Source organism: Methylobacterium oryzihabitans (assembly GCF_004004555.2).
GTDB lineage: Bacteria > Pseudomonadota > Alphaproteobacteria > Rhizobiales > Beijerinckiaceae > Methylobacterium > Methylobacterium oryzihabitans.
Map to the genome: position 1 here is coordinate 1 of NZ_SACP01000016.1, position 56,641 is coordinate 56,641.

Consider the following 56,641-nt stretch of genomic DNA (forward strand, 5'->3'; position numbering starts at 1 on the left):
GGCCCCGGCCGCCGCGACTGCGGCCATTCCCGCCGTGATGACCAGCGCGCCGCTGCCGCCGGCCCGGCCGGCCGAGTTCGCCGCCCGCGCCGTTCCGCTCGACCTCGCCGCCTACCGCCCGCCCGCCGCCCGCCGCTGATCCGAGATCCGGGAGCCCCGCCGATGACGATTCGCCAGTTCCTGCTGTGGACGCGCCACGATTCCGCCGGCCGCCGGGCCGAGGCGGCGGCCGCCCTGGCGCGGGCCTACCTCTATGCCGGCCTCGCCGGGGAGGGCCGCCGCGAGGCCCGCACCGCCCTGATGGCGCTCCTCGACGACCCCTCGCCGGTGGTGCGCCGGGCGCTGGCCGAGGCCTGCGCCAACGCCGCCGAGGCGCCGCGCCCGCTGGTGGTGGCCCTGGCCCAGGACCAGCCGGACATCGCCGCCCTGGTGCTGGCGCGCTCGCCGGTGCTGACCGATCCCGACCTCGTCGACTGCGCGGCGATCGGCGAGGAGGCGGCCCGCCTCGCCATCGCGGACCGGCCCTACCTGTCGCCGATGCTGTGCGGGGCGCTCGCGGAGATCGCCGGGCCGGCGGCGCTCGCGCGCCTCGCCGCCAATCCGGGCGCCGAGATCACCCGCGGCAGCCTGCTGCGCCTCGTCGACCGCCACGGCGACGACGGGTCGCTGCGCGAGGCGCTGCTCGCCCGCGCCGACCTGCCCCTCGACGTGCGGCAGGCGGTGACGGCACGGCTCGCCGCCTCGCTGTCGGATTTCGTCGTCGGCTGCGGCTGGCTCTCGCCGGAGCGCGGCGCCCGGGTCGCCCGGGAGGCGAGCGAGCGCACCACGCTCGGCCTCGCCGAGGGGGCCGAGCGCGGCGACCTGCGCCGGCTGGTCGAGCACCTGCGCCGCAACGGCCAGCTCACCGCCGGCCTGATCCTGCGGGCGCTGCTGACGCGCCGGATCGCCTTCACCGAGGCGGCGTTCTCGGACCTGACCGGGCTGACGCCGGAGCGCACCGCCGGCCTCCTGCACGACCCCCATGGCGGCTTCCCGGCGCTCTACCGCCGGGCCGGGCTGCCCGGAACGCTGCAGCCGGCCTTCGCGGCGGCCCTGTCGGCGTGGCGCGAGGAATCCCGCGGTCTGTCCGCCCTCGGCGGTCCTGCGCTGTCGCGGCGGATGATCGAGCGGGCGCTCACCGCCTGCGAGACGATGCCCTTCGCCGAGAGCCACGCGCTCGTGGCGCTCCTCAACCGCTTCGAGTCCGAGGCGACCCGCGACGAGGCGCGGGGCCTCGCCCGTTCGCTCGCCGGCGAGACCGCGGTGGCCGCGGCTCTGGAGGCGCTTCCCGCCCTCCCGGGTCCGCGGTCCGTGCCGCTGGCGGCGTGAGCCGGGCGGTTCAGTGCCTTTCTAAAGGGAGAATTGCTCCAACCGATTGATCTCACAGTATAAATGTTGTGCGCGGGATCCCCTCTCCCGAGTGGGAGAGGGGTAGGGGTGAGGGTGGAGATGGTTCAGGGTTAAGCGCCGAGCGTCGAGCAGCGCAGCTCAACCGTTCAGGATTATTGCGGAACCCTAGCCACCCTCACGCGGGATCTTCGATCCCCACGGCCCCTCTCCCACTCGGGAGAGGAAAGGTGCGCCACACCGAGAGCCGCCGTCGACCGGGGCAACGGGTGCAGGCGACCGCCACTTCGTTTCATCCGCAAGGGACGGCCAAGCCGGTGAGCAACTGTTACGGTTCTCGGATCGGATCGTCTGAAACCCGCATCATCGGGAGACATGGGACTACGATGACCTCTCCCGGGAGAAGGGAGACGCGTCTTGTCCCGAGCACAGCCCGGCGTGAGCCAGGATCCGGCTGCCATCGGTCCAGTCCCGTGACTGCTGGGCAACGGCCGTTCGGCCCTCCGATCATGGTGACGGATCCCCGCGACAGCGCGGCTGCAATCGACGCGGAGCATCGCGTCGTCCGGAACTGCCCCGACGACTTCTGCGGATCCGCCGCCATCTGTCCCGGACGCGTCGCCAAGGCCGTCGTTCTGCCCGATCGCCTGTGCTAGACGGACCTCCGTCCGGCGGGAATCGAGGCCGGCCTCCGCGGGGAACGGGCGCATGGGGAGCGGGAACGCGATCGCGCGGCGGCGGCTGCTCGCGGCGGGCGGGTCGGCGGCGCTGGCCGCCGGGCTGTCCCTGCGCCCCCGCCCGGCCCGGGCCGAGCCCAGGACCCTGCGGATCATGCAGTGGCGCCACTTCATCCCCGGCTACGACCGCTGGTTCAAGGAGGTCTTCGCCAAGGAGTGGGGCGAGGCCAACGACACCACCGTCATCGTCGACAGCGTCGGCTACGGCGACATCACCCGGCAGGCCCTGGAGGAGATCAGGGCGCAGCGCGGCCACGACCTCGTGCAGTTCGTGACCCCGCATGCGATGTATCTCGACCACCTCGTCGACCACCGCGAGGTGTTCGAGGAGTGCCGGCGGCGCTACGGTGCGCCGCACGACTTCGCGGTGCGGGCCCACTACAACCCGCGGACGCGCTCGCATGTCGGCTTCGCGGCGGTGTTCCAGCCGGCCCTGGTCAACGACCGCAAGGATCTGTGGGACGGGATCCGGGCGGCGCCCGACCGCTGGGACGACGTGCTCACCGGCGGCCGGCGGATCAAGCTCGTGACCGGGCGCCCCCTCGGCCTCAGCCTCGCCGCCGAGCACAACGGCGAACAGACCCTGCGCTCGATCCTGTACTCGTTCGGCGCCCACGAGCAGACCGCCGAGGGCGCCGTCGCGCTCAAGTCCCGGGAAACGCTCGACGCGCTCGCCTACGTCAAGGCGCTCTACGAGCAGGCGATGATCCCGGACGTGCTGACCTGGGACGGGGCCTCCAACAACCGCTTCATGCTCACCGGCGAGGGCTCGTTCACCGTCGACAGCCTGTCGATCCTGCGGGCCGCCGACACGATGGGCCTGCCCTTCGCCGAAGACCTGCGCCTGTCCGCGATGCCGGCCGGCCCGGCGGCGCGCCTCGGCTCGTTCGGCTTCTACACCTACGCGATCTGGACGTTCGCCGAGAACCAGGACGGCGCCCGCCGCTTCCTGGCCGACCTTGCCGGCCGCTCCCGCGAGGCGCTGATCGCCAGCGGCCTCCAGAACATGCCGTGCTATCCCGGCACCGTGCCCGACCTCGCCGCCCTCGCGGCCGGGCAGGGCGCGCGCTACGCGGTCATGCCGCAGGTCCCGGGCTGGACCACGAATGTCGGCCATCCCGGCTACACCAACCCGGCCATCGCCGAGATCTACGCCCGGGGCGTCGTCTCGCGGATGTTCTCCGCCGTCGCGACCGGACGCGAGACGCCGGAGGAGGCGGCGGAGCGGGCGCACGGGGAGGCGGCGGCGATCGTCGAGGGCTGGCGCGAGCGCGGCAAGGTCTGAGGCCGCGGCCGCCGGAGAGAGCCAGGATGCGGATTCGCAACAAGGTGCTGCTGACGATGTCGGTCCCGGTCGGGCTGCTCATCGTCCAGGTGATGACGGTGAACCACTTCGTGCGCGAGTTGCAGGCGGCGGTGAGCTTCATCGGGTCGGCGCACGCGGTGATCGAGGCCGACTTCGTCGCCGAGGAGATGGTCGCCCGGCTGCGAGCCCAGGCGCGCCAGCTCCCCTCGCGGGCGGTCGCCGCCGCCCCGGCCAGCGCCGAGGAACGCGCGGCGCAGCGCGAGACCTGGGACCGGCTCGATGCGTCGGTGGCGCTCATCACCGCCTCCGGCGCCACGAAGGCGGCGGTGCCCCAGGCGATGGCCGGCCTGACCGAGGCTCTCGCAGGCGCGCGCGCGCGCTACGCCGAGGCCGAGCGCCTCGCCGTCGACGGCGCCGCCGACCTCACCACCCTGATCGGGCCGGCCATCGCCGCCGAGCGCGCCCTCGGCGACCTCGGCACGGCGCTCACCCGCACCACCGTCGAGCTGCGCCGCGAATTGCGCAACGCCGTCGAGCGCGAGCGGGCGATCCACGACCGCCCGGTCATCGCCGGGGTGGCGATCGGCGGCGCCGCGGTGCTGCTGCTCCTCGCCTTCACGTGGTTCTTCGTCGACCGCTATCTCGTGCGCCGGCTGATGGCGCTGAGCGGCAGCATGAAGGCCATCGCCGGCGGCAACCTGCGGGTGCCGCTGCCCCCCGCCGCCGGCGCCGACGAGGTCGCCGACATGGCCCGGGCCCTGACGGTGTTCCGCGACACCGCGGTCGAGGTCGCCGACCAGAACCTGCGCGAGCGTCAGGTCGTCCTCGACACCATCGATTACGGCGTGCTGATCCTCGATGCCGGGCTCGGCGTGGTGATGCACAACCGCGCGTTCCGCGACCTGTGGATGGTGCCCGAGGCGATGGTGCGCCCCGGCCTCGCCATGGCCGACCTGCTGGAGATCCTGCGCCGGCGCGGCGTCTACAACGTCCGCGACGGCGAGTGGCGCTCCTATGTCGACGCCCGGATCGCCGCGATCCGGGCCGGGTCGGGCCCGCCGGCCGAGTGGCGCTGGCCCGACGGGCGCGTGCTCCAGTACGAGATCGTCGCCCTGCCCGACGGCGGGCGGATGCTGACCTATTTCGACCTCACCGAGCTGAAGCGGGTCGAGGCCGAGCTGCGGCTGGCCAAGGAGCAGGCCGAGCTGGCGAGCCGGGCGAAGTCCGACTTCCTCGCCAGCATGAGCCACGAGCTGCGCACGCCGCTCAACGCGATCATCGGCATCACCGAGATGCTGGTCGAGGACGCCGAGAGCGACGGCGACACGCATCTGGAGGAGCCGCTGGGGCGCGTGCTCAAGGCCGGCAAGCTGCTGCTCCAGCTCATCAACGAGGTGCTCGACCTCGCCAAGATCGAGGCCGGCAAGCTCGAGCTGCAACCCGAGGAGTTCGACCTGCGCGCCCTCGTCGACGAGGTGGTGGAGACCGCCGAGCCCCTCGCCGACCGGCGCCGCAACCGAATCCGGCTCGACGCCGATCCGGGCCTCGGGCAGGCGCAGACCGACCCGATGCGCCTGCGCCAGATCCTGCTCAACCTGCTGTCGAACGCCTGCAAGTTCACCGAGAACGGCGAGGTGACGGTGACGGCCCGGCGCCACGGCGACCGGCTGGTCCTGGCGGTGGCCGATACCGGGATCGGGATCGAGCCCGACCAGCTGCCGCAGCTGTTTCAGGAATTCCATCAGGCCGGGGCCGCCAAGCACCGCAAGTACGGCGGCACCGGCCTCGGCCTCGCGATCAGCCGCCGGCTGGTGGGCCTGATGGGCGGTGACATCACCGCGGCGAGCGAGATCGGCAAGGGCTCGGTGTTCACCGTGACGCTGCCCGACCGGGCGCCGGTCACCGCCGCGGCGGCGTGAGGGTGGGGCAGCGATGGCACGGATCCTCTACGTCGAGGACAACGACGACAACATCTACATGCTGCAGCGCCGCCTGCAGAAGCACGGCTTCGAGGTCGTGGTCGCCCGCGACGGCGCCGCCGGCGTCGAGCTTGCGCGCCAATGCCGGCCGGACCTGATCCTGATGGATCTCGGCCTGCCGATCCTCGACGGCTGGGAGGCGACGCGGGTGCTGAAGGGCGATCCGGCGACCCAAGCGATCCCGGTCATCGCGCTCTCGGCCCACGCCATGGCGGGCGACCGCACCCAGGCGCTCGAGGCCGGCTGCAACGACTACGACCTCAAGCCGGTGGACATGCCGCGGCTGCTCGGCAAGATCCGGCGCCTGATCGGCGGGGAGGCCGGCCCGTGAGCGACCCGGCGATCCTCGTCGTCGACGACGACGACAACAACCGCTTCACCCTGACCCAGCGCCTCAAGCGCGAGGGCTGGGGCAACGTCGCGCTGGCCTGCGACGGCCGCGAGGCGCTGGCGCGGCTGGCCGAGCGGCCGTTCGACCTCGTGCTCCTCGACGTGATGATGCCGGAACTCGACGGCATCGGCGTGCTCGTGGCGATGAAGGCCGATCCGGTGCTGCGGCACGTCCCGGTCATCATGATCTCGGCGGTCAGCGACATCGAGCGGGTGGTGCGCTGCATCGAGCTCGGGGCCGAGGACTACCTGCCGAAGCCCTTCAACAAGGTGCTGCTGCGCGCCCGGGTCGCCGCCTGCCTCGAGAAGAAGGCGCTGCGCGACGCCGAGCAGGCGCATCTGCGCCAGATCGACGCCCAGCGCGACCGCCTGCGCGAGCTGCTGCACGCCATCCTGCCGGATTCGGCGGTGGACGAGCTGGAGACCACCGGCCGGGTCGAGCCGCGCCGCCATCCCGACGTGATGGTGCTGTTCTGCGACGTCGCCGACTTCACCGCCTATTGCGACGCCCACCCGCCCGAGACGGTGGTCGCCGACCTCCAGCACCTCGTCGAGGCGTTCGAGGTGGCGGCCGAGCGGCACGGCCTGGAGAAGATCAAGACCATCGGCGACGGGCTGATGGCGACCGGCGACCTGCTGCTGCCCAATCCGGACGCGGTGATGGCCGGGCTCGCCTGCGCCTTCGCGCTGATCGAGGCCGCCCGCGCCGGGCCGGCCCGGTGGGAGCTGCGCTGCGGCCTGCATATCGGCCCGGTCGTCGCCGGGGTGGTCGGCCGCAGCAAGCTCAGCTTCGACCTGTGGGGCGACACCGTCAACGTCGCGGCCCGGCTCGCCAAGGCCGGGGCCCCGGGCTGCGTCTGCCTCAGCGCCGACGCGGCCGGGCACCTCGCCGGCCGCTGCGACCTGGAGGCCATGGGCCCGCTGCCGATGCGCGGCAAGGGCGAGGTGCCGGTGTTCCGCTGCCGCGCCGCGCCCGCCCTGGCCGCCGGACCCGCGGCGCCTATCTCGCAGGCATGACCGAGCGGAACGACCGGCGCGCGCCGACATGACCAGCGCAGTGGTGATCGGCGCCTCCGGCGGGATCGGCCGCGCGCTGGCGGCGGCGCTCGTCGCGCGCGGCGATCACGCCCCGGTCTTCGCCCTGTCGCGCTCCGGCGCCCCCGGCCCGGACGGGACCGAGGCCGGGCGGATCGACGTCACCGACGAGGCATCCGTCGCCGATGCCGCCGGGCTCGTGGCGCGGGCCGGCCCGGTCGGCCTCGTGGTGGTGGCGAGCGGGCTGCTCCACCGCGACGGGATCGCGCCGGAGAAGGCCCTGCGGGCGCTCGATCCGGCCGCGATGGCCGAACTGTTCGCGGTCAACGCCATCGGCCCGGCCCTCGTCGCCAAGCATCTCGTGCCGCTGCTGCCGCGCTCCGGCCGGGCGGTGTTCGCCGCGCTCTCGGCCCGGGTCGGCTCGATCGGCGACAACCGCCTCGGCGGCTGGTACTCCTACCGCGCCTCGAAGGCCGCCCTGAACCAGATCCTGCGCACCCTCGCGATCGAGGTCGCCCGGACGCGCCCGGAGGCGATCGTCGCCGGCCTGCATCCGGGCACGGTCGGCACCGGCCTGTCGCGGCCGTTCCGGCCCGACGCCGACGCGCCCGGGATCTTCCGGCCCGAGGAGAGCGCCGACCACCTCCTGCGGGTGCTCGACGGGCTCGCGCCCGGCGACAGCGGCGGGGTGTTCGCCTGGGACGGCCAGCGCATTCCCGCCTGAGATGTGGCACAGCTTGGCGCGGATGGCCGCCCGACAGGGTTTTCCGAACGCTGTGTTCGGAGAACCCTGTCGAAGCCCGCGCGGCGCCTGAGCGAAGCCGGTTTCTGCATCGCGACAGCGACTGCCACGCAGTCGCCGAGCGATCGATCAGAAACCGAAAGAGACGAGGAATATCCGTGAGCATCGGACTGATCGCCCTACTCGACGACGTCGCGGCGCTCGCCAAGGTGGCGGCGGCCTCCCTCGACGACGTCGCCGGGCAGGCGGCGCGGGCCGGCGCCAAGGCGGCCGGGGTCGTCATCGACGACGCCGCGGTGACGCCCCGCTACGTCGTCGGCTTCGCCGCCGAGCGCGAATTGCCGATCATCGGCCGCATCGCGGTCGGGTCGCTGCGCAACAAGCTGCTGTTCCTGCTGCCCGGCGCCCTGGCGCTCGGCGCCTTCGCGCCCTGGGCGATCACCCCGCTGCTGATGCTCGGCGGCGCCTATCTCTGCTACGAGGGCGCCGAGAAGGTCTACGAGGCGCTGTTCCACCACGGGGCGCACGACGACGAGGCGGCCGCGCCGGGCGAAGACGCCCGGGCCCTCGAAGACCGCCGCGTGGCGAGCGCGATCAAGACCGACTTCATCCTCTCGGCCGAGATCATGGCGATCACCCTCGCGTCCCTGCCCGAGGGCAGCGTGTGGACGAAGGCGGTCGTCCTGGCGGTCGTCGCCGTCGGCATCACGGTCGCGGTCTACGGCGTCGTCGCGCTGATCGTGAAGGCCGACGACGCCGGCGTCGCCCTGGCGCAGAACCGCTCCGCCTCGGCCTTCGGGGGCCTCGTGCGCGGGATCGGCCGCGGGCTGGTCAAGGGCATGCCGGGCTTCCTCAAGCTGCTGGCGATCGTCGGCACCGCCGCGATGATCTGGGTCGGCGGCGGCATCCTGGTCCACGGGCTGGAGGAATACGGCCTGCCGCAGCTCGGCCATGCCATCCACGCCGCCGCCGAAAAGGCCGCCCACGCGGTGCCGGCCCTCGGCGGCGCGGTCGAGTGGATCGTCACCGCGATCGGCTCGGGGCTGGTCGGCCTCGTCGTCGGCGGCCTGCTGATCCCGGTCACCAGCCACGTCCTGGCACCGGCCTGGCGCGGCCTGTCGCGGCTCAAGCCGCAGCGCGCCTGAGCGGCGCGGAGCCATCAGCAGTCGGTTACCACTTCGCGATTAGAAGCGACGGCAATCCGTCGCCTCAGGGATCGCCTCCGTGCCCAAGCGCGCGCTCCTCGCTCTCGGCTTCGTCGGCCTCGTCCTGCTGATCTATTACGGCCTCGGCGCCGTCGTGGCCTATACCGACGACGCCTACGTGCAGTCGGACTTCGTCGCGGTCGCGCCCGAGGTCGCGGGTCCGGTGCGGACCGTGTATGTCCGCGACGACCAGCCGGTCAGGGCGGGCGACCCGCTGGCCGAGATCGACCCGCGGCCCTTCGATCTCGCGGTCGCCCTCAAGCAGGCCCGGGTCGCCGAGGCGCAGGCGGTCACGGCGGTCAAGCAGGCCGAGGCCGCGGCGCTGACCGCCGACCTCCGGGCGGCGGAGGCGGCGCGGGCGCTCGCGCAGGTGGACGACGACCGGTTCGCCGCACTCGCCGGCGACGGGACGGTCTCCCGGGCCGACCTCGACCGCGCCACCGAGACCCTCAAGTCGGCCCAGGACGCGGTGGCGGCGGCGAAGGGACGAATCGCCGTCAACCTGCGCGAGGCGGCGACCGCGCAGGCACAGGTGGCCGTCGCCGAGGCCGAACTGGCGGTCGCCCGCTACGACCTCTCGCGGACCGCGCTGGCGGCGCCGGTGCCGGGCTTCGTCACCAACCTGAGCCTGCGGCCCGGCGACTTCGCGCGGGTCGGCACGCCGCTGATCGGCCTCGTCGACGACACCCGCTGGCGGGTGGTCGCCAACTTCACCGAGAGCGTCGCGGCCGGCCTGACCGAGGGCATGCCGGTCCGGGTCTGGCTCGACGCGACGCCGGGGCGGCTCTATCGCGGCCATGTCCGCAGCGTCGGGCGCGGCATCGCCCGCCACCCCGGCGCCGAGCAGTTGCTGCCCTACGTCAAGCCGACCACCGACTGGATCCGGCTCAGCCGCCGGCTGCCGGTGACGATCGGCCTCGACGAGCGGCCGGCGCGCCTGTTCATGGGCGCCGACGCCCGCGTCGTCCTGATGCGCTGAGGCCGCGCCGCGATGAGCCTCGCCGACCGCGTCCTCGGCGACCTGCGGGCCCAGGCCGCCCTCCTCGCCGCTGGCGGGCCGACCTCGGGGCTCGCCTTCCGCACCGCGCTCGCGACGGTGCTCAGCGTGCTGGCCGCCCTCGCGCTCCACCTCGATTCGCCGGACTGGGCCGGCATCACCGCCCTGGCGATCGTCCAGAAGGACGTCGCCGCCACCCTGGCCCGCAGCATCGACCGGGCCGCCGGCACCGTGGTCGGGGCGGTCGTCGGCTTCATCGGGGTCGGCGTCGTCGACGACCACCTGCTGTTCGGCGCCCTGTGCGTCGCCGCCGTCACGCTGGGCATCTACGGCGAGGCCCGGGTGACCCACGGCTACGCCATGCTGCTCGGCGGGCTGACCACGATGCTGGTGCTGTTCGGCTCCCTCGACGCGCCCGAGCAGGCGCTCAGCGTCGCGGTCTACCGCGCCCTGGAGATCCTGTGCGGCATCGCGGTCAGCTTCCTCGTCGACTACGCCCTATGCCCGAGCGGGGTCTTGCGCGCCTCCCTGCCGCCCAAGCCCGGCCTGTTCGCCCGGCCCGTCGACCGCGGGTTGCTGGCGGTGGCGCTCACCGCCGGGATCTCGGGCATCCTCATCGTCCTGATCTGGAAGGGGTTCCAGCTTCCGGGCTTCGGCCAGACCCCGATCTCGGCCTTCCTGATCCTCGCGGCGATGCGCGGCGAGCCGTGGCTCAGCGCGCTCAACCGCATCGGCGGCTGCTTCGTCGGCGGCGCCTACGGCCTGCTCGCCATGGCGGCCTGCGGCGACGCGATGCTGCCCTGGCTCGGCCTGATGCTCGCCGGCCTGTTCGTCACCGCCCACGTCAAGCACGGCGGCAAGGATTCCGCCTATGCCGGGCATCAGGCGGCGATCGCGACCGTGCTGGCGATGGTGCAGGGCTTCGCCCCCTCGGACGACATCCTGCCGGCGATCGACCGGCTCGTCGGCATCGCCGGCGGCATCCTGGTCGTGGCGGTCGGCGAGATCCTGCTGCTGCCCCCGGTGCGCTGGGCGATCGACCGGGTGCTCGGGCCCGCGGCCGACGAGACAACCGCCGGTTGACTCTCCCGTCCCGCGCCCGAGGTCCCGGGCCTCGCCGCCCGCACGGGACGCCCATGCTCCGCACGCTCCTCGCCGCCGCCCTCCTCATCGTCGCTGCCGCCGCCCGGGCCGAGCCCGATCCCGGCCTGGCCTACGGCCCCGAGCTGGATGGTTTCCCGCAGCCGTTCCCGGTCGCGCGCCACGCCGTCACCTCGCAGCGCCAGCCGGTGCAGATGGGCTATCTCGACGTGCCGCCGGAGCGGCCCAACGGCCGCACGGCGGTGCTGCTGCACGGCAAGAACTTCTGCGCCGCCACCTGGGAGGGGACGATCCGGGCGCTGACCGGCGCCGGCTACCGGGTGGTCGCCCCCGACCAGATCGGCTTCTGCACCTCGACCAAGCCCGCCGCCTACCAGTTCAGCTTCCGCCAATTGGCGCAGAACACCCACGACCTGCTGGCGCATCTCGGGATCGAGCGGCCGGTCGTCATCGGGCACTCCACCGGCGGGATGCTGGCCGCCCATTACGCGCTGCTCTACCCGCGCGAGACTGGCCGGCTGGTGATGGTCAACCCGATCGGGCTCGAGGACTGGAGCCGCAAGGGCCTGCCGCCGATCCCGATCGAGCAATGGTACGCCCGCGAACTGAAGACCACCGCCGCCTCGATCCGTGCCTACGAGCAGGCGACCTACTATGCCGGGCAGTGGGAGGAGCGCTACGAGCCCTGGGTGCAGATGCTGGCCGGGCTCTTCCGCGGGCCGGGCCGGGAGGCGGTGGCCTGGAACTCGGCGCTGCTCTACGACATGATCGTGACCCAGCCGGTGGTCGACCGCTTCCCCGACATCGCGGTGCCGACCCTGCTGCTGATCGGCCAGAAGGACGTCACCGCCATCGGCAAGGATCTGGCGCCGCCGGAGGTTCGTGGCCGCCTCGGCCACTACCCCGAACTCGGCCGCGCCGCCGCGGCGGCGATCCCCGGCGCCCGGCTGGTGGAGTTTCCCGACCTCGGCCACGCGCCGCAGATGCAGGACCCGGCGGCGTTCCACCGGGCGCTGCTCGACGGGATCGCGGCGCCGTGAGGCCTCATCCAAACCCCAACGGAGACACACCATGACCACCATCACCAAGGCTGGAACCTATGCCCTCGGCGACCGCCCGGTGACGCGCCTCGGCTACGGCGCGATGCAGCTCGCCGGACCCGGCGTGTTCGGCCCGCCGAAGGACCGGGAGGCCGCGGTGGCGGTGCTGCGCGAGGCGGTCGCCGCCGGCGTCGACCACATCGACACCAGCGACTTCTACGGACCGCACGTCACCAATCAGATCATCCGCGAGGCGCTCCATCCCTACCCGGACGATCTCGTGATCGTCACCAAGATCGGGGCGGTGCGCGGGGCCGATGCCTCGTGGAACCCGGCCTTCTCGGCCGAGGACCTGACCCGCGCGGTCCACGACAACCTGCGCAACCTCGGCGTCGAGGCGCTCGACGTCGTCAACCTGCGCATCATGCTCGACGTGCACGGCCCGGCCGAGGGCTCGATCGCCGAGCCACTCGGTATCCTCGCCGACCTCCAGCGCCAGGGGCTGGTGCGCCGGATCGGGCTGAGCAACGTCACCTCCCGGCAGGTCGCCGAGGGCCGCGGGATCGCCGACATCGTCTGCGTGCAGAACGCCTACAACCTCGCCCGCCGGGCCGACGACGCGCTCATCGACGAACTCGCCGCCGCCGGCACCGCCTACGTGCCGTTCTTCCCGCTCGGCGGCTTCAGCCCGCTGCAATCGACGGTCCTGTCCGGGGTCGCGCAGCGGCTGGGCGCCACGCCGATGCAGGTCGCCCTGGCCTGGCTGCTGCGCCGCTCGCCCAACATCCTGCTGATCCCCGGCACCTCGTCGGTGGCGCATCTGAGCGAGAATCTGGCCGCGGCCGAACTGGTGCTGCCCGACGACGCGATGGCGCAGCTCGACGGGATCGCGGGCGGACAGGGCTGACGGAAACTCAACCCGCCTCCGCGCTCGCCTCCATGCACATCCGGCCGTCCGCGTCGGTGGTCCAGCCCTTGAAGCCGGCGCCGTCGCGGCGGCCCGCGACCGCGAAGGTGCCGCCGGCGATCATCGGCGCGACGCCACGGTAGCGGAACCGCGCCGGGACCCGGCCGAGGCGGGTCGCCGCGAGGTTGAGGAGCAGGCTCGCCTGCATCGGGCCGTGCACCACCAGCCCGGCATAGCCCTCGACCTCGGTGGCGTAGGGCTGGTCGTAGTGGAAGCGGTGGCCGTTGAAGGTCATCGCCGAGTAGCGGAACAGCAGCACCGGCGTCGCCGGCACCGCCCAGCCCGGCGCGTCGGGCTCCGGAGGCGGCGCGCCGGCCGCCCCCGGGGCGTCGCCGGGGCGGCTCGCCTCTCGGTAGACGATGTCCTGGCGCTCACGGATCGCGACGCCGCGCGGCGTTGCGTACTCGTGCCGCACGGTGACGAAGCACAGGGTGCCGGTCCGCCCCTCCTTCACCGCCACGTCGGCGACGGTCTCGTGCCGGGTCACGGGATCGCCGACCCGGAGCGGCGCCAGAAGCTCGATCTCGCCGCCGGCCCACATCCGCCGGGGCAGAGGCACCGGGGGCAGGAACCCGCCCTTGGCGGCGTGGCCGTCCGGCCCGAGGCTGTCGGCCGCGGGCGTCTCGGGGGCGAGGCACCAGTGCAGGGCGAGCGGCGCCTCGCCGTCGGGCACCGGGGCGAGGTGGGGCGCCAGGGTCGCCCGGTACTCGGCGACGAGGCGGGGCGTCACGAGGTCCTCGACCGTCCGGGAGCGGCCGATCCACCCGCGCAGGTGATCGATGTCGACGGCGCTCATGCCGGGCCTCAATACGAGCGCGGCAGGCCGAGGACGTGCTCGGCGAGGTAGGACAGGATCAGGTTGGTCGAGATCGGCGCCACCTGATACAGCCGGGTCTCGCGGAACTTGCGCTCGACGTCGTATTCCTCGGCGAAGCCGAAGCCGCCATGGGTCTGGATGCAGGCATTGGCGGCCTCGAACGAGGCGTCGGCGGCGAGCATCTTGGCCATGTTGGCCTCCGGCCCGGGATTGGCGCCGCCCTCGTAGAGCCGCAGGGCTTCGCGCACCATCAGCTCGGCGGCGCGCATGTTGGCGTAGGCCCTGGCGATCGGGAACTGCACGCCCTGGTTCTGGCCGATCGGGCGCCCGAACACCCGGCGGTCGCGGGCGTAGCCGGTCGCCTTGTCGACGAACCACTTGGCGTCGCCGACGCATTCGGCCGCGATCAGGATCCGCTCGGCGTTCATGCCCGACAGGATGTAGCGGAAGCCGCGGCCCTCCTCGCCGACGAGGTTTTCGGCCGGCACCCGCAGGTCGTCGAAGAACACCTCGGTCGTGGCGTGGTTCATCATCGTGCGGATCGGCCGGATGGTGAGGCCGCGGCCCAGGGCCTCGCGCATGTCCACGAGCAGCACCGACAGCCCGTCGGTGCGCTTCATCCCGTCGGTCAGCGGCGTGGTCCGGGCGAGCAGCAGCATCAGGTCGGAATGCTCGGCCCGCGAGGTCCAGATCTTCTGGCCGTTGACGACGTAGTGGTCGCCGTCGCGGCGCGCCGTTGTCTTGAGCGCCGAGGTGTCGGTGCCGCTGGTCGGCTCGGTGACGCCGAAGGCCTGGAGCCGCAGCCGGCCCTCGGCGATCGCCGGCAGGTATCGGCTCTTCTGCTCGGGCGAGCCGTGCCGCAGCACCGTGCCCATCGTGTACATCTGGGCGTGACAGGCGCCGCCGTTGCAGCCGGCGCGCTGCACCTCCTCCAGCACCGCCGCGGCGGCCGAGAGCGGCAGGCCCGAGCCGCCATACTCCTCCGGGATCAGCACCGAGAGATAGCCGGCCTCGGTCAGCGCGGCGACGAACTCGGTCGGGTAGGCCATCTCGCGGTCGAGGGCGCGCCAGTACTCGCCGGGAAAGCGGGCGCAGAGCTTGGCGACCGCCTCGCGGATCTCCGGATAGCCGTCGTGAGCCGTCTGAGTCATGGCGCGGAAAACCTCCCGAGGGGTGGGCCGGGCGGCCGTGCCGCCGGCTCGTTCTGGCCGCGACCATGCCGGTCGCGACCCGCCCTGTCCAATACCTCCGCGGCGGGGCCGGCATATCGGACAGGTCTCGTTCAGGGCAATCGGGTGAACCCGATTGCCCTGGGTTTGTTGCTTGGCCTCAAGCGCCGGCCGTCACGCGCGACACGACGTGTCGCCGTGACTTTGGCTTTCGCTCCGCTCGGTGTCCGAGAGGACGTTCGTCCTCCCGGACCCGCTGCGCGGGGCGCTCCTCGCGCCCGCCGGTTCGACAATGGGGTTGCACCCGATTGCCCTACGGGTCTCGTGCCCCCATCTGGACGCCCCGTCGCGTCGGTGCTTAACTTCCCGGCGAAGTGCCGGTTCACAAGGCACCGGCCGTCGGAGGAGGCGTCGCATGGTTGCGCAACCCCGGTGCATCGCGCTCGTCGGTCCGTTCCAGAGCGGCAAGACGGCGCTCCTCGACGCCCTCCTTCACCGCACCGGCGCGATCGACCGCCCCGGCCGTCCCGGCACCCGCATCGGCGACGCCTCGGCGGAGGCGAAGGCGCACGCCATGAGCGTGGAGCCGTGCTTCGCCCGGGTCGAGTTCCTCGGCGAGAGCTTCACCGTCGTCGACTGTCCCGGATCGGTCGAGTTCGCCCACGACCTGCGGGCGGTGCTGCCGTTCTGCGACGCCGCGGTGGTGGTGTGCGAGGCCGACGCCCGCAAGCTGCCGGCGCTGCAACTGGTGCTGCGCGAGCTGGAGGCGATCGGCCTGCCGCGGCTGCTGTTCGTCAACAAGGCCGACGCCGCCGCCGGCTCGCTGCGCGACGCCCTGGCGCTGCTCCAGCCGGCTTCCGCGGTGCCGCTGCTGCTGCGCCAGATCCCGCTGATCCGCGACGAGGCGGCGTTCGGCTTCGTCGACCTCGCGCTCGAGCGCGCCTTCGTCTACCGCGAGAACGCGCCGAGCGAGGTCGTGGCGCTGCCCGACGGCGAGCGGCCGCACGAGAAGGCGTCGCGGTTCACGATGCTGGAGCGCCTCGCCGACCACGATGACGCGCTGATGGAGGACCTCATCACCGAGGTCGAGCCGGACCGCGACCGGGTCTTCGCCGACCTCGCGCGAGACCTGCGCGCGGGGCACGCGGTGTCGGTGCTGTTCGGGTCGGCCGAGCACGGCAACGGCGTCACCCGTCTGCTCAAGGCCCTGCGCCACGAGGCGCCCGGCCTCGACGCCACCCGGGCCCGGCTCGGCGTGGCGGCGGAGGGTCCGGCCCTCGCCGGGGTGATGCGCACGCAGCATACCGGATTCGGCGGCAAGCTGTCGGTCGCCCGCGTGCTGCGCGGGACGCTCCACGAGGGCGAGACGGTCACCGGTTCGGGCGGCAAGAGCGGGCGTATCGCCGGTCTCACCGGCTTCGCCGGCGGCGTGCCGGCCCGCGTCCACGAGGCGGCGGCGGGCGACGTCGCCGGGCTCGCCCGGCTCGACGGGATCGCCACCGGCGAGACGCTCGCCACCGGGCCGGCGCTGCCGCCGTCCCTGGTCGCCCTCGACCCGCCGGCCCCGGTCCACGCCGTGGCTGTGCGGGTGCGCGAACGCAAGGACGACGTGCGCCTCACCGCCGCGCTCGCCAAGGTGGTGGAGGAGGATCCGTCGCTGGCGCTGGAAACGGTGCCGGAACTCGGCGAGCTGCGCCTGTCGGGCCAGGGCGAGATGCACCTGCGGGTCGCGGTCGAACGGCTGGCCTCGCGCTTCGGCCTCGGCGTCGCCACCGAGCGGCCGCGGGTCGCCTACCGCGAGACCATCCGGGGCGAGGCCGCGGCGCGCGCCCGCCACAAGAAGCAGACCGGCGGCCACGGCCAGTTCGCCGACGTCGCCCTATCGGTGCGGCCGCTCGCGCGGGGCGGCGGCTTCGTCTTCGAGGACGCGGTGGTCGGCGGCGCCGTGCCACGCCACTACATCGCCTCCGTCGAGGCCGGTGCCCGGGCCTGCACCGCGCGGGGACCCCTCGGCTTCCCGGTGGTCGACCTCGCGGTGACGTTGCGCGACGGGGCGGCGCACGCGATCGACTCGTCGGACGCCGCCTTCCAGACCGCGACCCGCCTCGCCCTGGAGGAGGCGCTGGCCAAGGCCGGGCCGGTGCTGCTGGAGCCGGTGCTGGCGGTGACGATCCGGGCCCCGGCCGGCACCACCGCGCGGGCGACCGGGCTGGTCACCGGCCGGCGCGGCCAGATCCTCGGCTTCGGCGCCTGCCCGGACTGGTCCGACTGGGAGCAGCTCGACGCGCTGATCCCGGAGGCCGAGATGGCCGACCTGATCGTCGAGCTGCGCTCGGCCACGGCGGGCGGCGGGCGCTTCACCGCCCGGTTCGACCACCTCGCGGAGGTCGGCGGCCGCGCGGCCGAGGCGGCGATCGCCGGACAGGCGGTCCGGCGGGCGGGGTGAGGGGGCGTTCAGTCCGTCGCGCGCGTGCCCATACCAATGGCCCGAGATGCTGACGCATCGGGCCATTGATCCATCTCGAACTTTCGACGCCAAGCCAAAGGCCTGGCGAAAATTCGAGAAAGGAACCAAAGGTCGTTTTCAACGACCGTTGGTATCACAAGGCCGACAGGCGCTCGGCGTTCGCCCGGACATGCTCGCGGTAGCGGGCGATCACGGCATCGGGCGAGCCGCCGGCGAGGAGCATGTCGGCGGCCTCGATGGCCGCGTCGACCTTCTCGCTGACCATGCGCTGGGCCTCGGCCCGGCCGGCCTCGCTGCCCGACGCGATCTTGGCGAGCCGCATCCCGATCACGGTCTGGGATTCGAGGGCCAGCATGGTGGCGGAGTACCAGGGACCGAACATGCGCTTCTCCGGAGCGAGGGGAGGCGCCTGGGCGCCCCCGGATTGATGAAGGACCCGCCGACGGAGGGTCAGGCCGCGGCCCGGGTGGGCCCGCGCGGGGCGAGCACCCATCCGGCCGAGCGGCCGATGTCGCTCCAGCACGCGATCGCCGCCTCGACGGAGCGGTTGACCTCCGACAGGTGGCATTCGAGGAGGTCGGACGGCGAGCGGACCTCGAGCAGCGCCCGCCAGTAGGCGAGGGCGGCCAGGGTCTCGCCGCGGACGAACTCCGCAAAACGGGCGTTGACCGCGAACACGCCCTGCATCGCGGCGCGGGGCAGTTCCTGCGCCGGCTCGTCCTGACCGGGGTCCGGACGCTCGACGACCGGCGCCGCGACCACGGGAGCCGGCTTCCGGGCGGGGGGCGATTCCACGACGGGCTCGGTCGGCCCGGCTGCGGCGACGGGTGCCGCCTCGGCCTCGGCCGGGGTCTCCGCGAGCGGTTCCGCCGCGGGCTCGTCCTGCGCGACGGCCGCGGGCTCCTCGGCCGCCGGCGCCTCGGCGGTGGCTTCGGCCGCAGCGTCGCCGACGCCGTCGCCGGCGGCTTCGGCCGCGCGCGCGACCGGCTCGGGCGCCGCCTCCGCGACCGCTTCGACGTCCGTCACGGTCTCCTTGAGCAGCGGCTCGGCCTCTCCGACGATCTGGGTGTCGGGCACCGCGGCGGCGGCCGTCGCGGCGGGCCGTTCGGCGCCGACGACCGGCATGCGCGGGGTCTGCTTCCTGCGCGGCGGGGTGCCGCGGCGGCTGTTGGGTCCGGTGTGACGGTTGGTCATGGCAGTCGCCCTCTCTTGCTGTCGGAACGCCTCCAGGTCGCGAAACCCGTTCGCGTGCCCCGATCGGGGCCCGGTTCATAAGGCGAACGCGGCTGCATGATCGTCGCGATCGACTTCGGAAGTGTTAAATAACCACGCAGGCACCGGCTATCGACAGCCTATTCCGTTAAGAAAACGGCAGGATCGGTGTCGACGACCGGCGCCCGCGGTCCGGTTCAGCCCTTCGGAGCCGGCTTCAGACTGGCGAGTTCCTTCGCCTGAGCCTGGAGAGTCTCGATCTGACTGCGCATGTACTCGCCCTGAAGGCCGATCGCCTCCTTGGCGTCCTTCGCGTGCACCATCTTGTGGGCGAGGTCGAGGGTCGCGGCGATGTGCTGCTCGGCGTAGTCGAAGCCGCGGTTGACCGCGGTGCCGGCGGTCGATTGCGAGGTGTTGGTCGAGGTCTGCACCGCCTCGGCGACCTTGCGGGCGGTGCTGAGAAGGTTGCTGAACGCCGCGCGGGCGGTCTCGATGCCCTTCTCGGCCGATTCGCGGGTGTCGTTGGCGGCCTCTGGGCCCGAATTGGTGCTCATGATCGTTCCCTTGCGCTTCCTCGCGTCGGTGCGGGCCGCGGCAGGCGCTGTTGTGCGCTGCAGCATGGCGATATTGCGACGCAATGCAAGTCTTGACCCGCGGGCGGGAAAACGCAAGGTGGGCGGCTGCGGCCGGTTTCCGCGGCGGCGGCTCCCTCGGTGCCGGGCGCCGACGTGCAATCCGACGTTAACGAAGATTCGTCAGGGTGCGGCTTGTCCCCGTGTTTGTGGGGATGGTTGCGGGCCAGCCGGCCCGACCCTCGCTGTTGACGAGAGACCCCGATGGCGCACCTGCGGTTCAGACCCTCTCCGGCCGGATTGGTGGCCATGGCCCTCGGCGGTGTCGCGGTGTTCGGCTGGGGCGCCTTCGCCGTCACCGCCTCCGGCCAGCACGCGCTCGAGACCCGCATCGCCGAGGTCGAGGGCGAGCGTGACGCCCTGGCGGCGCGGCAGAAGCAGTTCCAGCAGACCGAGGCGGAACTGCGCGAGCGTCAGGCCAGGATCGCGGAGGCCAAGGACGACCTCGCCGGTGTCAATGCCGCCCGCGAGAAGGCCAAGGTGCAGCTCGCCGGCACGCAACGGGACCTCGCGGCGCTGACCAAGCGCCTCGACGCGGCCCGTGAGAAGGCGGCTCAGACGACCGGCAGCATCCCGGCGGCCGATGCGGCGAAGAAGCCGGCCCGCTGAACGCCGTCAGGCGAAGGCGGCCTGGCGGCGGGCGGTGCCGGGGGCTTGGTGGTCGGGATTCTGGAGGAAGGTCTCGGCGGCGCGGCCGGGAGCGGCCTGCTCGACCAGGGCCGACCAGCGCCGGTCGATCTCGTGGGCGTGGGTGAGGTGCCCGGCGGGGTCGTAGCGGCGCCAGCCGCAGCGCGGTTCGTCCCGGTCGGCGCCGATCTCGTCGTAGCTCTCGTAGCGGGCGACGAGGCGGCCGGCGGGATCGTACTCGCTGTGCGACCACGCCATGCCGTAGATGCGGCCGCCGCGGCTGCACGTGCCGTCGAGGCGTAACGTATGGTCGGCGGGGATCCGGAACACGGTTTCGAAGTCAGGGAGCTGGCATCGCATCACGCCGAATCCTTCCTCGTCTCGACCGCCCAAGTTGTGTTGATGGTTCCTTTACGAGTTTATGCACTCGGGGCGCCGCGTCAACTGCCGGCGGCCGGGCGAGGTCGTGGGCCGGCACGCGATCCGGTGCCGGCGGGGATGCGGTCAGCGGAACCCGGCCACCCGGCGGTCGCGCTTGCGCTCGGCGGCCGGCTGGTAGGCGATGCTGGCGTGATGGGGGCAGTAGGGCAGGCCGGTGATCGAGCGGGCGCCGCAGAACCGGAAATCCGGGGTCGCCGGGTCGCCCATCGGCCAGCGGCACATGAATTCCCGCAGCTCCATGATGGTGACCCGCTCGGAGACCGGCAGCGCGACGTCGGCCGGGCCTGACGGCCCGGGCTGCGGCACCAGTGCCAGGGAGACCGGCGCGGGCGCCACCACGGTGGCCGGGCGCGGCGCGGGGGCCGGCGCTTCCTCGGCCCGCGGGCGCCGCGTGGAAGCGGGGGCGGGCGCCGCCGGCTCGGACTCGGCCTTGAGCACCCGGCCGGCGAGGCCGAGGCGATGGATCTTGCCGATCACCGCGTTGCGGGACACCCCGCCGATCTCCGCCGCGATCTGGCTCGCGCTCCGCCCATCGATCCACAGCCGCCGCAGGAGCTCGACCCGCTCCTTCGTCCAGCTCGGGCCCGCATCCACCATCGCCGCCTCCGACTGTCCCCCACCCATCACCCATGTCGAATCGGCAAGCGACCGCGAGCGGCCCGAAGTCCGGCCGCGCGTTGCGATGCTTCCCGATCCTGCCTGGTGATCGCCGCCCACAGGCCCCGCACGAGGCCTCGTTTGCGACGGGGGTGAACCTACAGGACGGCCGGAGGCCCGCGCAAGGGTCCGGAGCCCGGCCGATACGCCTTTTCCGCCCCGCCGCGGTCGCGGCGGGAGCGCTTGCGGGACGGTGCCCGAAACCTTGATCCACTCGCCGACGTAACCCGAAAAAGACTAAGGATCAGTTACTTATTGCGGGCCGGAGCAGGAACCGGCGCGGGCTCTCCGGCGGTGCCCGACGCCGCCCGGTCGACGCTCCGGGACGGCTCGCGCAGCGGCACCCGTCCGGCCATCTCCCGCTGCCGTCAGGGTTATCCGCCCGGGTCGTGGCGCCGCTGCCACTGCGGCGCGAAACCGCTCGGACGCGCCGCGTTGCCGCCGGCCCCGACCGGTCCTATCTTGGCCCTGCGCCGGACCCTCGGCAGCCCGGGAGACCTCATGCGCACCAGCCTCGCGTGCTTCCTCGTCCTGTTCGCGCTCCCGAGCGGCCTCGCGGCGGAACCGGCGGACGTCCGCCTCGCCCCCCATCGCGCGGTCTACGACCTCTCCCTCGTCCGCAGCGGCGGCACCCGCGCGGTCGAGAGCGCGCGGGGCCGGATCGTGTTCGATTTCTCCGGGGATGCGTGCAAGGGCTGGGCGCTGCAATACCGGCAGGTGACGGTGCTGGAGAGTTCGGAGAGCGGCGCGCGCACCTCGGACCTGCGCAACACCACCTTCGAGAGCGGCGACGGCCGCGCGTTCCGGTTCCGGACGCAGTCGGACCTCAACGGCCAGACCGGTGCCCCGGTGGACGGCAACGCCGAGCGCGACGACAAGGGCCTGGAGGTCAGCCTGCGCGGCGCCAAGCGCAACACGTTGGCGGTGCCCGGCGAGGTGCTGTTCCCGGCCGCCCACATGCGGCGGCTGATCGAGGCCGCCCAGGCCGGCCAGAGCACCGTCGCCGTCAAGGTGTTCGACGGCTCGGACGACGGCCGCAAGGTCTACGACACGCTCGCGGTGATCGGCCCGCGCCGCCCGGTCGAGGCGCCGAAGGACGGCAGCGCCCCGCAGGCCGGCGCCCCGGCGGCGGACGCCGTCGAGGCGCCGCTGCGCGAGGGCGCGATGGCGACGATGCCGCGCTGGCCGGTGACGCTGAGCTACTTCTCGACCGGGGAGGGCGAGCGGACGCCGGTCTACGTGCTGTCGTTCGACCTCTACGAGAACGGCATCAGCGGCGCGCTCAGGCTCGATTACGGCGACTTCGCCCTCAAGGGCGCCCTGTCCCGGATCGATCTCGGCCCGGAGACGAAGGGCTGCCGGTCCTGACCGGCGCCGCCGGTCCGAAGGTCAGCCCGCGCTGGATCGCGGCATCGCCGAAGCGCGCGCGCACCGCGTCGATCGCCGCGTCGCGGCTGGCGTCGCGGCGCAGCCCCGGCTCGGCGAGGTCGCCGCGGTCGGCCAGTTCCGCCGGGCCGAGGTCGCCGGCCCCGATGCCGATCAGCCGGTAGGCGGTGCCGTCGCAGGCCTCCGCGAGCAGCGCCTCGGCCGGGCGGAACAGACGCTCGGCGATCTGGGTCGGCGCCAGACCGGACCGGGTCCGGGTGCGCAGCCGGAAGCTCGCATCCTTGAGCTTCAGGGTGACGCTGCCGGCGGAGAACCCGCCCCGCTTGAGCCGGCGGGCCACCTTCTCGCACAGCCGCCACAGGACCGGCCGCAGGACCGCCATCTCGCGCAGGTCGTCGGCGAAGGTGGTCTCGGCCGAGACGCTCTTCGTCTCGCGCTCCGGCCGCACCGGGCGCGGGTCCTCGCCGCGGGCGAGCCCCGCGAGGCGGGCGGCGTCGCGCCCGAGCGCCGCGGCGAGCCGGCCCGGATCGGTACGGGCGAGGTCTTCGATCCGCACCACCCCGAGCCCGGCGAGGCGGGCGGCGGCGGCCCGGCCGATCCCCGGCAGGAGGCCGACCGGCCGCGGCGCCAGGAACCCGACCGCCTCCGCCCGCCCGATCACCGCGAAGCCGCGCGGCTTCTCCAGGTCGGAGGCGATCTTGGCCAGGAACTTGTTGGGCGCCAGCCCGACCGAGACGGTGATGCCGATCTCGTCCTCGACCCGCCGGGCGAACCGGGCCAGGGTCAGGGCGGGCGCCGCCCCGTGCAGGCGCTCGGTCCCGCGCAGATCCAGGAACGCCTCGTCGATCGAGACCGGCTCGACGAGGGGCGTGAGCGCCTGCATCATCGCCCGCACCTGCCGCCCGACCGCGGCGTACTTCTCCATGTCGGGGCGCAGCACGACGGCGTCGGGGCAGGCGTCGAGGGCCTGGAACATCGGCATCGCCGAGCGCACTCCGTAGGTGCGCGCGACGTAGCAGGCGGTCGAGACCACCCCGCGCCGGCCGCCGCCGATGATGACCGGCCGGTCGCGCAGGGCGGGATCGTCGCGCTTCTCGATCGCGGCGTAGAAGGCGTCGCAATCGACGTGCGCGATGGTCAGCCCGTCCCGTTCGGGATGGGCCAGCAGCCGCGGCGAGCCGCAATGGCGGCAGCGCGCCGCCCGATCCCCGCCGCGGCAGCAATCGAGGCACAGGACCGGACCGATCGTCATGCGTCGAAGGAGGTCATGCGTCGAAGGAAGTCATGCGCCGAAGGAATCCGGGTCCGGCGGGCCGAGGCGCCGCCAGGCGGCGGTGATCCGCTCGGGCGGGACGCCCAGCGCCCCGGCGCAGGCGAGCAGGGTCTCCTCGTCCGACACGACGTGGTCGAGGATGCCGGTGAGGAGGTCCGGCGAGCCGGCCGCGGCCCGAAGGGCGGCGGGGTCGAGCCCCGACGCCTCCATGAACCGCAGCAGCCGGGCCGGGTCGGCGACGACGAAGTCCATCACCCCCTCGGCCAAGCTCAGCGCCCCGGCGGGGCCCGTCTCTCCGTCCCGGGCGGAGCGATCCTTCGGAGATGCGTCGAATTTGCGTTTCATCAATATGTGTCGCTTAACAGTGATCCCGGAGACAAGGCGCGGTCGGGTGGTTCGCGGCTCGCCCCGGCGCCGGAGACAGTGAGCCATGAAGAAGACCGTGCTCATCGTCGAGGACAACGAGCTGAACATGAAGCTCTTCAACGACCTGTTGGAGGCGCATGGCTACGCGACCCTCAAGACCGCCAACGGGATCGAGGCGATCGAGCTCGCCCGCCGGCACCGGCCCGACCTCATCCTGATGGACATCCAGCTCCCCGAGGTGTCCGGCCTCGAAGTGACCAAATGGCTCAAGGAGGACGATGAACTCAAGAGCATTCCGGTCATCGCCATCACGGCCTTCGCCATGAAGGGCGACGAGGAGCGCATCCGCGAGGGCGGCTGCGAGGCGTACCTGTCGAAGCCGATTTCGGTGGCGAAGTTCCTCGCGACCGTGCGTACCTATCTCGGCGACGAGCGCCAAGCGTGAGAAAGGCCAAGGCTGATGTCGGCACGCGTTCTCGTCGTCGATGACCTCTTCCCGAACCTCAAGCTGCTCGAGACCAAGCTCACGCTCGAGTACTTCGATGTCGTGACGGCGATGAACGGCCCCGACGCCCTGGCGGTGTGCGAGAAAGGGCTGTGCGACATCGTGCTGCTCGACGTGATGATGCCGGGCATGGACGGGTTCGAGGTCTGCCGCCGGATCAAGGGAACGCCGACCACCGCGCACCTGCCGGTGGTGATGGTGACCGCCCTCGACCAGCCGAGCGACCGCCTGCGCGGGCTCGATGCCGGAGCCGACGACTTCCTGACCAAGCCGATCGACGACGTGGCGCTGCTGGCGCGGGTGCGCAGCCTCGTGCGGCTGAAGGCGATCACCGACGAGCTGCGCGGCCGGGCGATGGCCTCGCGCGATTACGGCTTCGGCGACCCGCTCGCCGCTGCGGCGGCCGAGACCGGCCTCGACGCCAGCATCCTGGTGGTCGAGGACCGGCGTTCCTCCGCCGACCGGCTGGCGACGGCGCTCGGCCAGTACCACCGGGTCACGATCGAGACCGACCCGCACAAGGCGGTCGCCCGGGCGAGCGAGGGCGAGTACGACGCCGCGATCGTCAGCCTCGACCTCGACGGGGTCGACGGCCTGCGCCTGTGCAGCCAGCTCCGCTCCCTCGATCGGACCCGCAACATGCCGGTGGTGATGCTCGCCGACCCGGGCGACCGGGCGCGGATCATGCGCGGGCTCGACCTCGGCGTGCACGACTACCTGATGCGGCCGATCGACCGCAACGAGCTGGTGGCGCGGGTCCGCACCCAGGTCCGGCGCAAGCGCTTCGCCCATTCCCTGCGCGAATCGGTCCAGGCGTCGATGGAGCTCGCGGTCACCGACGGGCTGACCGGGCTGCACAACCGGCGCTACCTCGACAGCCATCTCGCCGGCGTGTTCGCCGAACCGGCCCTGCGCGGCCGGCCGGTGTCGCTGCTCCTCCTCGATATCGACCGGTTCAAATCGATCAACGACCGCTTCGGCCACGATGCCGGCGACGAGGTGCTGCGGGACTTCGCCGACCGGATCCGCGCCCATACCCGCGGCATCGACGTGGTGGCGCGCTTCGGCGGCGAGGAGATCGTCGTGGTGGTGCCCGATACCGGCCTCGACGGCGCCCGGCAGGTCGCCGAGCGCATCCGCGAGCGGGTCGAGACCGTGCCGTTCGCGATCCATCGCGGCACCCGCTCGGTCGATGTCACGGTGTCGATCGGTGTGGCGACGCGCCAGCCGGGCGACACCTCGGCGCTCGACCTCCTGAAGCGGGCCGACACCGCGCTCTACCGGGCCAAGGAGGACGGCCGCAACCGGGTGGTGGCCGCCGCGGCGTGATCCGCCGCGATCACGCCCCCCGCCTGCGGCATGCGGTCACGGCGCCGCGCCGGCCGCGGAGGCCGGTGTCGGCAGGACGTTGATTTCAGTCGTGTCTTCGATACGGCCCCGGTTCAGCTTGGCCTTGTCCTGGCGCATGCGCGCTTGATCTTCGCGAATGCGCGGCCGGGCCGAGTGGTGCATCCTGCTTCGACTGCACTGCGCGCGAACAGGATGGCCGTCATGGAACATCAGCCGCTCCGTCAGCTTCGTGACATCGCCGACATCGAGTTGCGGCCCGCCCTGGTCGAGGGGCGACGGGCGCGGCTCGAACGCTGGGCCGAACTCCTCGAACGCGAGCCCGACCGGGCCTACGCGACCCTGGAGGAGATCGAGTTCGTGCCGCGCGCCATGCGGGCGGCGATCCGGGCCGACAACTCGCCCCTCGCGGTGGCCTTCGCCGACCCGGTGCTGCGGGCGAGCGGGCTCTCGGGCGACAGCTTCGGCGAGGCCCGCGACTTCTTCGAACTCGGCACCGGCGAGGCCCACCGCCTGCTGTGCTCCTGCGTCAACGGCCGCAGCGTGACCGGTCGCGCCACCGCCCGGCGCCTGCACCGCATGGCGGCGCGCAATCCCGGCCTGTGGCTCGCCTATGGCTGCGCCGCCGGCGTGCTCGGCCTGCCGGGCCTGATCTACCTGCTCGGCTGACCCGCCCACGAAAAAGGCCGCCCTCACGGGCGGCCCGATCGACTCAGCGGCGCGCCGCGCTCACTTGATCTTGGATTCCTTGAACTCGACGTGCTTGCGCGCGACCGGATCGTACTTCTTGAACGACAGCTTGTCGGTCTGGGTGCGCGAGTTCTTCTTGGTGACGTAGAAGTAGCCGGTGTCGGCGGTGGAGACGAGCTTGATCTTGACGGTGACGGCCTTGGCCATGACGCGACCTCTGTGTGCGGAGAACTGCGCCCGGAACACCGAAACGCAAAAGGGCCGGGATGTCCCGGCCGAAACGCGCCGCTTCTGTGCCCGATCCGTCCCGGAGCGTCAAGCCCGGGGGAGGGGAGCAGGGGCCGCCGGGATCAGCCGCAGCCCGACGACGGCGACGTAGGCGCCGAACAGGGCGGCGAGCGTCCAGGCGAAGCCGTGCGGCGAGGCGAGGTCCATCCCGCCGCCGACGACGGGCGGTCCGAGCACCAGCCCGACATTGTACAGCACCAGGAAGGCCGCGTTGGCGCCGGCGAGCGCCCCGCCCTCGAAGCGGGCGCCGAGATGGGCGAGCCCGACGGTGTAGAACGTTCCGGCGATGCCGCCCCAGACCAGCAGGATCGCCCACAGCAGCGGCGTGCTGCCGGCGCCGAGCGGCAGCGCCAGGGCGCCGAGCCCGCCGCACAGGCCGGCGGCGAGCAGCAGCCGGCGCCGGTCGACCCGGTCGGAGAGCAGGCCGACCGGGATCTGGAACAGCACGTTGCCGAGCGCCGCGACGCTGACGAGCCCGGCCGCCTCCTCGGGGCCGAGGCCCAGCCGCAGGCCGTAGATCGGCAGGATCGCGAAGCCGCCGGTCTCGACCGCGCCGTAGACCAGCGCCGCCAGCGTCGCCGAGGGCGCGATCCGCAGGTAACCGAGGAAGCCGCGGCCGCCGTGCCGGGGAATGTCCGGCGACAGGCCGCGGGCGAGCAGCAGCGGCACCGCCCCAGCCCCGAACAGCGCCGCCCCGGCGAGGTAGGGCGCCCAGCCTCCCGTGCCGAGCCACGCCAGCAGCCCCGGCCCGAGGGCGAAGCCGAGGGCCAGCACCGTGGCGTAGATGCCCATCACCAGCCCGCGCCGGGCTGGCGGCGCCGCCTGGTTGATCCAGAACTCCGACAGCACGAACAGGACGCCGAGGGCGGCCGAGAACACGAAGCGCAGCGGGAACCACCAGGCGAAGCTGTGCAGCGCCTTGAACCCGACGAGCGCCGCGCCGCCGACCGCGAGGCTGCCGAGGAGCAGCGGCATCACCCCGAGCCGGGCGGCGATGCGAGGCACGAACGGCACCACCACGATGCTGGCAATACCGGCCACCGCGGTGTTGATGCCGATCCAGGTGTTGGACAGGCCCATCCGCTCCATCTCGAGGGAGAGCAGCGGGATCGACAGGCTGAGGCCGGTGCCGACCACCGCCACGCAGGCGATGGCGGCCGCGATGGCGGCGGCACGGGCACGGTCGAAACGGTCGGCGGAGGTCATCGGGGTCCTGGTGGGGCTTCGTCGGGGTGGCGTCGGTCCGGCGGCGGGCGGGACCCGGGTCCGGGTGCGGGCGAATCGCCCTGCGCTATCCCATACGAGGTCCGCATGATCGTTTCGCGATGCGGCCATCGGCTTCGCACATGCGCCGCGTGCCGACCCTTCCGCGTCCGGTGAGGAGCCCGGATCGCCGGTGTCTCAGCCTTTCCGCGAGCGGACGAGCGATCGACGCCGATTTGGCTCGCGTGCAATCCTTTATTCCCCCAGACGTCAACGCCGACACTGTCCGCGGTGGATCGATCATCGATCCCGGCGCAGCGATACTTCCAGATTGGAACGACAATAAACAACCAGGAATTGTGCTTTAATTATTCCAATGTGCGAAGATTCACCTTGATTCATGGTTCCAAGCGACGCCATTCACCTAACCGAAACGTGTCGTTTCCGGCCCGGCACAGGCATGGGTTGTTGCGTCCTCGGTGAGTTCCATCATGTCCCGTCCCGTCTCCCGCCGCCCGGATCGTCGCCGTCGCGAGCGCGACCGGTTCAAACCGGCGATCGTCGCGGGCGTGCTCCTCGGATGCGGCGGGGCGGCACCGGGCTTCGCGCAGGAGGCCGGCGAGATCGCCCTCGACACGATCAGCGTCGCGGGGGAGGGGGGCGGCCGGAACGCCGCCGGCACCGGCCCGGGCGGGCCGCGCGGGCCGGTGCCGGGCTACGTCGCCTCGCGCAGCGTCGTCGCCACCAAGACCGACACGCCGATCTTGGAGACCGCGCAGTCGATCTCGGTCATCGGCCGCAAGCAACTCGAGGATCAGAACGCCCTGACGCTCAACCAGGCCCTGCGCTACACGCCGGGCGTGACCACCGAGCAGCGCGGGGGCGCCGGCGCGACGCGCCTGGAGCAGTTCTACATCCGCGGCTTCACCGCGCCGCTGTTCCTCGACGGCCTGCGCCTGCCCGGCAGCCGCGACGCGGCGCCGTCGATCGACCCCTACCGGGTCGAGCGCATCGACGTGGTCAAGGGGCCGGCCTCGGTGCTCTACGGCCAGTCCGGTCCCGGCGGCATCGTCAACTTCACCTCGAAGATGCCGCAATTCGTCCGCCACGGCGAGATCTTCGTCCAGGGCGGCGGCTTCGACGAGGTGCGCGGCGGCTTCGACGTCGGCGGGCCGATCGCCCCCGAGGGGACGGTGCCGGGGACCGAGCAGTTCGCCTTCCGGGTCACCGGGCTCGGCTGGACCGGCGACGGGCCTGCGGTGACGACGAAGGTCGAGCGCGCCTTCATCCAGCCGAGCCTGACCTGGCGGCCCTCGGCCGACACCAGCCTGACGGTGATCGGCGTCTACCAGCGCGACCCGTTCTCCGGCTTCTACGGCAGCTTCCCGGCCTTCGGCACGGTGTTCCCACGCAATTTCGGCAGCGGCATCGTCGGGCGGCTGCCCGTCAACTTCTACGACGGCGACCGCAACTTCGAGCAATCCGACCGCACTCAGGCCTCGGTCACCTACCTGTTCGACCATCGCTTCAACGACAATTTCCGCTTCCACTCGGGCGGGCGCTACCTGCGCACCGAAGGCGACTACCGCAGCGTCTACACGGCGTTCAATTCCACGACCTCGCTCGCCAACGCGCGCGACCTGACCTCCGGGCCGTTCATCAGCCGCTCGCGGATCGCCAACCAGGTCAGCATCGACGCCTACACGGTCGACAACTACTTCGAGGCGAAGTTCGACACCGGCATCCTCGCCCACACCGCTCTGCTCGGCGTCGACCACCAGACCTTCCAGACCCGCACCCTCGGGAGCCCGTTCCCGACCACCGCCGCGCTGAACGCGCTGGCGCCGAACTACGACCAGAACTTTTCCGTGCCGGCCTTCACCTCGGACGCCAACATCACCGCGGCGCAGACTGGCGTCTACCTCCAGGACCAGATCAAGCTCGACCGCCTCGTCCTGACGCTGGGCGGCCGCTACGACGTCGCCCGGCAGACCGGCCCGACCCGCACCCTCGCCACCGGCGCCGTCGCGGTCCAGGACGTGCCCTCCGACGCGATGACCTACCGGGCGAGCCTGCTCTACCTGTTCGACAGCGGCGTCGCCCCCTACGTGTCCTACAGCGAGGCGTTCGAGCCGCTCGTCGGCGGGCGCATCTTCGACCCAGCCTTCGGCGTCACCGGCCGCATCCCCGACCCGGTCTCCAGCCGCCAGTACGAGGCCGGCGTCAAGTTCCAGCCGCCGGGCACCGACATCCTGCTCACCGCCGCGGCCTTCGACATCAAGCGCTCCAATTCGCTGACCCCCGATCCGGTCAACGGCTCGCTCTTCAGCCTCCAGACCGGGCAGGTCGGCGTGCAGGGCGTCGAGTTCGAGGCGCGGGCCAACCTCGCCGAGGGCCTGAACCTCGTCGGCGGCGTGTCGTTTCTCGACATCCGCAACACCCGCGACACCAACACCACCTTCAATCAACTGACCGGGCAGACCGTGCCGATCGTCGGCCTGCGGCCGGTCCAGGTTCCGGACCGCACCGCCTCGCTGTTCGTCGACTACCGGATCCAGTCCGGTCCGCTGCTCGGCCTCAGCTTCGGCGGCGGCGTGCGCTACCTCGGCGGCTCGTGGGGCGACCCGGCCAACACCTTCCGGGTGCCCGAGACCGTGCAGGTCGACGCCGTGGCGAGCTACGACCTCAGATACGCCGACCCGCGCCTCGACGGGTTCAACCTCCAGGTCAACGCGCAGAACCTTCTCGACGAACGGGTCGTCACCGGCTGCTTCTCCTACGCGAGCTGCTTCTACGGCCTGCCGCGGACGGTCTACGCGACCCTGCGCTACCGCTGGTGAGCCGGTGACGTCCCGGACGACGGAGCTGCGCGGGCGCGCCGCGGTGCTGGGGCGCGTGGTGCTGGCGGCCGGCGGCGGCTACGGCGTCGCCGCGCTCGCGACCACGCTCCTGTCCCTCACCCTGCCGCTGCCGCGCGCCGAGGCGGTGACGACCGCGACGCTCGCGAGCTTCGCCGTCATGGTCGGCGTCGTCGTCTCTGTCTTCGCGGCCCGTTCCCTCGCGCGGGCCGCGCTCGGGACCGGCGGAGCGGCGCTCGTCCTCGGCGCCGCCCTGTGGCTGGTCATGGGGCACAACCCCGCATGAGTGTTCCGGCATGAGAAACGGCTTCCGCCAGTCGATGGCCTGGCTGCACACCTGGTCGGGGCTGATCGTCGGCTGGGTGCTGTTCGCGGTCTTCGTCACCGGCACCGCGAGCTACTACCGCACCGACATCACCCGCTGGATGCAGCCGGAACTGCGCCGCACGGGCCCGGTCGCGCCCGACGCCATGGCCCGGGCCGCCGACCTCGCGGTTGCCCACCTCCAGACCCACGCCGCGGGGGCGCGGACGTGGTTCGTCGGCCTGCCGCAGCCCGACCGGCCGCTGATCGACCTGTTCTGGCGCGGCCGGCCCGGCACGCCGCCGAACCGGGCGATGCTCGACCCGGCGACCGGCGCGCCGGCTACCTTGCGCGACACGAAGGGCGGCGACTTCCTCTACCGCTTCCACTTCGAGCTGCACCTGCCGCCGCTCTGGGGCCGCTGGATCGTCGGGATCTGCGCGATGGTGATGCTGGTGGCGCTGGTGAGCGGGATCGTCACCCATCGCCGCATCCTCGTCGACTTCTTCACCCTGCGCCGGGACAAGGCGGCGCAACGCAACTGGCTCGACGCCCACAACGTCTCCGGCGTGCTGGCGCTGCCGTTCCACCTGATGATCACCTATACCGGCGTGGTCACCCTGGCGCTGATGTACATGCCCTGGGGCGTCACCGCCGCCTACAAGGGCGACATGCCGGCGTACTTCGCCGAGACCGGGCAGGTGACGCAGCCGCGCCCGCCCGCCGGGCGGCCCGGAACCCTGGCGCCGGTCGGGCCGATGGTCCTCGATGCGATGGCGCGGATTCCCGAGCCGCTGGAGCGGCTGACGATCGTCAACCCGCGCGACGCCAATGCCACCGTGGTGGCGGTGTTCGAGGAGCCGCACGGCCTGTCGCACGAGCACCCGCAGGTCGCCTTCGACGGCACCACCGGGGCGGTGGTCGAGATCCGCTCGGGCGGCCTGCGCCCGGCGGCCAAGACCTTCACCACCATGGTCGGCCTGCACGAGGCGCATTTCGCTGGCCCGCTCCTGCGGGTGCTGTTCGCCCTGTGCGGGCTGCTGGGCACCGCGATGGTCGGCACCGGACTCGTGCTGTGGACGGTGGCGCGCCTGCCGAAGGGCGGAGCCGTGCCCGGCTTCGGCTGGCGGCTGGTCCAGGGGCTCAACCTCGGCGCGGTCGCCGGCCTGCCGGCGGCGGTGGCGGCCTACCTCCTCGCCAACCGGCTCCTGCCGGTCGGCCTCGCCGGCCGGGCGGAGGCGGAGGTGGGGGCGTTCTTCGCCACAATCCTCGCCCTGTGGGCCGCCGGAACCGTCGCGGCGTTCCGGACACCGCTGCGGCCCCGCCGGGTCTGGAGCGCCGCGATGGCGCTGGCAGCGCTGCTCTACCTCGCCGCCGCCGCCGCGGACGTTCTGACGACGCGGGCGGTCTGGGACGATCCGGCGTGGTTCCTCGGCTTCGACGCCGTGCTGGTCGCCCTGGCCGCCGCTCTCGGCCTGATCGCCCGCAAGGTCGCGCGCTACGCCGCACCCGGCCGCGCGCGCAGGACCGGACCGGTGCCCGTCGCGGTGCCTGAGCCCGGGTCCGGCGCCGGGGCTGAGCCCGGCGCCATCGCGGTCGCGAGCCGGCTCGGCCGCGCATGAATCCGGCCGTCGTCGTGCTGACTCTCGGCCTCGCCCTGGCCGGGTTCGGCGCCCTGCGCCTCAGCCTTCCCCGTCACCACGAGGCCGCGTTCGCGGCGGCATCGGGACGGCGCCGGGTCGTCGCGCTGCGGACCGGGGGCTGGGTCGCGCTCGCCCTGTCGCTCGTCGCGGCGATCCGGTTCGAGGGCGGCGCGTTCGGGCCGGTGCTGTGGTGCGGCGCCCTCACGGCGGCGGCTCTCGCCGTCGCGGTCGCGGCGTCTTACCGGCCGCGCCTCGGCTGGTGGGCGATCCTGATGCCGCTGCTGGTCGCCGCCGCGGCGTTCGCAGGACTGTCCGTCGCCGGCTCCTGACCCGCAACGGATCGACGAATTCGTTTCAAAAAATTCATAAAATTGATTTTTTCAGATTAGACGCGCTTTGACGCTGGAAAATACAATCGAATTTTATCTCAAACTGTCTTCAAGAGAAGAACATATGATCAGAACCTAGTTGCTAGTTTGATGGAGCGTGATCGCGCCGACAGAATGTTCTGGCGGACGCGAGATCTGGACCATCAATAGCTCCAAAGGATCGTGATCATGGGTGCGGTTATCAAGCTGGCGAGCGGTGCGACCGAGGCGGATATCACCAAGGCGCTCGCCCAACTCAAGGATGGCGGCACGCTTGTTCTGCCGAAGGACGAGGTGATCCAGATCTCGTCGGGCCTGAAGATCGACGTCAGTTCCCGCGACATCACCCTGGACCTGAACGGCAGCACCCTTCAGCAGGCCGGCGACACCAACGTGATCCTGGCCTACGGCCTGCACGTGCCGCAGCAGAGCGTCGCGCTCTCCACGACGACTGCCGGCGACGCGGTGATCAACTACGGCAAGGCGCAGGCCGGCCTGAAGGTCGGCGATTGGGTCAAGGTGTTCTCCGACGACCAACTGCCCAACGGCTACCTCACGGGGGATCAACCGACCCGCCTCGGGCAGGCGCTGCAGGTCAAGGCGATCGACGGCGGCAAGGTCACGCTCGACGGAGCGCTGGTCTACCAGGACAAGTACGTCACCAACGTCCGCGCCTCCGAGTACCTCAGCGGTCAACTCAAGATCCAGAACGGGACGGTCCAGGGCGATCAGAGCCACGCGGATTGGAAGTACGACCTCGTTCAGATCCGCTCGGCCGTCGGTGCGGTCGTCGACCGGTTGACCGTCCAGAACGGCAACTCGATGGGCATCAACGTCGTCGACTCGGTCAACGTCCTGGTGAAGGACGCGGTGGTCCGCAACCTGCTCGATGACACGCCGAAGGGCTATTACGGCTACGGGGTCCACTCGTCGACCTCGACCGGAACGACCGTCGTCGGTCTCTATGCCGACAAGGTCCGGCACGCCACCGACAACAACTCCATGGGCGTCACCGCCGGGCATGGCAATCCGTCCAAGTACGGCGCCGACATCGGCATGACGGTGACCGACTCGATCGCCTACAATATCACCTCCTACGCCTGGGACTGGCACACCGAGGGCCTGAACGGCAGGACCTCGGACGTGATGGCCTTCAACTCCTACGGGTTCGGCGGCGTCCGGGGCATCGGCAACAGCATCAACGACAGCGCCGGCTACGGTCTGATCAAGGGCATCCAGTTCAACGAGTACGGCGACGGCGACGCCCGCAACAATACCTTCGACAATCTCACGCTGCGGTCGGTTCGCGATTACGCCTACTCCACCCTGAGGTCGCCCAAGGACAATCTCATCACCAACAGCACCTTCGAGGTCTTGTTCGGCGCGACCAACTTCAACGGCGGCGGCCGGACCGAGAACGTCAGCGTCCTCACCGGCAGGCTCGCACCTGACGACTTCATGACCGGGACGGCCGCCTCCGACAAACTGCTCGGCGGCGAGGGGGCCGACATCATCCGGGGCATGGCCGGCGACGACTACATCTGGGGCGGAGACGGCATCGACATCCTCACCGGAGGCGCGGGCCGCGACCGCTTCGCCTATCATTCCGTCACGGAGGCCGGTGACACGATCGTCGACTTCAACGCCAAGTCGGACGTGCTCGACGTCTCGGTCATGGCGGCGCAGAACAACTGGAAGGGCGACGCGCTGACCAACGGCTACGTCCGCATCGTCCAGGACGGCACCAGTGCCCTGTTCCAGGCCGACGCCAACGGCGGCGGCGACGGCTTCGTCACCCTGGCGCGCCTGCTCAACGTCAATGCCCGCGACGTCACAGCCGCCAACATCCAGACCCTCGTCAGCGGCAGCGCGACCGCGACCCTGCCCGACGGGGCCATCGACGCCCCGCCGTCCGAGTCGGAGAGCGGGGGCGGGAGCACCGCGACCTGGGAGGCTGGCGGAACGGTCTGGACGACGCTGGACGCCTACACCCTGTCGGAGACCAGCAAGTCGCAGGATCTCGCGCACGCCAGCGACTCGCAGTTCACCGCCACCGGCAACAGCCGCGCCAACGTGATCACCGGCGGGAAGGGCAAAGACAGGCTGACCGGCCTGGGCGGCGACGACAGCCTCGACGGAGGGGCCGGTGCCGACACGATGATCGGCGGCGTGGGCAATGACGGCTACTTCGTCGACGACGTCGGCGACGTGGTGACCGAACTGGCCGGCGAGGGCATCGACTCCATCACGACCAGCCTCTCATCCTACACCCTGGGCGCCAACGTCGAGAACCTCGCCTTCGCCGGATTCGACACCAGCGGCAAGATCGGAGCCTTCGCCGGAACCGGCAACGAGCTCGCCAACCTGCTGATGGGCGGCGACGGCAACGACCGGCTCGACGGCCGGGTCGGTGCGGACACGATGATCGGCGGCCTCGGCAGCGACACCTACGTCGTCGACAACGTCAACGACGTCGTGATCGAGAAGGCGGGGGGCGGGACCGACCGCGTCCTGGCGAACGTCAGCTACACGCTGTCGGACAACGTCGAGACCCTCTCGCTCGGAACCAGCCTGTCGATCAACGCCACCGGCAACGACCAGAGCAACACGCTGATCGGCAACGGCGGCGCCAACATCCTCGACGGCCGCGGCGGCGCCGACACGATGCTGGGAGGCCTGGGGAACGACACCTACGTGGTGGACGACCCGGGCGACGTCGTGACCGAACTGGCCGGCCAGGGCTTCGACTCCGTCCTCACCAGCCTCGCCACCTACACCCTGGCCGACAACGTCGAATCCCTCGCCTACACCGGTCCCGGCAACTTCGTCGGCACCGGCAACGACCTCGCCAACCTCATCACCGGCGGCATCCGCAGCGACCGGCTCGATGGCGGTGCCGGCGCCGACACGATGGTCGGCGGGATCGGCAACGATACCTACCTGGTCGACAACCCCGGCGACGTGGTGGTGGAGAAGAAGGGCGAGGGCATCGACCGGGTGCTGGCGAGCACGAGCTACACGCTCGGCGACAACGTCGAGACGCTGCAGTTCGGCACCAGCGCCTCGCTCGCCGGCACCGGCAACGACATCGCCAACCTCCTGGTCGGCAACCGCGGCGCCAACGTCCTCGACGGCCGGGGAGGGGCCGACACCCTGACCGGCGGGCTCGGCAACGACACCTTCGTGTTCCGGGCCGGCGAGGCCCAGGGCGACGTCGTGACCGACTTCACCGGCGGCGGCCGCTCCGTCGGCGACCAGTTGAAGTTCGTCGGCTACGGCAAGAACGCCTCGCTGACCCAGGTCGGCCGCAGCGACTTCTACACGATCCACGCCGATCCGCTCCTCGGCGGGTTCAGCGAGACGATCCAGATCGCCGGGGTCACCAACCTCGACGTCGTGGCCGGCCCGGGCCACAACGACGTGGTCTTCGCCTGACCGGGGCTGCCGCGCGGCTCCGCTGACCGATGTTCTGCCCGGCCGTCCGACGGCCGGGCAGTTCGCTTCGTGCCGCCGGCGACCTCAGCTCGGCTTGTCTGCCCGGCATGGAGGCGCTACACGGTCCCAAGGTCAGAACAACTCTGCAATGCCTCCGTAACCTTGGCCGCGACCTTGCCGGCCGGCGGGCCGAGAGTCGGTCGGCGGCCGCCGGGTTGCACAATCGGTCATGTCCACCGGATTTAGCAATTATAGTGCATAGAATGTTTCGGGATCGTCAGCATGATGACGAAGCATTCTCCGAGATTCATGCGGTCCCGCTCGGGTGCGTCATGATCACGAAGCGGAAACCTCGCAGGATTAGTTCTGGCGACGATCTTGCGCGCCACCGCGATTTCGCGGCAGGGTCGCGCCGAAGGCAGAGTCGCGGCGACGGCATGACGAGGGGGCGGCATCGTGTGCGGACAGCGGAGCGGTGGAGCCCGGCTCCCGACGGCGGGGCTCCGGAAGCGGCGCCGGCGGGCAGAAGCACCCAGAGAATGCCGCTTTCGTGTGGAACCACGAGGGACGGCGGTCGGGTCCCACCGGGAGCGACCGGCGATGACGTCCTGACGGACCGGACGGGAGAGCGGACGCCGCTTTCCGCACACCTACGACGCAAGCCAAGCCGGCGGACGACCGTCTTCCGGACTTCCTCAAGAACTTCGGTTCGCAGCCAACTCGCCAGCCATGCTCAAGCTCAAATCCGTCGAGGCGGACAAACACAGCGCGATGTCGGTCGCGGACGCGGCCGTCGGCGCCCTCGATTTCTCGCATTACTGGACCGTCATCAAGCGTGACCGTCCGCTCATCGCGATCATCACGGCGCTCTGCGTCGGCGCGATGGTCCTGTACATCCTGCTCGCGCAGCCGATGTACACCGCGACCGGATCGATCCTGATCGACGTGCGCAAGAACCAGCTGCTTCAGAACTCGCAGGTGGTCGCCGACATGCAGCTCGACGCCGCCGGCTCGGCGATCGAGAGCCAGGTCGAGTTGATCAAGTCGGAAAGCGTGGCGCTGGCGGTGATCCGCGAGCTGAAGCTCGTGGACGACCCGATCTTCGCCCCCACCGGCCCGCAGGCCGTCCTCGGCTACATCAAGTCGCTGTTCAAGAACGATCCTTCCACCCCCTACGAGCGCGAGCGCAACACCGTCGAGGCGTTCGACAAGGCGCTGAAGGTCAAGCGCTCGAACCTCACCTACATCATCGACATCGAGTTCACCTCGCCGTCGGCCGAGCGGTCGGCCCAGATCGTGAACGCGATCGCCGACGCCTACATGGTCAACGAGCTCGACGCCCGCTACGAGGCGACCCGGCGTGCCAGCCGGTGGCTGCAGGACCGCATCAAGGAATTGCGCGAGCAGGCCACCCTCGCCGAGCAGAAGGTCCAGAACTTCCGGGCCGAGAACAACATCATCGACACCAACCGCGGCCGCCTGTCCGAGCAGCAGCTCGCCGACGTCAACACCCAGTTGCTGAGCGCGCAGGCCGCGACCGCGGAGGCGAAGGCGAAGCTCGACCAGATCAACCGGATCGCCAACGGCAACGTTCCGGACGCCACGGTCGCCGACGCCCTGAAGAACGAGGTCATCACCCGGCTGCGCGCCCAGTATCTCGACCTGTCGTCGCGCTATGCCGACATGTCGGCGCGGTACGGCGCCAACCATCAGGTCGCGATCAACCTTCGCAACCAGATGAACGAGATCCGGCGCTCGATCACCGACGAGCTGCGGCGCATCGGCGACGCCTACAAGAGCGATTTCGAGGTCGCCCGGGCACGCGAGACCTCGCTCCAGAAGAGCCTCGCCGAACTGATCAGCCAGGCCGGGACCTCCGGACAGGCCCAGGTCACCCTGCGCGACCTCGAGAGCTCGGCCCAGACCGCCCGCAACCTCTACGACAGCTTCCTGCAGCGCTTCCTCGAAGCCTCGCAGCAGCAGACGCTGCCGATCAGCGAGGCCCGTCTCATCACCGCCGCCACCGCGCCGGTCGAGAAGAGCTGGCCCAAGAGCAAGATCCTGCTCCCGGGCTCCCTCGTGCTCGGCCTCATGCTCGGCGTCGCGGCGGCCCTGATCCGCGACCGCCTCGACGACGTCTTCCGCACCGCCAAGGACATCGAGACCTATCTGGGCGTCGAATGCCTCGGCATCCTGCCCGTGGTGCGTCCCGGCAAGGGCGCGCCGGCAGCGGCGAAGGCGGGAGCCGTGGCGCGGCCGATCTCGCGCAAGTCGACGATCACCCGGTACGTGCTCGACGCGCCGTTCTCGCGCTTCACCGAATCGATGCGCAGCGTGAAGGTTGCGATCGACATCAGCGGGCTGACCCGCGAGGCCCGGGTCATCGGCGTCGTCTCGGCGGTGCCGAACGAAGGCAAGACGACCTTCGCGTCCAACCTCGCCACCCTCATGGCACAGAACGGCCAGAAGGTGCTGCTCATCGACGGCGATCTGCGCAACCCGCGCCTGACCCAGGCCCTGGCTCCCGATGCCAAGGCCGGGCTGTTCGAGGTCCTGACGCAGGCCCAGACGCTGGGCGACGTGCTCTATGCTGAGGACGGGAACGGACTGCAGATGCTGCCTGCGGTGCTGAAGGGGCCGACCCCGCACACCGCCGAGCTGATCTCGTCGCGGGCGATGGCCGCGCTGCTCGACTCGGTCGGCAGCCACTACAACTACGTCGTCGTCGATCTGCCGCCGATCATCTCGGTGGTCGACGTTCGGGCCGCCGCCCACCTCATCGACGCCTTCGTGTGCGTCACCGAATGGGGCGAGACCAGCCGCGAGGTCGTGGCCGAGGCGTTCGCCAGCGTCGACGTCCTGCGCGACCGGCTCGTCGGCGTCGTCCTCAACAAGGCCGATCCGAGCGCTCTCAAGCGGATCGAGAGCTACAAGGGCCGGCATTACCAGAGCTACTATCTGGAGCCCGGCGACCCGGCCTGAGCCCGGTCACGCCGTTCCGAGCGACGGGCCGCCGTGGGAGACCACGGCGGCCCGTCGCGCGTCCGCCCCCCCCCCTCCGAACCGGTCAATCCGTTGCCGCGCGAGCCCGTGTCCGGCTGGCCGCCGGTCCGGACGCTACTCGGCCGCCGAGAGTGGCGCCGTCGCGGCCGGCGCAGACAGCAGCGTCCCGTAGAGCGCCAGCAGGTCGGCGCCCTGCTGCGCGGCGGTCCTGATCGGGCGAGTCCGGGGCGGAGGCGAGCGGAAGCGGGCGGGATCGCCGTCGATCCGGCTCAGGACCTCCCGCAGGCCCCTCGGGGTCGTCACGTCGACCACGAAGCCGTCGACGCCGTCCTCGACGTCCTCTCCCATCGCGCCGCGGTCGCTCGCCACCACCCACAGGCCGAGGGCGCCGGCCTCGCGGGCGACGAGCCCGAAGCTCTCCGGCCACAGCGAGGGCACCAGCAGCACGTCGAGCCCGGCATAGAGCCGCGGCACCTCGGCCTGCGGCACCGGGCCGACGATCTCGACCGGGGTCGTGCCCCAGATCTCCTCGCGCCGGTAGCCGCCGTCCCGGGCGAGATCGACGATCCTGAGGCTGAGATGCGAGAACGGCGTGGTGCGCAGCACCGCCTCGACGAGCGAGGCGCCCTTGTGCACTTCGAGCCCGCCGACATGGCCGAGCCGCACCCGCCCGGTGGCGTTGGGCGGACGGGGCACGGGAGCGAGCGCCGGCACCCCGTTCGGGACCGCGCGGGTGCCGGCGATCCCGGCCGCCCGGTAGACCTCCGCGAAGGTCGCCGAGACCGACAGCACCGCCCGGGCGTCGTTCAGCAGCGCGGCCAGCCGGCGGCGGCGGACGATCGCCGCGACCGGGCCCCGCACCGTGTCGGTCCCCACCGCCATCGGATCGGCGTCCGGCCGCACCTCGCGGCCGTCGCGGTCGACGAGGAACTGGTGGTCGGAGATCCACCAGCCGTCGTGAACCGTCACGAGGTAGGGGATCGCCCGCGTCCGGGTCTCCTCGACGCATGACGCGGTCAGGCGCTGGACGGCGTGGACATGCACGAGATCGGGCTCGAAGCGGTCCAGGAACCGGCCGAACAGCTCGCCGACGGCCGGATTGAACGGGCGCCAGTCCATGTTGACCTCGGCCGGCGTCGAGATCCGCAGCACCGGGATCCCCCGGTAGGCGTCGATGCGGCTCTGCCCGGCCGGCTCGACGCCCTCGTCGCTGGCGGCGACCGCGAGGTCGAACCGGCCGGCGGCGTGGTCGAGCAGGTGGTCGACGTTGTCGCGCACGACGCGGGTGGCGCCGCCCACCGTCTGGGGCGGGAAGAAGGCGTTGACCAGGAGCAGGCGCGGGCGGCGCGCCGTCGCCGGCAGGGGCGGTGGCGCGGGTCGCGGCAGGATCCCGGCGAGGACGCCCGCCGCGGCATCGAGGGCGTAGGCCGTGCGCGCCTTGCGCCGGGCGGCGGCGCCGATCCGCTGCCGCAGCTCCGGATCGGTGACCAGCCGTTCCAGCGCCGCGGTGAAGCCGTCCGCGGACTCGGCGACGAGCACATCCTCGCCGTCCACCAGCACGTCGCGGTAGGTCCGGGTGCCGCTGACCACCGAGGGGATGCCGCACGTCGCCGCTTCCAGCCACTTGATCTCGCTCTTGGCGTCCGCCACCGGCCCGGGCAGCAGCACCGCGAGGTTGATGTCGGCCGCCGAGAGGATCTCCCAGTACTCGGCCACGTCGGCGGTGAAGCCGATCTGGTGGATGCGGCCGGCGTGCTCCGCGAAGCGCCGGTCGAGCCTGAGATGCCCGGCGATCACGAGGCGGACCTGCGGGTGCCGCGCGAGCATCGTCAGCAGCGCCGGCCCGGCGAGTTCAGTGAAGTCCTGATTGTGGGCCTTGGTGCCCGATCCGTAGAAGATCGTCACGGGCGCCGCCCGGTCGGCGACCGGACGGGGGGGGCGGCGCAGGAACGGCTCGTTGCGCTGGTCGAGCCCGTTGGCGACGACGTGGCAGCGGCCGCTGCGCACGACCGGACGCATCGCCTCGGCGAGGGCCGGCGTCGAGGCGATGCCCTCGTCGCACAGGCCCATCGCGAAGCGGAACAGCGGCACGCCGTAGGCGAGGCCGGCGTAGTCCGCCCGGGTGATCTGCCCCTCGAAGCTCTCGAACGGGTCGGGATAGACCGCCGCGTCGAAGATCAGGTCGTCGATGTCGTAGAAGGTCGGCAGGCCGAGCGCTCGCGCATAGGCGATGCTGTAGACGACCTCCGGAAAGGCCGGGACGCGGTAGAAGATCGCCGCGGCCGCCTCGTGCAGGGCCTCGCGGAATCTCGGCGCGTCGCTCTGGCCGAAGACCCGGACCGTCCATCCCCCGTGTTCGAGCTGCCGGCGGCGCTGCTCGACCCGGTAATGCACGCATTGCGGGAGATCGAGACTGGCCAGCAGGACGATGGTGCCGGAGCGGGCCGGCGGCAGGGCGGCCGGGAGCGGCTGCGCCAGCGGCAGGTCCTCGGTCAGGCGCGCGAGGGCGCCGTCGAGTATCCGGTCGGCCTCCCGGCGTTCGCCGGTCCGGTAGGCGGCGCGGGCGACCTCGCTGCTGGCCTCGAAGGCGCGCGTCGCCACCGACCACGCGGTCCGGCGCCACGCCGCATGGCGGATCCAGATCGGGCTGGAGGTCCGGATCAGGGCCATCGCCTCGCGGGTCTCGCCGAGACCGGCGAGCAGAGACGCCGCGTGGACGTGGCTCCACACGCTCGCGCCGGGCAGGGCCGCCGCACGGCGGTAATCCTCCGCCGCCGCCGCATTCAGGCCGAGTCCGCGCAGCGCCTCGCCGCGGCCGTGCAGCCGCTCCGCGGTGGGAGCGTCCAGGGCGAGCGCCAGATCGAAGGCGCGGCGGGCATCGGCCGCGCGTCCGGCCCCGACCAGCCGCCATCCGACCGCCGCGTAGAGGGCGGCGGCGTCCGGGCCGGCGATGCAGGAGGTGATGCCCGCCCCGAAACCGGTCTCCACCCAGTGCTGCAGGGCCGCGAGCCGGCCGGGGCCGATCGACACGCCGCCGGCACGCCGCCGGTACGCGGTCTCGTCGAAGCAGGCCGGGAAGCCGGGCTGGCCGAGCAGGTCGCGCACTCCGCAGGCCTCGTTCGGCGGCCGATGCCCGGGCAGGCCGACGTTCAGCCAGTGCCGGTACAGGTCGGCATCTCCGAGGCCGGCGTCCCGAGGATAGGCGGTGCGGTAGAAATCCGGATCGAACGCCGTTCCGGCGCCGATCGGTGCCAGGCGCTCCACGCCCTCCTCGACGAACAGCCGCAGCCCGTCGGCCCGGCTCCGGGGCGGCTCGACGATCCAGTCGGCGTTCATCTGCACGAACTCGACGAGATCGAAGGCTCTCAGCCAGGGGCCGGCGGAGAGGCCGTGCGCCGCCAGCAGCGCCTCGAACCCGGCCCGGACGGCGTCCGGAGCGTTCTCGAAGCCGGCGGGGATCCGCCGGTAGGCCCGGCCCTCGGCCCGCCCGTGCTTCAGGTAATGCGCGACCGCTTCCCAGTCGTCCTCGATCTGGGCGTCGAGATCCCGGTGCAACGTCCGGTAGGTGCCGGCATCGAACCCGTCCGGAAGCGGACCATAATCGTCGATCAGCGACGCGAGATAACTCTCGTGCGTTCCATGGCGTCCTTCTTCTCGGCCATGGCAAATGAAATGCTGCCACAACGCCGCAGCGTCGGGCAGGTGTCGAAGGTCAGGGTATTGCTTGGCGTAGAATGCGGCGTCGAACGATCCGTCGAGGGGCGGGGTCGTCTTGTGCCGCACGAGCCCGAGGTGCGAGAGCAACTTGGGCAGATGCCTCCTCACTCTCGCATTCAGTTTGGGCACACGCCACTCCCTCGCAGAGACGTCCGCTCGGCCGGCCGCACACGGCATGAGTTCGCCGCATCTGTCAACCGGATACCGCAGGTGCGAAGACGGCGGCCCCGGGGCGCGCTAGCTGGCGAAGCGGGCGGTCAGGGAGAGATGCCGCGTGCCGTCCTCGTCCCAGGCGAGCGCCACCCGCTCGACCGCGTCCCGCTCCGCGTCGAGGATGGCCTGGGCGATGCGGGTGGCGAGATTGCGCCCGGCCGCGTCGACGGCGCCCGGATCTCCGCTCGATGCGGCGGCGCTGAGGGCGGCGCCTTCCTCCATCACGATGATCCGCGCGGTGCGGACCGCGTCGGCAACGGCTTCGCGGGGTCGCGGCATGGACCTCTCCTGGGTCGGGGGAACGCGGCAGGTCCCGGCCCGCGTCGCCGCGGCCCGGGGGCTCGGAAACCGCAAGACGGGCGAACGGTTCCGAAACGTCACCGCTCCCCGACCCAGGCGGGTTCAGGCGCCGTCCAGCGCGGCGAGCGTCGCCGCGTCGGTGCCGAGATCGTCCGGCCCGCTCATGCCCAGCACCTCGACGAGGCGGGCGCGGGCGCGGCTGACGCGGCTCTTGATGGTGCCGACCGCGACGCCGCAGATCTCGGCCGCCTCCTCGTAGGTGAAGTTCTGCGCCCCCACGAGCACCAGCGCCTCGCGCTGGTTCGCCGGCAGGCCCGCGAGGGCGGCCTGGAAGATCGTCAGTTCGAGGTGGGCCTCCTGGTCGGGCAGGGTGGTCAGCCGGGCCGCCAGCGCCCCGTCCGCGTCCTCGACCTCGCGCCGGCGCTTGCGCTGCTCGGAGTAGAACAGGTTGCGCAGGATCGTGAACAGCCACGCGGTGAGGTTGGTCCCGCGCTGGAACCGGTCGGCCTTGCTCCAGGCGCGCACGAGGGTGTCCTGCACGAGGTCGTCGCTGCGGTCGGGATCGCGGGTGAGCGAGAAGGCGAAGGCGCGCAGGGCCGGGAGGGCGGCGAGCAGGAGGTCGCGCATCTCGGCATCGGCCGCGCCCACCGAGGGGGCTCCGGTCATCTCGGCATCTCCTGGCTCTCGTCGCGGGGCGGGCGGGCACGGCCCTCGGCGAGGTCGTCGAGCAACTGGGTGAAGCGCTCCGGCACCGGGGCCGCGAGGAGGTTGCCGTAGAGCCGGCGCAGCCCGGCCCCGATGCGGTCGCGGGCGTCGCCGTCGAGCCCGGGCCGTCCGGACGTCGCGTGATCGCCGGGACCCGCGGGCCGGGCTGGTCGTTCGGGGGCTGGATCGGTCATCGGGTCGGGCCCTCGGGAGGCGGCCCGCCGGGCCCGGGGAATCCGCATGGAGCGGCCCGGATGCCCGATGAGACACCTGCGTGTTCGGATGGCGCCCCAATAAAGCCCGGACTTTTAATGGTCCGTGAAACCACCGTTCATGATATTTTAATCCGCACGACGCGGATGAAGCTTGGCTTGATTAGAGCTTGTCGTCAGATCGGCTGCTCCGAGCTTGGCCGGAACTGCGCTGGCCGAGGCGGGCCCCCGGGGGGCTGTGACATAAGTGGCGGTGTGGCGCGGACGCGCTTGCCCCGACCGGCGCGGGGACTAACCTGCGGCACAGTTCAGAGACGGGGAGTTCCCTTGGATTCGCAGCCGCTCCGCGCGCGGGCCGTTCTCGCGGCCCTCTTCACCGCCCTCGTGGCGACGCCGGCCCTCGCCCAGCGGGACGATCCCGGCCTGCAGATGCACTGCGCCGGCGACTACTTCCAGTTCTGCGCCGGGGCTGATCCGGACAGCCCGGAGGTCGAACGCTGCTTCGCCCGCAACCGGACCCGCCTCTCGGCGGCCTGCAAGGCGGCGATCGGCGCCTTCGACCGGGGCGAATCGACCAGCAGCGCCGGCCGCAGCGCGCCGCGCTGAGTCTCCCCGGCGCCGCCGCCCGACGACGAACGAGCCGCCGCGGCCTCCGCGGCGGCGTCCAAGACGAGATCCGGCCCTGCTCCGGCCGGCCGCGGCTCAGCTTCGCTCCACCGCCTGCGCGGCCGCGTCGAGGGCGGCCGCGATGGTCGCGGCCTCCGCGGGTGCCAGCGGCCCCCGCCGCAGGCGCAGGCGCAGGGCGAGCTTCAGGTTCTCCATGCCGCGCACCACCGGGGCCGGCACGCCCTCGCGCCGCCCCCCGGTCCCGACGCGGGCGAGCAGCTCGTCCACCGCGGCCCGGTTGGCGGCGAGGAACGCCTCGCCCTCCGGCATGATGCGGTAGCGTTTGCGACCGGATTCCTCCGTGTCGACCACCGCGTAGCCCATGTCCTCGAGCCAGGACAGCGTCGGGTAGATCACCCCCGGGCTCGGGCTGTAGCTGCCGCCCATCCGCTCCTCGATGGCGCGCATCAGTTCGTAGCCGTGGCGCGGCTGCTCGGCGGTCATCGCCAGGACCAGCAGCCGCAGCTCGCCGTAATCGAACATCCTGCCGCCCCGGCGGGCGCCATGGCGCCCGCCGCGATGATCGTCGTGGGAATGACGGTGGTGATGGGGCCCGCGGCGCGGATGCTCGTCCGAACCCTCGAAGGCGGCGAGGTGACGGTCCGGACCGTCGTCGTGTCTGTGCTTCATGCACCATGACATACATCGCGATATATCGACTTTCAAGATATATCGCGACCGGTCGCGGCACGGTCGCGGGCTCGTCCGTCGCGCCGCCGGTCCGCCCGGCCTCCGGGCCGGGATCTGCGGCTTCCCGGCAACACGACGGCGAAAAGGCGGCGTTGGATCCCCTGGGGAAGCCGGAAGCGCGGCCGCGGCCTTGGCGGGATCGCATTTCGCGGGGAAGGGCAGGCATCCACCGGGACCCGATGATGCCGCGCCAGCTTCTCCGCACCGCCACCGTTCTGGCCTTCGCCGCGAGCCTCGGCGCCTGCGCCTCGTCGCGCTTCGACGACCGGGGCTTCTCCGCCCCGCGTACGCCGCCCCGGGCCCGGCCGCTGCCGGTCGATCCGGAGCCGGATTTCGGCACGCCCGGCCTGTCCTCCGGGCCGGTGACCTCGGCGCCCCTGGCGCCGCCTCCCGGTGCCTCCGCCGCGCCGCCGGACGCGGTCGTCGCCAATCCGGGCGGCCCGGTCATGGCCGAACCGTCGCCGCCGCCGGTGCAGCAGCAGGCCGCGGTCGCGCCGCCCCCGCCGCCGGTGAGTTCGGGCGGCGGGCGCTCGGCGGTGGTCGGCGGCTGGACCGCCAAGGACGCCACCGGGGCGAGCTGCCGGGTGGTGCTCGCCAGCACGCCGGCCCTCGACCTCTACAAGGCGTCGTCGAGCGGCTGCGCCAACAAGGACCTCGCCAAGGTCTCGGCCTGGGACTACCGCGACGGCGAGGTCTACCTCTACCAGCCCGGCGGCACGGTGACGGCGCGCCTGCGCCCGGCCGGCGGCGCCATGGACGGCGCCCTGTCGAAGTCCGGCGCCCCGCTGGCGATGGTGCGCTGACCGCGCGTCCTGGCGCCTTGACGCGCTGCGGCCACCGGCCGACACAGCCCTGCCGCGCCGCGCTCGAGGAGGGATGCCATGTCCACGCTCGCCGAGGAGGTCGCCCGCGAGTTCGGCTCGCCGGCGGTGATGATCGACCTCGACCGGGTCGAGGCCAACATCGCCCGGCTCCAGGCCGCCTGCGACGGCGCCGGCCTGCGCAACCGCCCGCACATCAAGACCCACAAGAGCCCGGTCCTGGCGAAGCTCCAGGTCGCGGCCGGCGCGCGCGGGCTGACCTGCCAGACCCTCGGCGAGGCCGAGGTGATGACCGGGGCCGGCCTGTCCGACCTGCTCATCAGCTACAACCTCGTCGGCGCCCACAAGCTCGCCCGGCTCGCCGCCCTGCTCCGGCGCACCGCGCTCACCGTCAGTGCCGACCATCCGGCGGTGGTGGCGGGTCTCGCCGAGGCCGCGGCGGCGGCCGGGCGCCCCCTCGACGTGGTGGTGGAATGCGACACCGGCCGCGGCCGGGCCGGGGTGACGCGGCCCAGGGAAGCCGTGGCGCTCGCCCGCGCGATCGCGCAGGCGCCGTCGCTGCGCTTCGCCGGCCTGCTGCTCTACCCGCCCGAGGGCGGCGCGGCGGCGACCAGCGCCTTCCTCGACGCCGTGCGGCCGGGGCTGGCGGAGGCGGGCCTGGAGGCCGGCATCGTCTCGACCGGCGGCACGCCGAACCTGCGCGACCTCGGCGCGGTGGCGGGCGCGACCGAGCACCGCTCGGGCACCTCGATCTTCAACGACCGGATGATGATGGCCTGCGGCGCCGCCCGCCTGGAGGATTGCGCCCTCGACGTCGTCGCGACGGTGGTGAGCCGGGCGACCGCCACCCGCGGCGTGCTCGATGCCGGCTCGAAGACCCTCACCGCCGATCCCGGCGGCGGCCTCGACGGCCACGGCCTGATCCGCGAATACCCCCAGGCCCGCATCGGCAAGCTCGCCGAGGAGCATGGCTTCCTCGATCTCTCGGCGTGCCCGGCCGCCCCGGAGGTCGGCACGGTCGTGCGGGTGGTGCCCAACCACGTCTGCGTCGTCGTCAACATGGTCGACCGGCTGGTCGCCACGAAGGGCGGCCGGATCGTCGGCGAGATCCCGGTCGCGGCGCGCGGGCTGACGGGGTAGGGGGCGGTCACCCGGCCGCGACCGTTCCGTCCAACTCCAGCCCCAGCAGCCGCGCCGTCTCGCCCCCTCCGGCGAGCAGGTCGGCGAGGGTGTAGCGGTCGAGCACCGCGAGGAACGCCGCCAGCGCCTCGCCCAGCGCGCCGCGCAGCCGGCAGGACGGGGTGATCGCGCAGGCGCCGCCGGCGAAGCACTCGACCAGCGCGAGGTCGTCCTCGGTCCGGCGCACCACGTCGCCGACGACGATCGCCCCGGGCTCCCGCGCCAGCCGCAGGCCGCCGCCCCGCCCGCGGCTGGTCTTCACCAGACCGAGTTGGCCCAGATGATGCACCACCTTGGTCAGGTGGTTCTCCGAGATGCCGTAGGCCCGGGCGATCTCGGCGATCGAGGCCTGCCGCGGGGCGCACAGCCCGAGGAAGATCAGGGTGCGCAGGGCGTAGTCGGTGTAGCGGGTCAGGCGCATCGCAGGTGTCCGTCAGCCCCAAAGATGGATTCGGTTTGCATCTTTTCATCCCCGGTGGCATAAGGTTCATGTCGAATGCACCTTTGAGGCGCCGATGCCCGCACCGCTCTCCCCCGAAACCCGCGCCCTCGTCAAAGCCACCGTCCCGGCGCTCGAGGCGCACGGCCTCGCGATCACCCGGCGGATGTACGAGCGCCTGTTCGAATCCGCCGCGATGCGCGAGCTGTTCAACCAGTCGCATCACGGCGAGACGGGCTCGCAGCCGAAGGCGCTCGCCGCCGCGGTCCTGGCCTATGCCCGCCACATCGACGACCTCGGGCCACTCGTCGGCGCGGTCGAGCGGATCGCCCACAAGCACGTCGCCCTCGACATCCGGCCCGAGCACTACCCCTTCGTCGCCGACGCGCTCCTCGGGGCGATCGGCGACGTGCTCGGGGAGGCGGCGACGCCGGAGATCCGCGCCGCCTGGGGCGAGTCGTACTGGTTCCTGGCCGAGCTGCTGATCGGCCGCGAGGCGGCGATGTACCGCGACCTCGCCGGCCAGCCGGGCGGGTGGACCGGCTGGCGCGACTTCACGGTCGCGGCGGTGACGCCGGAGAGCGAGACCATCCGCTCGTTCACCCTGATCCCGACCGATGGCGGGCCGGTCGTGCCGCACCGTCCCGGCCAGTATCTCGGCCTGCGCCTGGACCTGCCGGAGCGGGGCGTGCTCAAGCGCAACTACTCGGTCTCCTGCGCGCCGAACGCCCGGAGCTACCGCATCTCGGTCAAGTGCGAGGCCGGCGACGGCGCGGCGCCGGGCGTCGTCTCGAACTGGCTCCATGACGGCGCCGGTCCGGGCACGGTGGTGGCGCTGGCGCCGCCCTCGGGCGAGTTCGTGCTGGAGGAGGGGGCGGGGCCGGTGGTGCTGGTGAGCGGCGGCGTCGGCCTCACCCCGCTCCTTAGCATGCTGGAGGCGAGCGCCGCGGCGGCGCCGGACCGGCCGGTCTGGTGGGTGCACGCCACCCGCGACGGCGCCACCCACGCCTTCGGCGAGCGGGTGCGCGCCCTGGCGGCGGTGGCACCGGGTCTGCGCCGCCACGTCGTCTACGAGGCGCCGCGGCCTCAGGATCGGGCGGGGCACGATTACGACGCCGTCGGCCGGATCGATGCCGAGTGGCTGGCCCGGCACACGCCGCTCGCCGAGGCGACGGTCTACCTGTGCGGTCCCAGGCCGTTCCTGCACGCCCTCGCGGGCGGCCTCCTCGCCCGGGGCGTCCCGGCGGCGCGGCTGCGGCACGAGTTCTTCGGGCCCGCCGACGAGGTGCTGGGCGAGCCGGCCCTGGCGGCCTGATCGCGGGGTTCAGGCACCGCGCCAGCGTCCCGCCGCCCGCGAGATTCGACCGCGCAGCGCCCCGGCATAGGAGCGCAGCCCCTGTCCCGCCCGCGGGCGCGCAAGGCCGTCGCGGGCGTCGAGGTCGTCGAACGCCTCGGCCCGGGCGACCAGCTCCGCCGCCACCGCCCGCGGGTCGGGGATCGTCCAGCGGAACTCGAAGCCCTCGGCCGGCGCGTAGCGGGTGCCGTCGAGGTGGTAGTAGCGGGCGGTGGTTCCGGCGAGGCGGTCGATCAGCGCGAAGTTGCTGTTGACCGCCGGCATCCAGTTGAGGCCCAGCACGCGCCGGCCGGGTGCCGCGAAGATCGTGGTGTGGAACGCCGAGCCGGTCGAGCCGAGGATCAGCCGGCGCCGGCTGAGCAGCCGCACCTGCTCGCCGAAGGCGAGGCGCTCCGGATAGGCGATCTCGACGCCGCGCCGGTCGAGTTCGGCCACGAGGTCGTCCTCGTTGGCGATCCGGGCGATGCCGGTGGCGAGCCGGCTCTTCGACAGGTAGAGCGGGCGCGCGTCGGCATCGGTCTCGGCGGAGTCGTGGAAGCCGGCCCCGATCTCCCGGCACAGGGTCCCGAACACCGCGTGCGCCTCGACCTGGGCCCGGAACGCCGGCTCCGGCACGATCAGCCGGCCGATTCGCACCGGCTCCTCGAAGGCGACGAGATCCTCCGGGGCGAGGCCGAGCCGCCCCAGGATGGCGCGCAGGAAGTCGAGGGCGCCGAAGGCCGGCAGCGGATCGAAGGTGTGGATCAGGAGCCGCGGCCGCGGGCCGTCGTGCCCGGCGAGCGGCCACAGCCGCGACAGCGTGTCGACGATGACGTGCCCGTAATGCGGCACGAGGTGACCGAGATAGAGGTACTCGCCGTCGGGCGCCGCCGGCAGGCCGGCCGGGTCGGGGGAGGGGCCGTCAACGCCGTCGGGACCGAGCCGGCCGTCCGGGCCGAACACGCCCCACGAGCCCTCGAAGCGGTGCGGCAGGTAGACCGCGTCCGCCACCTCCCGCACGACCGGGAGGTCGTCGCGCAGCGCACACTCGCCCCACCAGTCACGGCAGCGTCGTAGCCTCGTCGTCATCCGGTCCCGTTCCGTCCTCGGCGGCATATGGCGCCCCGGCGGGGGCGGGGCAATCGGGGGCGGCGGTACCGGGGCGACCGTCACCGGGGCGACCCGGCCCCGGCGAATCGGCGCGCCGACGCGCCTTTCCGCTTGCCCGCCCCGGGCGCGGCTCCCCATGATGCCGGCCTCCGCTCCACGATTCCGCACCCGGGAGAGGCGCCCCGCCGCCGATGACCGAGCACGCCGCCGTCTCCGCCTCCTACAAGGAGGCGATCCTGTTCCTCGTCACGGCGGGCCTCGTGGTGCCGCTGTTCCACCGGCTGCGCATCAGCCCGGTGCTCGGCTTCATCGGCGCCGGCGCCCTGCTCGGGCCGTCGGGCCTTGGCCGGCTGACCGAGGCGGCGCCGTGGCTGTCCAACGTCACCATCGGCAACCGCACCGAGATCGCACACCTCGCCGAACTCGGCGTGATCTTCCTCATGTTCATGATCGGGGTCGAGCTGTCGTGGGAGCGCCTGCGCATCCTGCGGCGCCTCGTCTTCGGCTTCGGCTCGCTCCAGGTGATCGTGACGAGCGCGGTGCTCGGCGGGGTGCTGATGCTGCTCGGCGTCGCGCCGGCCGCCGCGACCCTGGTCGGGCTGGCCCTCGCCCTGTCCTCGACCGCGGTGGTGCTGCCGGTTCTGGCCGAGCAGAAGCGCCTCAACGCCCCGGCCGGCCGGGCGAGCTTCGCGGTGCTGCTGTTCCAGGACCTCGCCGTCGCGCCGGTTCTGTTCGCCATCGCGGTGCTCGGCCGCAAGGACGGCGGCGCGCTGAGCGGCCTCGCCCTGGCGCTGGGGCAGGCGGCGGTGGCGCTCGCCGTCCTGGTGGTCGCCGGGCGGCTCGCCCTGCGGCCGCTGTTCCAGCTCGTCGCCCGCACCCGCAGCACCGAATTGTTCATGGCCGCCTGCCTCCTCGTCATCGCGGCGACCGCCCTGGTGGCGGCGGCGAGCGGGCTGTCGATGACGATCGGCGCCTTCGTGGCAGGGTTGCTGCTGGCCGAGACCGAGTACCGCCGCGCCATCGAGGCGACGATCGACCCGTTCAAGGGGCTGCTGCTCGGGGTGTTCTTCGTCTCGGTCGGCATGAACCTCGACCCGGCCGAACTGGTGCGGGCGCCGGTGGCCGTGCTCGGGCTGGCGCTCGCGCTCATCGCCGTGAAGGCCGCGATCATCGTGGCGGTGGCGGCGGCGCTCCGCCTGCCGCGGCCGGTGGCGATCGAATCGGCGCTGCTGCTCGGGCCGGGCGGCGAGTTCGCCTTCGTGCTCCTCGGCGGCGCCATCGCGACCGGCCTCGTGCCCGAGAATGTCGGGCAGGCGGCGCTGATCGTCACCACCGTCACGATGGTGCTGATCCCCGGCCTCGCGGCGCTCGCCCGCCGCCTGTCGGCCCGCTCCGACCGGCGCAACCTCGGCCGTGCCCGGGCCGAGCCGCCCCCGCCCGACAGGCAGCCCGGCCGGGTCATCATCGCGGGCTACGGCCGGGTCGGGCGGCTCGTCGGTGAGATGCTGGCGCGCCACAAGGTCCCCTACCTCGCCCTCGACCTCGACGCCGCCCGGGTCGCCGAGCAGCGCCGGCTCGGCAAGCCGGTGTATTTCGGCGATTCGGCCAACACCGAGATGCTGCGCCGCTGCGGCATCGCCACTGCCCGCGCCCTCGTCGTCACCCTCGACCAGCCGAGCGCCGTCGAGGCGGCGGTGCTCACCGCCAAGGCCGAGCGGCCCGACCTCACGGTGGTCGCCCGCGCCCGCGACGCCCGCCACGCCCGCGCCCTCTACGAGATGGGCGTCGACGACGCAGTGCCGGAGACGATCGAGGCCTCGCTCCAGCTCTCCGAGGCGGTGCTGGTCGACGTCGGCGTGCCGATGGGCCACGTCATCGCGTCGATCCACGAGCGCCGCGACGAGTTCCGGGCGCTGCTCAAGCGCAAGGAGGAGGCGCCGGCTCCCGAATTCGCCGCACGGCGCACGGTCGGCAAGGCCGGATGAGCATGGCGCGCCTGCGTTTCGGCCCCCAGCAGGAGGCCGCCCTGAAGGCGGTCTCGGACTGGCTGCGGCAGGGTTCCCCCCAGGTGTTCCGCCTGTTCGGCTTCGCCGGCACCGGCAAGACCACCCTCGCCCGGCGCCTCGCCGAGGACGTCGAGGGCGGGGTGCTGTTCTGCGCCTATACCGGCAAGGCCGCCTCGGTGATGCGGGCCCGCGGCTGCCCCGACGCGACCACGATCCACAGCCTGATCTACCGCACCCGCGAGGATGCCGAGGGCGGGCCGGCCTTCACCCTCAACCGCACCGGCCCGGTGAGCAAGGCGGCGCTCGTCGTCATCGACGAATGCTCGATGGTCGATGCCGACCTCGGCAACGACCTCCTGTCCTTCGGCGTGCCGGTGCTGGTGCTCGGCGATCCGGCGCAACTGCCGCCGGTGCGCGGCGGCGGCTTCTTCACCGAGGCGGAGCCGGACGTGATGCTGACCGAGGTCCACCGGCAGGCCGAGGGCGACCCGATCGTGCAACTCGCCATGCGCGTGCGCGAGGGCGGGCGGCTGGAACCCGGCGAGTACGGCGCCAGCCGGGTGATCCCGCGCCGGAGCATCGACCCGCAGACGGTGCTCGCCGCCGATCAGGTGCTGGTCGGGCTCAACCGGACCCGGCGGCTCTACAACGGCCGCATCCGCGAGCTGATCGGCCATGCCGACCCGATGCCGGCGGTGGGCGAGAAGCTGGTCTGCCTGCGCAACGACCGCACCAAGGGCCTGCTCAACGGCTCGACCTGGACGGTGCAGGCCCTGCGCGCGGCGCCCCGGCCCGACCTCGTGCGCCTCGACGTGGTGCCGGAGGACGACCCGGCCCTGCGCCGCAAGCCGCAGGACATCCGGGTGCTGCGCTCGGTGATCCTCGGCAGCGACGAGGAGGTGCCGGCGATGCTGAGGCGCGAGACCGAGGAGTTCACCTACGGCTACGCGCTCACCGTCCACAAGGCGCAAGGGTCGCAATGGGACAAGGTGGTGCTGTTCGACGAGTCGTTCGCCTTCCGCGAGCACGCCCGCCGCTGGCTCTATACCGGCCTGACCCGGGCCGCGGAGGCGGTGACGGTGGTGGTGTGAGGACGCCTCAATATTCGTCGAGCACGAGGCTGCACACGCACAGCGCGAAGACGAAGATCGAGGACCCGAGGAGCAACACAAGTCCGATCATCCGAAAATCTCCCGAGCGGGATGCCGGCCCGGCGGCCGTCTGCTGTCGAGGCTCGGGATTAGGCGGTGATCGTTGCACCGATGTTTCCTTGCGGCAACGGATCGCGGTACGCACCGGTCTCGCCGGGACTGCGGTTAACCTGTCGTCAACCGGTTCGCGCGAAAGCCGCGCATCGCCCGGCGGGCGGCGAACCCCTTCCCCCCGGGGCCGCGGTATGGGATGAGCCGGGGCATGACGACCGAAGCTCCCGACCTCACGGCGCTCAAGGCCGAGGCGACCGCCTGGTTCTCGACCCTGCGCGACCGGATCTGCGCCGCGCTCGAGACCCTGGAGGACGAGGCGGCCGGGCCGTTCCCGCCCGAGACCGACGCGCCGGGCCGGTTCGCCCGCACGCCCTGGACCCGCACCGACCACAGCGGGGCGCCGGGCGGCGGCGGCACGATGGCGATGCTGCGCGGCCGGGTGTTCGAGAAGGCCGGCGTCCACGTCTCGGCGGTGTACGGCGAGTTCGCCCCCGAGTTCCGCGGCCAGATCCCCGGCGCCGCCGAGGACCCGCGCTTCTACGCCACCGGCATCTCGCTGATCGCCCATCCGTGGAACCCGCACGTTCCGACCGTGCACATGAACACCCGTTTCGTCGTGACTACGAAGGCGTGGTTCGGCGGCGGCGGCGACCTCACCCCGGTCCTCGACCGGCGCCGGACCCAGGACGACCCCGACAGCGTCGCGTTCCACGCCGCCTACCGGGCCGCCTGCGAGCGCCACCCGGCCGCCGACTACGCCCGCTACAAGGCGTGGTGCGACGAGTACTTCCACCTCAAGCACCGCGACGAGCCCCGCGGCATCGGCGGCATCTTCTACGACTACCACTGGACCGGCGACCCGGCCGCCGACCTCGCCTTCACCCGCGACGTCGGCGGGGCCTTCCTCGACGCCTACCCGGCGATCGTCAGGCGCAACGTCGCCACGCCCTGGACCGAGGCCGACCGCCACGAGCAGCAGGTGCGGCGCGGGCGCTACGTCGAGTTCAACCTGCTCTACGACCGCGGCACCATCTTCGGGCTCAAGACCGGCGGCAACGTCGCGTCGATCCTGTCGTCCATGCCCCCGACCGTCCGCTGGCCCTGACGAGTCCGTGCGCGTCGCCTCCGACCTCGCCGCCGTCGTCCTGTGGATGGCCGGCGCCCTGACGGCGTTCTCGGCCACCGCGATCGCGGTGCGCGAGGTCGCCCCGGCTCTGCCGCTGTTCGACATCCTGGCGGCGCGGGCCGGCACCGGCACGGCGGTGATCGGCCTCGTGGCGCTGCTGGGCCGCGGCCCCGGCCTCCGCGCCCGGCGGATGCCGCTGCACCTGCTGCGCAACCTCGCCCACGCGGTCGCCAATTACGGCTGGACCTACGGCGTCACCCTGCTGCCGCTCGGCGTCGTCTTCGCCCTCGAATTCACCACGCCGGCCTGGGTGACGCTGCTCGCGGTGCTGATCCTGCGCGAGCGCCTCACCGGCTCGCGCGCCGCCGCGGTCGCCCTCGGCTTCCTCGGCGTGCTGGTGATCCTGCGCCCGGGCATCGCCGCGCTCCAGCCGGCGAGCCTGATCGTGCTCGTCGCCGCGCTCGGCTTCGCCTTCACGGCGGTCGCGACCAAGCTCCTCACCCGCACCGAGACGACCTTGTCGATCCTGTTCTGGATGAACGCGATCCAGTTGCCGCTCAACCTCGTCGCCGGCCGCCTCCTGCCCGGCAAGGCGGCGGTGCCGTTCGTCGTCCAGCATCACGGGGTCGCGCTCGCGGTGCTGTGCGTCGCCGGCCTCGCCTCGCACTGGTGCCTCACCAACGCCTACAAGCGCGGCGACGCGATCCTGGTCATCCCCCTTGACTTCCTGCGCCTGCCGCTGATCGCGGTGGTCGGCTGGCAGTTCTACGGCGAAGCGCTCGATCCGTGGCTGTTCGCCGGCGCGGCCCTGATCGTCTCCGGCATCGTCTACAACCTGCGCCGCGAGGCCCGCCGCGCGCCGCGGCCGCTGCCCTCCGGGGCTTGACCCGGCGCCGCGCCTCGCGCGTTGATGGCGCATGCTGCTGACCTTCTTCACCGAGCTGCGTGCCGCCCGGGTCCCGGTCTCCCTGCGCGAGTACCTCACCCTGCTCGACGCCCTCGACCGCGACCTCGCCGACAAGCGGGTCGAGGAGTTCTACTACCTGTCGCGGGCCGCGCTGGTGAAGGACGAGCGCAACCTCGACAAGTTCGACCGGGTGTTCGGGCAGGTGTTCAAGGGCGTGACCAGCCTCGGCGAGGCGGTCGAGCCGCAGGCGATCCCCGAGGACTGGCTGCGCAAGCTCGCGGAGCGCTACCTCAGCGAGGAGGAGCGCAACCAGATCGAGGCCCTGGGCTGGGACAAGCTGTTCGAGACTCTCAAGGAGCGCCTCGCCGAGCAGAAGGGCCGCCACCAGGGCGGCTCGAAGTGGATCGGCACCGCCGGCACCTCGCCGTTCGGCGCCT

51 protein-coding genes (1 of these 51 cut by a window edge) are annotated in these 56,641 nt (G+C 72.3%); 32 read left to right on the top strand and 19 right to left on the bottom strand.

What is annotated here, in order from left to right:
• The first annotated feature begins 162 nt into the window (after window positions 1-162).
• From EOE48_RS16565 to EOE48_RS16615, 11 genes are all read left to right on the top strand, one after another.
• On the top strand, window positions 163-1,368 hold the full coding sequence (locus EOE48_RS16565; protein WP_127731105.1) for a DUF2336 domain-containing protein: 1,206 nt from the start codon (window positions 163-165) through the stop codon (window positions 1,366-1,368).
• Between the two features lie 726 nt (window positions 1,369-2,094).
• Window positions 2,095-3,408 (top strand): extracellular solute-binding protein, encoded by a 1,314-nt coding sequence (locus EOE48_RS16570; RefSeq protein ID WP_127731107.1) that lies wholly within the window; start codon window positions 2,095-2,097, stop codon window positions 3,406-3,408.
• A 26-nt stretch (window positions 3,409-3,434) separates the two neighbouring features.
• On the top strand, window positions 3,435-5,348 hold the full coding sequence (locus EOE48_RS16575) for a sensor histidine kinase (RefSeq protein ID WP_127731109.1): 1,914 nt from the start codon (window positions 3,435-3,437) through the stop codon (window positions 5,346-5,348).
• A 13-nt stretch (window positions 5,349-5,361) separates the two neighbouring features.
• Window positions 5,362-5,739, top strand: a complete 378-nt coding sequence (locus EOE48_RS16580) for a response regulator (protein WP_127731111.1) — start codon at window positions 5,362-5,364, stop codon at window positions 5,737-5,739.
• On the top strand, window positions 5,736-6,815 hold the full coding sequence (locus tag EOE48_RS16585) for an adenylate/guanylate cyclase domain-containing protein (protein ID WP_127731113.1): 1,080 nt from the start codon (window positions 5,736-5,738) through the stop codon (window positions 6,813-6,815). Before EOE48_RS16580 ends, EOE48_RS16585 begins: the two co-directional genes overlap by 4 nt.
• A 28-nt stretch (window positions 6,816-6,843) precedes the next feature.
• On the top strand, window positions 6,844-7,557 hold the full coding sequence (locus tag EOE48_RS16590; protein ID WP_127731115.1) for an SDR family NAD(P)-dependent oxidoreductase: 714 nt from the start codon (window positions 6,844-6,846) through the stop codon (window positions 7,555-7,557).
• Window positions 7,558-7,733: 176 nt separating this feature from the next.
• On the top strand, window positions 7,734-8,720 hold the full coding sequence (locus EOE48_RS16595) for a DUF808 domain-containing protein (RefSeq protein ID WP_127731117.1): 987 nt from the start codon (window positions 7,734-7,736) through the stop codon (window positions 8,718-8,720).
• A 79-nt stretch (window positions 8,721-8,799) separates the two neighbouring features.
• On the top strand, window positions 8,800-9,759 hold the full coding sequence (locus EOE48_RS16600) for an HlyD family secretion protein (RefSeq protein WP_187371445.1): 960 nt from the start codon (window positions 8,800-8,802) through the stop codon (window positions 9,757-9,759).
• A gap of 12 nt (window positions 9,760-9,771) precedes the next feature.
• On the top strand, window positions 9,772-10,860 hold the full coding sequence (locus tag EOE48_RS16605) for an FUSC family protein (RefSeq protein ID WP_127731121.1): 1,089 nt from the start codon (window positions 9,772-9,774) through the stop codon (window positions 10,858-10,860).
• Between the two features lie 53 nt (window positions 10,861-10,913).
• On the top strand, window positions 10,914-11,918 hold the full coding sequence (locus tag EOE48_RS16610) for an alpha/beta fold hydrolase (RefSeq protein WP_127731123.1): 1,005 nt from the start codon (window positions 10,914-10,916) through the stop codon (window positions 11,916-11,918).
• Window positions 11,919-11,949: 31 nt separating this feature from the next.
• Window positions 11,950-12,825, top strand: a complete 876-nt coding sequence (locus tag EOE48_RS16615; RefSeq protein WP_127731125.1) for an aldo/keto reductase family oxidoreductase — start codon at window positions 11,950-11,952, stop codon at window positions 12,823-12,825.
• A 7-nt stretch (window positions 12,826-12,832) separates the two neighbouring features.
• Here the strand turns inward: EOE48_RS16615 and EOE48_RS16620 are convergent, their stop codons facing one another.
• Both EOE48_RS16620 and EOE48_RS16625 read right to left on the bottom strand, forming a co-directional pair.
• Entirely contained in the window at window positions 12,833-13,681 is an 849-nt protein-coding gene (locus EOE48_RS16620) for an HTD2 family dehydratase (RefSeq protein ID WP_127731127.1), read from the bottom strand.
• Between the two features lie 8 nt (window positions 13,682-13,689).
• Window positions 13,690-14,853, bottom strand: coding sequence for an acyl-CoA dehydrogenase family protein (locus tag EOE48_RS16625; RefSeq protein ID WP_127731129.1), 1,164 nt, complete (start codon window positions 14,851-14,853; stop codon window positions 13,690-13,692).
• A gap of 433 nt (window positions 14,854-15,286) precedes the next feature.
• On the opposite strand from EOE48_RS16625, the gene EOE48_RS16630 reads away from it, so the two are divergent.
• Entirely contained in the window at window positions 15,287-17,317 is a 2,031-nt protein-coding gene (locus EOE48_RS16630) for an elongation factor G (RefSeq protein WP_127731131.1), read from the top strand.
• A gap of 154 nt (window positions 17,318-17,471) precedes the next feature.
• On the opposite strand, the gene EOE48_RS16635 is transcribed toward EOE48_RS16630, so the two are convergent.
• The 3 genes from EOE48_RS16635 to EOE48_RS16645 all read right to left on the bottom strand — a co-directional run bounded on the left by EOE48_RS16635 (window position 17,472) and on the right by EOE48_RS16645 (window position 19,104).
• Window positions 17,472-17,720, bottom strand: coding sequence for a hypothetical protein (locus EOE48_RS16635; RefSeq protein ID WP_127731133.1), 249 nt, complete (start codon window positions 17,718-17,720; stop codon window positions 17,472-17,474).
• Between the two features lie 68 nt (window positions 17,721-17,788).
• Complete coding sequence (locus EOE48_RS16640) at window positions 17,789-18,532, bottom strand: phasin family protein (protein WP_127731135.1); 744 nt, start codon at window positions 18,530-18,532, stop codon at window positions 17,789-17,791.
• A 215-nt stretch (window positions 18,533-18,747) separates the two neighbouring features.
• Complete coding sequence (locus tag EOE48_RS16645) at window positions 18,748-19,104, bottom strand: phasin family protein (protein WP_127731137.1); 357 nt, start codon at window positions 19,102-19,104, stop codon at window positions 18,748-18,750.
• Between the two features lie 327 nt (window positions 19,105-19,431).
• Here EOE48_RS16645 and EOE48_RS16650 point away from each other — a divergent pair, with 327 nt between their 5' ends.
• Complete coding sequence (locus EOE48_RS16650) at window positions 19,432-19,791, top strand: hypothetical protein (protein ID WP_246154526.1); 360 nt, start codon at window positions 19,432-19,434, stop codon at window positions 19,789-19,791.
• Window positions 19,792-19,797: 6 nt separating this feature from the next.
• On the opposite strand, the gene EOE48_RS16655 is transcribed toward EOE48_RS16650, so the two are convergent.
• Together EOE48_RS16655 and EOE48_RS16660 are read right to left on the bottom strand one after the other, a co-directional pair.
• Window positions 19,798-20,139: a hypothetical protein gene (locus tag EOE48_RS16655; RefSeq protein ID WP_246154528.1), complete on the bottom strand. Its 342-nt coding sequence runs from the start codon at window positions 20,137-20,139 to the stop codon at window positions 19,798-19,800.
• 174 nt (window positions 20,140-20,313) lie between these two features.
• Entirely contained in the window at window positions 20,314-20,847 is a 534-nt protein-coding gene (locus EOE48_RS16660) for a GcrA family cell cycle regulator (RefSeq protein ID WP_127731374.1), read from the bottom strand.
• Between the two features lie 561 nt (window positions 20,848-21,408).
• Here EOE48_RS16660 and EOE48_RS16665 point away from each other — a divergent pair.
• A complete protein-coding gene (locus tag EOE48_RS16665; RefSeq protein ID WP_127731142.1) occupies window positions 21,409-22,275 on the top strand; it encodes a cell envelope integrity EipB family protein in 867 nt (288 codons plus the stop codon).
• Here EOE48_RS16665 and EOE48_RS16670 read toward each other — a convergent pair.
• Together EOE48_RS16670 and EOE48_RS16675 are read right to left on the bottom strand one after the other, a co-directional pair.
• Window positions 22,217-23,545 carry a DNA polymerase IV gene (locus EOE48_RS16670; RefSeq protein WP_127731144.1) on the bottom strand — a complete coding sequence of 443 codons (1,329 nt, stop codon included), beginning with the start codon at window positions 23,543-23,545 and terminating at the stop codon, window positions 22,217-22,219. The genes EOE48_RS16665 and EOE48_RS16670 overlap by 59 nt on opposite strands.
• Before the next feature lie 30 nt (window positions 23,546-23,575).
• A complete protein-coding gene (locus EOE48_RS16675; RefSeq protein WP_425463668.1) occupies window positions 23,576-24,040 on the bottom strand; it encodes a DUF3572 domain-containing protein in 465 nt (154 codons plus the stop codon).
• Between EOE48_RS16675 and EOE48_RS16680 the strand changes: the two genes are divergently transcribed.
• Together EOE48_RS16680 and EOE48_RS16685 are read left to right on the top strand one after the other, a co-directional pair.
• A complete protein-coding gene (locus EOE48_RS16680; RefSeq protein WP_127731148.1) occupies window positions 23,997-24,377 on the top strand; it encodes a response regulator in 381 nt (126 codons plus the stop codon). The genes EOE48_RS16675 and EOE48_RS16680 overlap by 44 nt on opposite strands.
• Before the next feature lie 15 nt (window positions 24,378-24,392).
• On the top strand, window positions 24,393-25,766 hold the full coding sequence (locus tag EOE48_RS16685) for a PleD family two-component system response regulator (protein WP_127731150.1): 1,374 nt from the start codon (window positions 24,393-24,395) through the stop codon (window positions 25,764-25,766).
• Between the two features lie 36 nt (window positions 25,767-25,802).
• Here EOE48_RS16685 and EOE48_RS16690 read toward each other — a convergent pair whose 3' ends face one another.
• Window positions 25,803-25,997 (bottom strand): hypothetical protein, encoded by a 195-nt coding sequence (locus EOE48_RS16690; RefSeq protein ID WP_127731152.1) that lies wholly within the window; start codon window positions 25,995-25,997, stop codon window positions 25,803-25,805.
• Between EOE48_RS16690 and EOE48_RS16695 the strand changes: the two genes are divergently transcribed.
• The gene (locus EOE48_RS16695; protein ID WP_127731154.1) at window positions 25,989-26,453 is read left to right on the top strand and encodes a hypothetical protein; all 465 of its coding nucleotides are present in this window, start codon (window positions 25,989-25,991) and stop codon (window positions 26,451-26,453) included. The two genes, EOE48_RS16690 and EOE48_RS16695, sit on opposite strands and share 9 nt — an antisense overlap.
• A gap of 60 nt (window positions 26,454-26,513) precedes the next feature.
• On the opposite strand, the gene rpmG is transcribed toward EOE48_RS16695, so the two are convergent.
• Window positions 26,514-26,681, bottom strand: coding sequence for a 50S ribosomal protein L33 (gene rpmG, locus EOE48_RS16700; protein ID WP_127731156.1), 168 nt, complete (start codon window positions 26,679-26,681; stop codon window positions 26,514-26,516).
• Window positions 26,682-26,789: 108 nt separating this feature from the next.
• Complete coding sequence (locus EOE48_RS16705) at window positions 26,790-27,968, bottom strand: MFS transporter (protein WP_127731158.1); 1,179 nt, start codon at window positions 27,966-27,968, stop codon at window positions 26,790-26,792.
• Window positions 27,969-28,456: 488 nt separating this feature from the next.
• Between EOE48_RS16705 and EOE48_RS16710 the strand changes: the two genes are divergently transcribed.
• The 6 genes from EOE48_RS16710 (at window position 28,457) to EOE48_RS16735 (ending at window position 39,554) form a co-directional block, all read left to right on the top strand.
• Window positions 28,457-30,805, top strand: coding sequence for a TonB-dependent siderophore receptor (locus tag EOE48_RS16710; protein WP_127731160.1), 2,349 nt, complete (start codon window positions 28,457-28,459; stop codon window positions 30,803-30,805).
• A gap of 4 nt (window positions 30,806-30,809) precedes the next feature.
• Window positions 30,810-31,109 (top strand): iron transporter, encoded by a 300-nt coding sequence (locus tag EOE48_RS16715; protein WP_127731162.1) that lies wholly within the window; start codon window positions 30,810-30,812, stop codon window positions 31,107-31,109.
• 10 nt (window positions 31,110-31,119) lie between these two features.
• Complete coding sequence (locus tag EOE48_RS16720) at window positions 31,120-32,748, top strand: PepSY-associated TM helix domain-containing protein (protein ID WP_127731164.1); 1,629 nt, start codon at window positions 31,120-31,122, stop codon at window positions 32,746-32,748.
• Window positions 32,745-33,098, top strand: a complete 354-nt coding sequence (locus EOE48_RS16725; protein ID WP_127731166.1) for a DUF3325 domain-containing protein — start codon at window positions 32,745-32,747, stop codon at window positions 33,096-33,098. The genes EOE48_RS16720 and EOE48_RS16725 overlap by 4 nt, the downstream gene beginning before the upstream one ends.
• Before the next feature lie 228 nt (window positions 33,099-33,326).
• Window positions 33,327-36,572, top strand: coding sequence for a calcium-binding protein (locus EOE48_RS16730; RefSeq protein WP_127731168.1), 3,246 nt, complete (start codon window positions 33,327-33,329; stop codon window positions 36,570-36,572).
• Window positions 36,573-37,343: 771 nt separating this feature from the next.
• The gene (locus EOE48_RS16735; RefSeq protein ID WP_187371446.1) at window positions 37,344-39,554 is read left to right on the top strand and encodes a polysaccharide biosynthesis tyrosine autokinase; all 2,211 of its coding nucleotides are present in this window, start codon (window positions 37,344-37,346) and stop codon (window positions 39,552-39,554) included.
• A gap of 135 nt (window positions 39,555-39,689) precedes the next feature.
• Here the strand turns inward: EOE48_RS16735 and EOE48_RS16740 are convergent, their stop codons facing one another.
• The 4 genes from EOE48_RS16740 to EOE48_RS16755 form a co-directional block, all read right to left on the bottom strand.
• Entirely contained in the window at window positions 39,690-43,379 is a 3,690-nt protein-coding gene (locus EOE48_RS16740) for a glycosyltransferase (RefSeq protein ID WP_246154534.1), read from the bottom strand.
• A 150-nt stretch (window positions 43,380-43,529) separates the two neighbouring features.
• Complete coding sequence (locus EOE48_RS16745) at window positions 43,530-43,784, bottom strand: hypothetical protein (protein ID WP_187371447.1); 255 nt, start codon at window positions 43,782-43,784, stop codon at window positions 43,530-43,532.
• Between the two features lie 123 nt (window positions 43,785-43,907).
• Window positions 43,908-44,471 (bottom strand): sigma-70 family RNA polymerase sigma factor, encoded by a 564-nt coding sequence (locus EOE48_RS16750; protein ID WP_127731174.1) that lies wholly within the window; start codon window positions 44,469-44,471, stop codon window positions 43,908-43,910.
• Window positions 44,468-44,704: a NepR family anti-sigma factor gene (locus EOE48_RS16755; protein ID WP_127731176.1), complete on the bottom strand. Its 237-nt coding sequence runs from the start codon at window positions 44,702-44,704 to the stop codon at window positions 44,468-44,470. The genes EOE48_RS16750 and EOE48_RS16755 overlap by 4 nt, the downstream gene beginning before the upstream one ends.
• Before the next feature lie 345 nt (window positions 44,705-45,049).
• Between EOE48_RS16755 and EOE48_RS16760 the strand changes: the two genes are divergently transcribed.
• On the top strand, window positions 45,050-45,328 hold the full coding sequence (locus EOE48_RS16760) for a hypothetical protein (RefSeq protein ID WP_127731178.1): 279 nt from the start codon (window positions 45,050-45,052) through the stop codon (window positions 45,326-45,328).
• A 96-nt stretch (window positions 45,329-45,424) separates the two neighbouring features.
• Here EOE48_RS16760 and EOE48_RS16765 read toward each other — a convergent pair whose 3' ends face one another.
• Window positions 45,425-46,018, bottom strand: coding sequence for a PadR family transcriptional regulator (locus EOE48_RS16765; RefSeq protein ID WP_127731181.1), 594 nt, complete (start codon window positions 46,016-46,018; stop codon window positions 45,425-45,427).
• Window positions 46,019-46,260: 242 nt separating this feature from the next.
• Here EOE48_RS16765 and EOE48_RS16770 point away from each other — a divergent pair, with 242 nt between their 5' ends.
• The gene (locus EOE48_RS16770) at window positions 46,261-46,881 is read left to right on the top strand and encodes an AprI/Inh family metalloprotease inhibitor (protein WP_127731183.1); all 621 of its coding nucleotides are present in this window, start codon (window positions 46,261-46,263) and stop codon (window positions 46,879-46,881) included.
• 78 nt (window positions 46,882-46,959) lie between these two features.
• Window positions 46,960-48,039 carry an alanine racemase gene (locus EOE48_RS16775; protein ID WP_127731185.1) on the top strand — a complete coding sequence of 360 codons (1,080 nt, stop codon included), beginning with the start codon at window positions 46,960-46,962 and terminating at the stop codon, window positions 48,037-48,039.
• A 7-nt stretch (window positions 48,040-48,046) separates the two neighbouring features.
• Here the strand turns inward: EOE48_RS16775 and EOE48_RS16780 are convergent, their stop codons facing one another.
• The gene (locus tag EOE48_RS16780) at window positions 48,047-48,499 is read right to left on the bottom strand and encodes an Rrf2 family transcriptional regulator (RefSeq protein WP_127731187.1); all 453 of its coding nucleotides are present in this window, start codon (window positions 48,497-48,499) and stop codon (window positions 48,047-48,049) included.
• Window positions 48,500-48,593: 94 nt separating this feature from the next.
• Between EOE48_RS16780 and hmpA the strand changes: the two genes are divergently transcribed.
• Entirely contained in the window at window positions 48,594-49,832 is a 1,239-nt protein-coding gene (gene hmpA, locus EOE48_RS16785; protein WP_127731189.1) for an NO-inducible flavohemoprotein, read from the top strand.
• Between the two features lie 9 nt (window positions 49,833-49,841).
• Here hmpA and EOE48_RS16790 read toward each other — a convergent pair whose 3' ends face one another.
• Window positions 49,842-50,939: a glycosyltransferase family 61 protein gene (locus EOE48_RS16790; RefSeq protein WP_187371448.1), complete on the bottom strand. Its 1,098-nt coding sequence runs from the start codon at window positions 50,937-50,939 to the stop codon at window positions 49,842-49,844.
• A 212-nt stretch (window positions 50,940-51,151) separates the two neighbouring features.
• Here EOE48_RS16790 and EOE48_RS16795 point away from each other — a divergent pair, with 212 nt between their 5' ends.
• The 5 genes from EOE48_RS16795 to EOE48_RS16815 form a co-directional block, all read left to right on the top strand.
• Window positions 51,152-52,945: a cation:proton antiporter domain-containing protein gene (locus EOE48_RS16795; protein ID WP_127731193.1), complete on the top strand. Its 1,794-nt coding sequence runs from the start codon at window positions 51,152-51,154 to the stop codon at window positions 52,943-52,945.
• Between the two features lie 2 nt (window positions 52,946-52,947).
• On the top strand, window positions 52,948-54,057 hold the full coding sequence (locus EOE48_RS16800; protein ID WP_425463669.1) for an ATP-dependent DNA helicase: 1,110 nt from the start codon (window positions 52,948-52,950) through the stop codon (window positions 54,055-54,057).
• 322 nt (window positions 54,058-54,379) lie between these two features.
• Window positions 54,380-55,276 carry an oxygen-dependent coproporphyrinogen oxidase gene (gene hemF / locus EOE48_RS16805; RefSeq protein WP_127731197.1) on the top strand — a complete coding sequence of 299 codons (897 nt, stop codon included), beginning with the start codon at window positions 54,380-54,382 and terminating at the stop codon, window positions 55,274-55,276.
• A 7-nt stretch (window positions 55,277-55,283) separates the two neighbouring features.
• A complete protein-coding gene (locus tag EOE48_RS16810) occupies window positions 55,284-56,183 on the top strand; it encodes a DMT family transporter (RefSeq protein ID WP_127731199.1) in 900 nt (299 codons plus the stop codon).
• Window positions 56,184-56,214: 31 nt separating this feature from the next.
• Window positions 56,215-56,641 carry the 5' portion of a vWA domain-containing protein gene (locus EOE48_RS16815; protein WP_127731201.1) on the top strand. Its footprint extends 749 nt past the window's final position, so only the first 427 of its 1,176 coding nucleotides appear in the window; the start codon lies at window positions 56,215-56,217; its stop codon lies off the right edge, out of view.

Coding starts and splice junctions, on each gene's coding strand:
- EOE48_RS16565 (WP_127731105.1), top strand. CDS start 163: ATGACGATTCGCCAGTTCCTGCTGTGGACGCGCCACGATTCCGCCGGC.
- EOE48_RS16570 (WP_127731107.1), top strand. CDS start 2,095: ATGGGGAGCGGGAACGCGATCGCGCGGCGGCGGCTGCTCGCGGCGGGC.
- EOE48_RS16575 (WP_127731109.1), top strand. CDS start 3,435: ATGCGGATTCGCAACAAGGTGCTGCTGACGATGTCGGTCCCGGTCGGG.
- EOE48_RS16580 (WP_127731111.1), top strand. CDS start 5,362: ATGGCACGGATCCTCTACGTCGAGGACAACGACGACAACATCTACATG.
- EOE48_RS16590 (WP_127731115.1), top strand. CDS start 6,844: ATGACCAGCGCAGTGGTGATCGGCGCCTCCGGCGGGATCGGCCGCGCG.
- EOE48_RS16605 (WP_127731121.1), top strand. CDS start 9,772: ATGAGCCTCGCCGACCGCGTCCTCGGCGACCTGCGGGCCCAGGCCGCC.
- EOE48_RS16610 (WP_127731123.1), top strand. CDS start 10,914: ATGCTCCGCACGCTCCTCGCCGCCGCCCTCCTCATCGTCGCTGCCGCC.
- EOE48_RS16615 (WP_127731125.1), top strand. CDS start 11,950: ATGACCACCATCACCAAGGCTGGAACCTATGCCCTCGGCGACCGCCCG.
- EOE48_RS16620 (WP_127731127.1), bottom strand. CDS start 13,681: ATGAGCGCCGTCGACATCGATCACCTGCGCGGGTGGATCGGCCGCTCC.
- EOE48_RS16625 (WP_127731129.1), bottom strand. CDS start 14,853: ATGACTCAGACGGCTCACGACGGCTATCCGGAGATCCGCGAGGCGGTC.
- EOE48_RS16630 (WP_127731131.1), top strand. CDS start 15,287: ATGGTTGCGCAACCCCGGTGCATCGCGCTCGTCGGTCCGTTCCAGAGC.
- EOE48_RS16635 (WP_127731133.1), bottom strand. CDS start 17,720: ATGTTCGGTCCCTGGTACTCCGCCACCATGCTGGCCCTCGAATCCCAG.
- EOE48_RS16640 (WP_127731135.1), bottom strand. CDS start 18,532: ATGACCAACCGTCACACCGGACCCAACAGCCGCCGCGGCACCCCGCCG.
- EOE48_RS16645 (WP_127731137.1), bottom strand. CDS start 19,104: ATGAGCACCAATTCGGGCCCAGAGGCCGCCAACGACACCCGCGAATCG.
- EOE48_RS16650 (WP_246154526.1), top strand. CDS start 19,432: ATGGCCCTCGGCGGTGTCGCGGTGTTCGGCTGGGGCGCCTTCGCCGTC.
- EOE48_RS16660 (WP_127731374.1), bottom strand. CDS start 20,847: ATGGTGGATGCGGGCCCGAGCTGGACGAAGGAGCGGGTCGAGCTCCTG.
- EOE48_RS16665 (WP_127731142.1), top strand. CDS start 21,409: ATGCGCACCAGCCTCGCGTGCTTCCTCGTCCTGTTCGCGCTCCCGAGC.
- EOE48_RS16670 (WP_127731144.1), bottom strand. CDS start 23,545: ATGACGATCGGTCCGGTCCTGTGCCTCGATTGCTGCCGCGGCGGGGAT.
- EOE48_RS16680 (WP_127731148.1), top strand. CDS start 23,997: ATGAAGAAGACCGTGCTCATCGTCGAGGACAACGAGCTGAACATGAAG.
- EOE48_RS16675 (WP_425463668.1), bottom strand. CDS start 24,040: ATGTTCAGCTCGTTGTCCTCGACGATGAGCACGGTCTTCTTCATGGCT.
- EOE48_RS16685 (WP_127731150.1), top strand. CDS start 24,393: ATGTCGGCACGCGTTCTCGTCGTCGATGACCTCTTCCCGAACCTCAAG.
- EOE48_RS16695 (WP_127731154.1), top strand. CDS start 25,989: ATGGAACATCAGCCGCTCCGTCAGCTTCGTGACATCGCCGACATCGAG.
- EOE48_RS16690 (WP_127731152.1), bottom strand. CDS start 25,997: ATGTTCCATGACGGCCATCCTGTTCGCGCGCAGTGCAGTCGAAGCAGG.
- rpmG (WP_127731156.1), bottom strand. CDS start 26,681: ATGGCCAAGGCCGTCACCGTCAAGATCAAGCTCGTCTCCACCGCCGAC.
- EOE48_RS16705 (WP_127731158.1), bottom strand. CDS start 27,968: ATGACCTCCGCCGACCGTTTCGACCGTGCCCGTGCCGCCGCCATCGCG.
- EOE48_RS16710 (WP_127731160.1), top strand. CDS start 28,457: ATGTCCCGTCCCGTCTCCCGCCGCCCGGATCGTCGCCGTCGCGAGCGC.
- EOE48_RS16720 (WP_127731164.1), top strand. CDS start 31,120: ATGAGAAACGGCTTCCGCCAGTCGATGGCCTGGCTGCACACCTGGTCG.
- EOE48_RS16725 (WP_127731166.1), top strand. CDS start 32,745: ATGAATCCGGCCGTCGTCGTGCTGACTCTCGGCCTCGCCCTGGCCGGG.
- EOE48_RS16730 (WP_127731168.1), top strand. CDS start 33,327: ATGGGTGCGGTTATCAAGCTGGCGAGCGGTGCGACCGAGGCGGATATC.
- EOE48_RS16735 (WP_187371446.1), top strand. CDS start 37,344: ATGTCGGTCGCGGACGCGGCCGTCGGCGCCCTCGATTTCTCGCATTAC.
- EOE48_RS16745 (WP_187371447.1), bottom strand. CDS start 43,784: ATGCCGCGACCCCGCGAAGCCGTTGCCGACGCGGTCCGCACCGCGCGG.
- EOE48_RS16750 (WP_127731174.1), bottom strand. CDS start 44,471: ATGACCGGAGCCCCCTCGGTGGGCGCGGCCGATGCCGAGATGCGCGAC.
- EOE48_RS16755 (WP_127731176.1), bottom strand. CDS start 44,704: ATGACCGATCCAGCCCCCGAACGACCAGCCCGGCCCGCGGGTCCCGGC.
- EOE48_RS16765 (WP_127731181.1), bottom strand. CDS start 46,018: ATGAAGCACAGACACGACGACGGTCCGGACCGTCACCTCGCCGCCTTC.
- EOE48_RS16770 (WP_127731183.1), top strand. CDS start 46,261: ATGCCGCGCCAGCTTCTCCGCACCGCCACCGTTCTGGCCTTCGCCGCG.
- EOE48_RS16775 (WP_127731185.1), top strand. CDS start 46,960: ATGTCCACGCTCGCCGAGGAGGTCGCCCGCGAGTTCGGCTCGCCGGCG.
- EOE48_RS16780 (WP_127731187.1), bottom strand. CDS start 48,499: ATGCGCCTGACCCGCTACACCGACTACGCCCTGCGCACCCTGATCTTC.
- hmpA (WP_127731189.1), top strand. CDS start 48,594: ATGCCCGCACCGCTCTCCCCCGAAACCCGCGCCCTCGTCAAAGCCACC.
- EOE48_RS16790 (WP_187371448.1), bottom strand. CDS start 50,939: ATGACGACGAGGCTACGACGCTGCCGTGACTGGTGGGGCGAGTGTGCG.
- EOE48_RS16795 (WP_127731193.1), top strand. CDS start 51,152: ATGACCGAGCACGCCGCCGTCTCCGCCTCCTACAAGGAGGCGATCCTG.
- EOE48_RS16800 (WP_425463669.1), top strand. CDS start 52,948: ATGGCGCGCCTGCGTTTCGGCCCCCAGCAGGAGGCCGCCCTGAAGGCG.
- hemF (WP_127731197.1), top strand. CDS start 54,380: ATGACGACCGAAGCTCCCGACCTCACGGCGCTCAAGGCCGAGGCGACC.